The 53,107-nt window shown below is 62.3% G+C and carries 53 protein-coding genes, 1 rRNA gene and 3 pseudogenes; 27 read left to right on the top strand and 30 right to left on the bottom strand.

What is annotated here, in order from left to right:
• Positions 1–211 (top strand): annotated as a pseudogene (locus ACLHZ1_RS17670) (IS4-like element ISAs18 family transposase); the annotation flags it as partial.
• On the opposite strand, the gene ACLHZ1_RS17665 reads toward ACLHZ1_RS17670, so the two are convergent.
• From ACLHZ1_RS17665 to ACLHZ1_RS17650, 4 genes are all read right to left on the bottom strand, one after another.
• Positions 163–531 (bottom strand): hypothetical protein, encoded by a 369-nt coding sequence (locus ACLHZ1_RS17665; protein WP_427263119.1) that lies wholly within the window; start codon positions 529–531, stop codon positions 163–165. The pseudogene ACLHZ1_RS17670 and the gene ACLHZ1_RS17665 overlap by 49 nt on opposite strands.
• Before the next feature lie 114 nt (positions 532–645).
• The gene (locus ACLHZ1_RS17660; RefSeq protein ID WP_427263118.1) at positions 646–1,083 is read right to left on the bottom strand and encodes a GNAT family N-acetyltransferase; all 438 of its coding nucleotides are present in this window, start codon (positions 1,081–1,083) and stop codon (positions 646–648) included.
• Between the two features lie 548 nt (positions 1,084–1,631).
• Entirely contained in the window at positions 1,632–2,225 is a 594-nt protein-coding gene (locus ACLHZ1_RS17655; protein WP_427263117.1) for an MliC family protein, read from the bottom strand.
• Between the two features lie 201 nt (positions 2,226–2,426).
• Entirely contained in the window at positions 2,427–2,789 is a 363-nt protein-coding gene (locus ACLHZ1_RS17650; protein WP_427263116.1) for a DUF2061 domain-containing protein, read from the bottom strand.
• 182 nt (positions 2,790–2,971) lie between these two features.
• On the opposite strand from ACLHZ1_RS17650, the gene ACLHZ1_RS17645 reads away from it, so the two are divergent.
• Positions 2,972–3,178, top strand: coding sequence for a hypothetical protein (locus ACLHZ1_RS17645; protein WP_427263115.1), 207 nt, complete (start codon positions 2,972–2,974; stop codon positions 3,176–3,178).
• 74 nt (positions 3,179–3,252) lie between these two features.
• On the opposite strand, the gene ACLHZ1_RS17640 is transcribed toward ACLHZ1_RS17645, so the two are convergent.
• Genes ACLHZ1_RS17640 through ACLHZ1_RS17630 form a run of 3 tightly spaced genes read right to left on the bottom strand, consistent with a single transcriptional unit; the run spans position 3,253 to position 6,465 of the window.
• On the bottom strand, positions 3,253–4,122 hold the full coding sequence (locus tag ACLHZ1_RS17640) for a 23S rRNA (adenine(2030)-N(6))-methyltransferase RlmJ (RefSeq protein WP_427263114.1): 870 nt from the start codon (positions 4,120–4,122) through the stop codon (positions 3,253–3,255).
• A complete protein-coding gene (locus ACLHZ1_RS17635; RefSeq protein WP_427263121.1) occupies positions 4,116–4,547 on the bottom strand; it encodes a DUF2390 domain-containing protein in 432 nt (143 codons plus the stop codon). The genes ACLHZ1_RS17640 and ACLHZ1_RS17635 overlap by 7 nt, the downstream gene beginning before the upstream one ends.
• A 4-nt stretch (positions 4,548–4,551) precedes the next feature.
• Complete coding sequence (locus tag ACLHZ1_RS17630) at positions 4,552–6,465, bottom strand: ABC transporter ATP-binding protein (protein ID WP_427263113.1); 1,914 nt, start codon at positions 6,463–6,465, stop codon at positions 4,552–4,554.
• A gap of 222 nt (positions 6,466–6,687) precedes the next feature.
• Here ACLHZ1_RS17630 and ACLHZ1_RS17625 point away from each other — a divergent pair, with 222 nt between their 5' ends.
• A complete protein-coding gene (locus ACLHZ1_RS17625; RefSeq protein WP_408797062.1) occupies positions 6,688–7,098 on the top strand; it encodes a CBS domain-containing protein in 411 nt (136 codons plus the stop codon).
• An 82-nt stretch (positions 7,099–7,180) separates the two neighbouring features.
• Here the strand turns inward: ACLHZ1_RS17625 and ACLHZ1_RS17620 are convergent, their stop codons facing one another.
• Positions 7,181–7,636, bottom strand: coding sequence for an NfeD family protein (locus ACLHZ1_RS17620; RefSeq protein ID WP_408775992.1), 456 nt, complete (start codon positions 7,634–7,636; stop codon positions 7,181–7,183).
• Positions 7,633–8,547, bottom strand: coding sequence for an SPFH domain-containing protein (locus ACLHZ1_RS17615; protein ID WP_408775993.1), 915 nt, complete (start codon positions 8,545–8,547; stop codon positions 7,633–7,635). Before ACLHZ1_RS17615 ends, ACLHZ1_RS17620 begins: the two co-directional genes overlap by 4 nt.
• Positions 8,548–8,737: 190 nt before the next feature.
• Between ACLHZ1_RS17615 and cysG the strand changes: the two genes are divergently transcribed.
• The 9 genes and pseudogenes from cysG (at position 8,738) to ACLHZ1_RS17570 (ending at position 17,758) form a co-directional block, all read left to right on the top strand.
• Entirely contained in the window at positions 8,738–10,168 is a 1,431-nt protein-coding gene (cysG, locus tag ACLHZ1_RS17610; protein WP_427263112.1) for a siroheme synthase CysG, read from the top strand.
• 104 nt (positions 10,169–10,272) lie between these two features.
• Positions 10,273–11,181, top strand: coding sequence for a sulfate adenylyltransferase subunit CysD (gene cysD, locus ACLHZ1_RS17605; RefSeq protein ID WP_427263111.1), 909 nt, complete (start codon positions 10,273–10,275; stop codon positions 11,179–11,181).
• Between the two features lie 24 nt (positions 11,182–11,205).
• Positions 11,206–12,627 carry a sulfate adenylyltransferase subunit CysN gene (gene cysN, locus ACLHZ1_RS17600; RefSeq protein WP_427263110.1) on the top strand — a complete coding sequence of 474 codons (1,422 nt, stop codon included), beginning with the start codon at positions 11,206–11,208 and terminating at the stop codon, positions 12,625–12,627.
• A gap of 4 nt (positions 12,628–12,631) precedes the next feature.
• Positions 12,632–14,356 carry an SLC13 family permease gene (locus ACLHZ1_RS17595; RefSeq protein ID WP_427263109.1) on the top strand — a complete coding sequence of 575 codons (1,725 nt, stop codon included), beginning with the start codon at positions 12,632–12,634 and terminating at the stop codon, positions 14,354–14,356.
• A gap of 49 nt (positions 14,357–14,405) precedes the next feature.
• Positions 14,406–14,999, top strand: a complete 594-nt coding sequence (gene cysC, locus ACLHZ1_RS17590) for an adenylyl-sulfate kinase (RefSeq protein ID WP_427263108.1) — start codon at positions 14,406–14,408, stop codon at positions 14,997–14,999.
• 451 nt (positions 15,000–15,450) lie between these two features.
• Positions 15,451–15,975: pseudogene (locus ACLHZ1_RS17585) on the top strand (transposase); the annotation flags it as partial.
• Between the two features lie 88 nt (positions 15,976–16,063).
• Positions 16,064–16,477 carry a hypothetical protein gene (locus ACLHZ1_RS17580; protein WP_427263106.1) on the top strand — a complete coding sequence of 138 codons (414 nt, stop codon included), beginning with the start codon at positions 16,064–16,066 and terminating at the stop codon, positions 16,475–16,477.
• A gap of 101 nt (positions 16,478–16,578) precedes the next feature.
• Positions 16,579–16,728 (top strand): annotated as a pseudogene (locus tag ACLHZ1_RS17575) (alpha-amylase family glycosyl hydrolase); the annotation flags it as partial.
• A gap of 79 nt (positions 16,729–16,807) precedes the next feature.
• The gene (locus ACLHZ1_RS17570; protein ID WP_427263105.1) at positions 16,808–17,758 is read left to right on the top strand and encodes a transposase; all 951 of its coding nucleotides are present in this window, start codon (positions 16,808–16,810) and stop codon (positions 17,756–17,758) included.
• A 337-nt stretch (positions 17,759–18,095) separates the two neighbouring features.
• Here the strand turns inward: ACLHZ1_RS17570 and ACLHZ1_RS17565 are convergent, their stop codons facing one another.
• The 8 genes from ACLHZ1_RS17565 to ACLHZ1_RS17530 all read right to left on the bottom strand — a co-directional run bounded on the left by ACLHZ1_RS17565 (position 18,096) and on the right by ACLHZ1_RS17530 (position 24,137).
• Positions 18,096–18,947, bottom strand: a complete 852-nt coding sequence (locus ACLHZ1_RS17565) for a TIGR03899 family protein (RefSeq protein WP_427263104.1) — start codon at positions 18,945–18,947, stop codon at positions 18,096–18,098.
• A gap of 146 nt (positions 18,948–19,093) precedes the next feature.
• Positions 19,094–19,567 carry a DUF3299 domain-containing protein gene (locus ACLHZ1_RS17560; protein ID WP_408776037.1) on the bottom strand — a complete coding sequence of 158 codons (474 nt, stop codon included), beginning with the start codon at positions 19,565–19,567 and terminating at the stop codon, positions 19,094–19,096.
• 23 nt (positions 19,568–19,590) lie between these two features.
• Complete coding sequence (locus ACLHZ1_RS17555) at positions 19,591–20,838, bottom strand: ABC transporter permease (protein ID WP_427263103.1); 1,248 nt, start codon at positions 20,836–20,838, stop codon at positions 19,591–19,593.
• A 58-nt stretch (positions 20,839–20,896) separates the two neighbouring features.
• Entirely contained in the window at positions 20,897–21,583 is a 687-nt protein-coding gene (locus ACLHZ1_RS17550; protein WP_427263102.1) for an ABC transporter ATP-binding protein, read from the bottom strand.
• Between the two features lie 4 nt (positions 21,584–21,587).
• The gene (locus ACLHZ1_RS17545) at positions 21,588–22,172 is read right to left on the bottom strand and encodes a DUF2796 domain-containing protein (protein WP_427263101.1); all 585 of its coding nucleotides are present in this window, start codon (positions 22,170–22,172) and stop codon (positions 21,588–21,590) included.
• Positions 22,173–22,212: 40 nt separating this feature from the next.
• Complete coding sequence (locus ACLHZ1_RS17540) at positions 22,213–22,497, bottom strand: hypothetical protein (RefSeq protein WP_427263100.1); 285 nt, start codon at positions 22,495–22,497, stop codon at positions 22,213–22,215.
• A gap of 37 nt (positions 22,498–22,534) precedes the next feature.
• On the bottom strand, positions 22,535–23,077 hold the full coding sequence (locus ACLHZ1_RS17535; RefSeq protein ID WP_408797085.1) for a YtfJ family protein: 543 nt from the start codon (positions 23,075–23,077) through the stop codon (positions 22,535–22,537).
• A 181-nt stretch (positions 23,078–23,258) separates the two neighbouring features.
• Positions 23,259–24,137 (bottom strand): hypothetical protein, encoded by an 879-nt coding sequence (locus ACLHZ1_RS17530; protein ID WP_408776040.1) that lies wholly within the window; start codon positions 24,135–24,137, stop codon positions 23,259–23,261.
• A gap of 152 nt (positions 24,138–24,289) precedes the next feature.
• Here ACLHZ1_RS17530 and ACLHZ1_RS17525 point away from each other — a divergent pair, with 152 nt between their 5' ends.
• The gene (locus ACLHZ1_RS17525) at positions 24,290–24,601 is read left to right on the top strand and encodes a hypothetical protein (RefSeq protein ID WP_427263099.1); all 312 of its coding nucleotides are present in this window, start codon (positions 24,290–24,292) and stop codon (positions 24,599–24,601) included.
• Between the two features lie 84 nt (positions 24,602–24,685).
• Here ACLHZ1_RS17525 and ppa read toward each other — a convergent pair whose 3' ends face one another.
• A complete protein-coding gene (gene ppa, locus ACLHZ1_RS17520) occupies positions 24,686–25,216 on the bottom strand; it encodes an inorganic diphosphatase (RefSeq protein ID WP_041992003.1) in 531 nt (176 codons plus the stop codon).
• 243 nt (positions 25,217–25,459) lie between these two features.
• On the opposite strand from ppa, the gene mpl reads away from it, so the two are divergent.
• A complete protein-coding gene (gene mpl, locus ACLHZ1_RS17515) occupies positions 25,460–26,839 on the top strand; it encodes a UDP-N-acetylmuramate:L-alanyl-gamma-D-glutamyl-meso-diaminopimelate ligase (RefSeq protein ID WP_427263098.1) in 1,380 nt (459 codons plus the stop codon).
• Positions 26,836–27,450, top strand: coding sequence for a flavin prenyltransferase UbiX (locus ACLHZ1_RS17510; protein WP_427263097.1), 615 nt, complete (start codon positions 26,836–26,838; stop codon positions 27,448–27,450). The genes mpl and ACLHZ1_RS17510 overlap by 4 nt, the downstream gene beginning before the upstream one ends.
• Before the next feature lie 65 nt (positions 27,451–27,515).
• Here the strand turns inward: ACLHZ1_RS17510 and ACLHZ1_RS17505 are convergent, their stop codons facing one another.
• Complete coding sequence (locus ACLHZ1_RS17505) at positions 27,516–28,127, bottom strand: TetR/AcrR family transcriptional regulator (RefSeq protein ID WP_427263096.1); 612 nt, start codon at positions 28,125–28,127, stop codon at positions 27,516–27,518.
• Between the two features lie 199 nt (positions 28,128–28,326).
• Between ACLHZ1_RS17505 and hpt the strand changes: the two genes are divergently transcribed.
• From hpt to ACLHZ1_RS17490, 3 genes are all read left to right on the top strand, one after another.
• Complete coding sequence (gene hpt, locus ACLHZ1_RS17500) at positions 28,327–28,857, top strand: hypoxanthine phosphoribosyltransferase (RefSeq protein WP_408818974.1); 531 nt, start codon at positions 28,327–28,329, stop codon at positions 28,855–28,857.
• An 89-nt stretch (positions 28,858–28,946) separates the two neighbouring features.
• Positions 28,947–29,864, top strand: a complete 918-nt coding sequence (locus ACLHZ1_RS17495; RefSeq protein WP_427263095.1) for an ABC transporter ATP-binding protein — start codon at positions 28,947–28,949, stop codon at positions 29,862–29,864.
• Entirely contained in the window at positions 29,861–30,634 is a 774-nt protein-coding gene (locus ACLHZ1_RS17490; protein WP_139745436.1) for an ABC transporter permease, read from the top strand. Before ACLHZ1_RS17495 ends, ACLHZ1_RS17490 begins: the two co-directional genes overlap by 4 nt.
• 57 nt (positions 30,635–30,691) lie before the next feature.
• On the opposite strand, the gene ACLHZ1_RS17485 is transcribed toward ACLHZ1_RS17490, so the two are convergent.
• The 9 genes from ACLHZ1_RS17485 to thpR all read right to left on the bottom strand — a co-directional run bounded on the left by ACLHZ1_RS17485 (position 30,692) and on the right by thpR (position 37,861).
• Positions 30,692–31,039, bottom strand: a complete 348-nt coding sequence (locus ACLHZ1_RS17485; RefSeq protein ID WP_427263094.1) for a putative quinol monooxygenase — start codon at positions 31,037–31,039, stop codon at positions 30,692–30,694.
• Positions 31,040–31,052: 13 nt separating this feature from the next.
• Positions 31,053–31,910, bottom strand: a complete 858-nt coding sequence (panC, locus tag ACLHZ1_RS17480) for a pantoate--beta-alanine ligase (RefSeq protein ID WP_427263093.1) — start codon at positions 31,908–31,910, stop codon at positions 31,053–31,055.
• 99 nt (positions 31,911–32,009) lie between these two features.
• Entirely contained in the window at positions 32,010–32,804 is a 795-nt protein-coding gene (panB, locus tag ACLHZ1_RS17475) for a 3-methyl-2-oxobutanoate hydroxymethyltransferase (protein ID WP_427263092.1), read from the bottom strand.
• Positions 32,805–32,815: 11 nt separating this feature from the next.
• The gene (folK, locus tag ACLHZ1_RS17470) at positions 32,816–33,313 is read right to left on the bottom strand and encodes a 2-amino-4-hydroxy-6-hydroxymethyldihydropteridine diphosphokinase (protein WP_427263120.1); all 498 of its coding nucleotides are present in this window, start codon (positions 33,311–33,313) and stop codon (positions 32,816–32,818) included.
• A complete protein-coding gene (gene pcnB / locus ACLHZ1_RS17465) occupies positions 33,313–34,785 on the bottom strand; it encodes a polynucleotide adenylyltransferase PcnB (RefSeq protein ID WP_427263091.1) in 1,473 nt (490 codons plus the stop codon). The genes folK and pcnB overlap by 1 nt, the downstream gene beginning before the upstream one ends.
• A 217-nt stretch (positions 34,786–35,002) precedes the next feature.
• Positions 35,003–35,899 (bottom strand): tRNA glutamyl-Q(34) synthetase GluQRS, encoded by an 897-nt coding sequence (gluQRS, locus tag ACLHZ1_RS17460; RefSeq protein ID WP_427263090.1) that lies wholly within the window; start codon positions 35,897–35,899, stop codon positions 35,003–35,005.
• A gap of 131 nt (positions 35,900–36,030) precedes the next feature.
• Positions 36,031–36,480, bottom strand: coding sequence for an RNA polymerase-binding protein DksA (dksA, locus tag ACLHZ1_RS17455; protein WP_041994763.1), 450 nt, complete (start codon positions 36,478–36,480; stop codon positions 36,031–36,033).
• Positions 36,481–36,582: 102 nt separating this feature from the next.
• Positions 36,583–37,341, bottom strand: a complete 759-nt coding sequence (sfsA, locus tag ACLHZ1_RS17450; RefSeq protein WP_427263089.1) for a DNA/RNA nuclease SfsA — start codon at positions 37,339–37,341, stop codon at positions 36,583–36,585.
• Positions 37,331–37,861 (bottom strand): RNA 2',3'-cyclic phosphodiesterase, encoded by a 531-nt coding sequence (thpR, locus tag ACLHZ1_RS17445; RefSeq protein ID WP_427263088.1) that lies wholly within the window; start codon positions 37,859–37,861, stop codon positions 37,331–37,333. The genes sfsA and thpR overlap by 11 nt, the downstream gene beginning before the upstream one ends.
• A gap of 87 nt (positions 37,862–37,948) precedes the next feature.
• Here thpR and hrpB point away from each other — a divergent pair, with 87 nt between their 5' ends.
• The 5 genes from hrpB (at position 37,949) to ACLHZ1_RS17420 (ending at position 47,044) form a co-directional block, all read left to right on the top strand.
• On the top strand, positions 37,949–40,408 hold the full coding sequence (hrpB, locus tag ACLHZ1_RS17440) for an ATP-dependent helicase HrpB (protein ID WP_427263087.1): 2,460 nt from the start codon (positions 37,949–37,951) through the stop codon (positions 40,406–40,408).
• A 224-nt stretch (positions 40,409–40,632) separates the two neighbouring features.
• Positions 40,633–42,945, top strand: coding sequence for a penicillin-binding protein 1B (gene mrcB, locus ACLHZ1_RS17435; protein ID WP_427263086.1), 2,313 nt, complete (start codon positions 40,633–40,635; stop codon positions 42,943–42,945).
• Between the two features lie 44 nt (positions 42,946–42,989).
• Positions 42,990–43,388, top strand: a complete 399-nt coding sequence (gene gloA2 / locus ACLHZ1_RS17430; RefSeq protein ID WP_427263085.1) for an SMU1112c/YaeR family gloxylase I-like metalloprotein — start codon at positions 42,990–42,992, stop codon at positions 43,386–43,388.
• A 186-nt stretch (positions 43,389–43,574) separates the two neighbouring features.
• Positions 43,575–44,252 (top strand): START domain-containing protein, encoded by a 678-nt coding sequence (locus tag ACLHZ1_RS17425; RefSeq protein ID WP_427263084.1) that lies wholly within the window; start codon positions 43,575–43,577, stop codon positions 44,250–44,252.
• Positions 44,253–44,626: 374 nt separating this feature from the next.
• Positions 44,627–47,044, top strand: coding sequence for a hypothetical protein (locus ACLHZ1_RS17420; protein WP_427263083.1), 2,418 nt, complete (start codon positions 44,627–44,629; stop codon positions 47,042–47,044).
• A gap of 310 nt (positions 47,045–47,354) precedes the next feature.
• Here ACLHZ1_RS17420 and ACLHZ1_RS17415 read toward each other — a convergent pair whose 3' ends face one another.
• Together ACLHZ1_RS17415 and hemL are read right to left on the bottom strand one after the other, a co-directional pair.
• Positions 47,355–48,116 (bottom strand): hypothetical protein, encoded by a 762-nt coding sequence (locus ACLHZ1_RS17415; protein ID WP_427263082.1) that lies wholly within the window; start codon positions 48,114–48,116, stop codon positions 47,355–47,357.
• A 250-nt stretch (positions 48,117–48,366) separates the two neighbouring features.
• Positions 48,367–49,656 (bottom strand): glutamate-1-semialdehyde 2,1-aminomutase, encoded by a 1,290-nt coding sequence (gene hemL, locus ACLHZ1_RS17410; protein WP_427263081.1) that lies wholly within the window; start codon positions 49,654–49,656, stop codon positions 48,367–48,369.
• Positions 49,657–49,865: 209 nt separating this feature from the next.
• Here hemL and clcA point away from each other — a divergent pair, with 209 nt between their 5' ends.
• The 4 genes from clcA to ACLHZ1_RS17390 all read left to right on the top strand — a co-directional run.
• On the top strand, positions 49,866–51,260 hold the full coding sequence (gene clcA / locus ACLHZ1_RS17405; RefSeq protein WP_427263080.1) for a H(+)/Cl(-) exchange transporter ClcA: 1,395 nt from the start codon (positions 49,866–49,868) through the stop codon (positions 51,258–51,260).
• Between the two features lie 56 nt (positions 51,261–51,316).
• Positions 51,317–52,057: a DUF6776 family protein gene (locus tag ACLHZ1_RS17400; protein WP_427263079.1), complete on the top strand. Its 741-nt coding sequence runs from the start codon at positions 51,317–51,319 to the stop codon at positions 52,055–52,057.
• Positions 52,058–52,127: 70 nt separating this feature from the next.
• Positions 52,128–52,478, top strand: coding sequence for an iron-sulfur cluster insertion protein ErpA (gene erpA, locus ACLHZ1_RS17395; protein WP_427263078.1), 351 nt, complete (start codon positions 52,128–52,130; stop codon positions 52,476–52,478).
• Positions 52,479–52,995: 517 nt separating this feature from the next.
• Positions 52,996–53,107 (top strand): 16S ribosomal RNA (locus tag ACLHZ1_RS17390); the annotation flags it as partial.

Raw genomic sequence — 53,107 nt, 5'->3', positions numbered from 1 at the left:
GCTGGGTAAGGCTGGAGACAGTGTCGGTCTAGAGAGAACGATCAAGGTCAATACCAGCAAGAGCCGAACCTATTCGTTCTTTCGGCAAGGGGTCATCTATTACCAGTTGCTACCTAAAATGAAAGAAGCCAATGCGGTCTTGTTGATGGATAAATTTATCTACTACCTGAAGCAACACCGCTTATATACCCGCACACTTGGAATTATTTGAGTCTCTAAAAATGAGGGGATCTCTGAGGCCTGTTGCCCATTGCCGTTATAAAAATAAGGTAGAGTCGAACTTTTTATACGTTCTAGCCTTGCTGGAACTTTTTCCAGTGTTTCAAGAAGATCTTCGTCATCAATATTCAAGTCAGCTTTTCGAATACGCTTTGATAAAGAAAGGGGAATATATGCTAACTCAGTACGATCAATGGCTGGGTGATGCCAACCAAAGGCTTCATTCAGAGAGCGATTATCGCTCCAACCTTTTTCCACTGCTCCAGCCAATGATTCCAATGCAACACACAAATCCTCAATTTCTTTATTCATATTTTATCCTTACTTGAATATTGGATGAAGCTGTACAACGCTCGCCTAAACGGCGAGCAATTTGTTGCGATTCCAGCGGCCGCAGGCCGCGATGTTTAAGGCGATTGTTAGTGCTCACAGCTTGATAACGGCCAACATATCTTCACCATCTTCATCCAAACCCACTTCCTGAAAGCCAAAACTTGAATAAAAATCTTTGGCCACTGGGTTTTCAGGGTCATAACAAATTTCTATTTCTTTTACCTTGGTACAGGCTTTGATTTCATTGAGCGCCAAACTTAGCGCAACTCTACCAATACCAGTTCGTTGATAGCGGTGATCCACCATAAAGCGCCAAATAGAAATTTTTTCGGACGCTTCAGATACCCACATGAAAAAACCGACAGGTTTATCGTTTTGATAGATCGCTCTGCAGGTATGCCCTTGGCAGTAGTGTGATTCAACCAAAGACCACATATTGCTCGCAACATATTCCTGTTGCTCATTCGTGACATCTAAGTCACATACGTCTTCATAATTTGAACTTGTAATTTCTTCCAATGTGATACTCATGACTTTCCTTAGCTCTAACAGTGATTAGATAGAAGGCGGTACTAACACATTAATACCGCCTTCTATCTAACTCCGCTTCACATGAATGTAGATAATCATAAATAATATTTTAAATCAAATGCTTACCTGCCTGCCTCTGACGCAGACTTTATTCCCTTGACCTCTTCTTTTTGCGCAACCATGACGACTGTATAGAAAAGCAGTGTGACCTTGGCCATGGCAAACGTCGGCATGGCTACCGCACTGGATTTCAGCCTCCAGTCTGCTGCGCATTACCTGCGGGTGGGTTGGCATGGCTCATGGGGAGACTCCGACGAGGCGTGTGTTGCCAATTGGCTATATTAACGGCCCGCGAGCGAAGGGAAAGGGGGAAATGGCGAATTGCCGGACAGGATCAACAAATGAGTGGCAGCCCATCAGGGATGGCGCCCGGGCTGGGTAGGGGATAGGGGAAGTGGAAAGGGGGCCTGGCGGCCACAGTGCTGGTGATCCCTTCGCAGCTCCCCTTGCTGGCTTCAACAGAGACGCCCGGCTGGCCGGGCGGGGGATCAATTGCCCGGGCTCTCCTTGCAGTTGAGGGTGGGCTCCCCATAGCGCTCCAGCCTGGCGTCGCTCCCCTTGGTGAAGAGGGTGAGGTTTTGCCCTTCATAACGGGCACCGCTGGCGCTGGGGGTTTCATAGGCGAGCACCTGCTGCTGGTTGTCCCCCTCGCTCAAGTTGATCATGGCGGCGGGGCGCTTGGCCTCGTTGTAGAAGTAGGTGGAGAGGGTGACATTGTTGGCGCACTGGTAGTCCACCGGGCTTGGCACCCTCAGCTGGCCGCCTTTTATCTGCAACTCGGTGATCCGCCGCTGGTAGCTCTCCTCCACGCACTGGCGCAAGTCGTCCGCCTTCCAGCAGTCGTTGCGACCCTTGATCCAGCCGCGCTGGATGGCACGCTCGCTCTTCTGCTGCTCGGGGGAGAACGCGGCAATCGCCTTGGGATAGAGGGCCGACAGCTCATTATCCAGCGCCGCCAGTCCATCATCCTGGCAGATCAGGGTTTCGGCGCCGCCTTTCGCCTTGGCGCAATCGAAGGAAGGGGTGGCCGCAGCGGCCAGCAGGGGAGAAAACAGCAGGGTGCCAAGCAAGATCTTGTGCATCGTCAGGCTCCAACAGTGGGGTGATACCCAGTAACCAGAGCTCACTTTACAACGCACGCGACAACACAAGCTAGAACGCACTCTAGAACTCACTCTGCAACGCACTTCACAACACAATGACGACGCCGGGCCGCCGAGTGCTTTCTTGCGACTCGGCGGCCCGGTATGAGGAGGCTGGTCTGATCCCTTGCTACCTCTGGCTTATGCCAGGGCAAGGGGGTGGCGGGCGCGCCACAGCCGCTCGTGGAAGAAGAAGACCACGGTATTGATGGCGGGCTCGATCAGTGCCATCACGCCGCCGGTGAGCAGCTCGCCACTCAACAGGTAGGCGACACCGAAGGCCACCGAGAAGTGCACCAGGGCGAAGCTGCTGGTCTTGGCCTGCAGGCTGTGGTCGGGCTTGAACTTGTGCCAGCCAAGGTCGTGGAAGTAGAAGGCGACCGTGTTGACGGCGGGCTCGATCAGGGCGATCAGGCTGGCGGTGAGCAGTTCGCCGGTCAGCAGGTAAGCCACGGTGAAGGCGACACTGAAGTGCAGGATGGCGAAGCTGATGGTCTTTTTCATGATGGTCACTCCCTCTGGCGATGAATGCAGTATCGCCCAAAAATGAGGTAAATGAAAACTATTCTCATCTATTGACTGGATAGGAAAAGCCTATCGACCGAGGGGGAGGCCACCAGATTGGGGACTTGCCTGGGGCCACGGCGACGATAGAGTGTGCCTTTTGCCATGAAAAAGGAGCTTTCATGACCCTCAATGCCACCCTGTTTGGTCAGTTCATCTTGCTGCTGATGATCGTCGTCGGCGTCGTGGCCTGGCGATTGGCCCGCCGCAAGAGCCGCCATCCCGGGCTTGTCACCATCCTGTGCGTGCTGCTCTGCCTGGTACCGCCCTTCGCCCTGCTGGCGCTGCTCATTCTGGCGCTGTGGCGAGATCTGCCCGTCCGGGCCTGAGTCGTCATTTCGGCAGCGGCAGCCATAGAAAAAGCCCCTTTCGGGGCTTTGTCATGTTTGCGGTCGGTAAGGGCTCAGCCCTCGGCCTTGCTCAGCCACTCCACCCTGTACTGGGCGCCGGCGCCCTGGGCCAGCCTGGCGCACAGGGGTTTCAAGAAGGCCTCGATCTGTTCGTCCAGCAGCCAGGGGGGGCTGATGATGAGCATCCCTGAGCCGTTCATGCCCCAGTCGGCAGTCTGACCGGCCACTTCCAGCTCGGCCACCAGGACGTTGCCGAAGTTCTCCCGCTTGATGGCGCGCAGCATGTCGCGGGACTTGTCCGCCTCCTGGCCGAGGATGGGATACCAGAGGGCATAGATGCCGGTGGCCCAGCGCTTCTGTGCTTTTTTAAGGGTATCGACCACGGCGAAGTAGTCTTCCTTGAGCTCATAGGGCGGGTCGATCAGCACCAGGCCGCGGCGCGGCGTGGGGGGCAGCAGGGCCACCAGCCCTTCGAAGCCGTCCCTGTGATGGACGACGACGCGGGGGTCGTAGCCCATGTTGGCGCGAAGATCCTCCACCTCGTTGTTGTGCAGTTCCATCAGCGCCAGCTTGTCCTGCTCGCGGATGAGGCGGCGTGACAGCTCCGGGGATCCCGGGTAATAGTGCAGCTCGCCGCTGTTTCCTTCCTGAGCGGGATTCATCTCCTCGATGACGGCCAGATAGGGCGCGATGGCTGACCATTGGGCCCGCTCGTCCCACAGGCGTTGGATCCCGTCGGCGTATTCCGCCTTCTTCTGGGACCAGTCGCCGCGCAGGTCGTAGAGACCGCCGCCGGCATGGGTGTCCAGCACGATGAAGGGTTTCTCCTTCTTCTTGAGGGACTCGATGATCAGGGCCTGCACGGCGTGTTTGAGGACGTCGGCATGGTTGCCGGCGTGGAAGGCGTGGCGATAGCTCAGCATGTTAGGTCTCTCAAGGGGCCCGTCTCGGCGCCCAGCAAGGTCAGGTAATTCAACAGGTTGTGCCCTGGCTCCCGGCGTGGGGGATGGGCGCGCAGACTCTGCAGCAGCACCCCTTGCTGCAACTGTTCCAGCTCCAGCTCGTGGGCCAGCATGGCCTGGTACTCGGCCTCGTCCAGCCGCGCCTTGGCGTTTTGGCGCAGGGTGCGCCAGGGGGCGAGCACGGCCTCGGTCTGCACCAGGGCCGGTTGCAGCGCGGTCAGATCCGCGCTGAGGCTGGCCAGATCCAGCCAATGCAGCAGCAGGGCCAGGTTGACGTTGCCCCCCAGGGTCTGCACGGTGAGCCAGTCCCCGGGGCGGGCACCATAGGTCTTGCCGCTCCAGTGCCAGAAACCCAGGGGGCTGGGCAGGCCGCTGGCGTCTCGCATCAGATCATTGCTCAAGGAAGGCGGACTCCATGGTTTCCAGCTCTTCACTGAGGCTCATCCACTCCAGCTCCACCGCTTCCAGCTGCTCCTTGAGGGGGCCCTGGGACTTGAGCAGCTCGGAGAGCTTGCCCTTGGCGCTCTCCTCGTAGATGGCGGGGTCGGCCAGCTGGTTCTCGATGTCGCCGAGCTTGCCCTGCAGCTTCTCCATGCTGGCTTCGAGCTTCTCCAGCTTCTGGCGCAGGGGCCGGGTCTGTTGGCGGAACTCCGCCTCGCGCCGCTTCTGATCTTTGCGGGCCAGGGCGGAGTTGGCGGAGACGGCGCCATCCGTCGGCTTGGCGTTGGCCTCTTTCTCCTGCTCGCCGAGCCACTTGTGGTAGTCATCCAGATCGCCATCAAAGGCTTCGACCCGGCCGCCGTGCACCAGATAGAAGTCATCCGTGGTGGTGCGCAGCAGGTGCCTGTCGTGGGAAACCACCACCATGGCCCCTTCGAAGCCTTGCAGCGCCATGGTCAGGGCGTGGCGCATCTCCAGGTCCAGGTGGTTGGTCGGTTCATCCAAGAGCAGCAGATTCGGCTTTTGCCAGGTGATGAGGGCCAGCACCAGCCGCGCCTTTTCGCCGCCGGAAAACGGCGCCACCTTGTCCAGTGCCTTGTCGCCATGAAAACCGAAGCTGCCCAGATAGTTGCGCAGCTCCTGCTCGGGCTTGTCCGGCGCCAGGCGCGCCAGGTGATCGAGGGGGGTGTCGTCCAGGCGCAGGGTTTCGAGCTGATGCTGGGCGAAGTAGCCGATGCTGACCCCGGCGCTCACCTCCAGCTTGCCGGAGAGCGGCGGATTACTGCCCGCCAGCATCTTGATGAAGGTGGACTTGCCCGCGCCGTTGCGGCCCAAGAGGCCGATGCGCGACCCCGGCACCAGGTTGAGCTTGATCTTCTCCAGGATCACCTTGTCGCCGTAACCGGCGCTGAGGTTCTCCATGGCAATGAGCGGGGTCGGCAGGGCCGAGGGCTCGCGAAACTCGAAGCTGAACTCGGAGTCGGCGTGGGCGGGCAGTATCTTCTCCATCCGCTCCATGGCTTTCAACCGGCTCTGGGCCTGACGGGCCTTGGAGGCCTTGTAGCGGAAGCGGTCCACATAGGCCTGCATGTGGGACATCTCCCGCTGCTGCTTCTCGTACATGGATTGCTGCTGGGCCAGCTGCTCGGCCCGTTGCAGTTCGAAGTCGGAGTAGCCGCCGGTGTATTCGTTGAGCTTGCCGTTCTCGATATGGATGATGCGGCCGATGACCGAATCGAGGAAGTCGCGGTCGTGGGAAATCAGCACGAGGGTGCCCTGATAGCCCTTGAGCCACTTCTCCAGCCAGATCACCGCATCGAGATCCAGGTGGTTGGTCGGTTCATCCAGCAGCAGCAGATCGGAGCGGCAGAGCAGGGCCTGGGCCAGGTTCAGGCGCATGCGCCAACCACCGGAGAAGCTGCGCACCGGCGAGCTGAGCTGATCGTCGCCAAAGCCCAGGCCGTGCAACAGTTCGGCGGCGCGAGCGCGAATGCTGTAGGCGCCTATGGTGTCGAGCCTGCCGTGCAGCTCGGCCACCAGCAGACCATTGTCATCCTGCTCGGCCTTGGCCAGCTCGGCTTCCAGGGCACGAAACTCCTTGTCGCCGTCCATCACATAGTCCAGGGCCGAGCAGTCCAGGGCCGGGGTCTCCTGGGCGACGCCGGCTATCTGCCAGCCGATCGGCAGGGAGAAGCTGCCGTTGTCGAGGGTGAGCTCTCCTCGGATGAGGGCGAAGAAGGTGGATTTGCCGCAACCATTCTTGCCCACCAGGCCCACCTTGTGGCCCGGGTGTATGGTGGCGGAGGCGTTATCCAGCAGCTTGCGGCCGCCGCGGATCAGCTCGATTTGACTGGCAACTATCATGGGGGGTCTGCTTGCTCGAGAGTGAAGAAACACGGTGGCGCGCCGCCCGAAGGGGTCTGCGCGCTCGGGAACCGGGAACGAAACTGGCGGGATTTTACGTGAAATGGCGGCGCTTTGCACTGGAGCCGACTGGTGCGGCGCCGATAAAGATGTCATAACAGCAAGCATTATCGCCATCGGTCCGCCTCCTTTCGGGAGCGGCGGCCGGACAAGGAGTCTGCCATGCAGGTTGCAACCATCATGACCACCCGGGTCGTCACCGTCGAGATGGACGACAGGCTGGGCCTCATCAGGGATATCTTCAATCAAGCTCGCTTCCGTCACCTGATGGTGATGGAGGAGGGGGAGCTGCTCGGCATCATCTCGGATCGGGATCTGCTGCGGGCCCTGAGCCCCTATCTGGATTCCGCCGCCGAGCAGGCGCGCGATACCGAGACCCTCAATCGCCGCGCGCACCAGATCATGACCCGCCAGCCCGTCACCGTCTCGCCCCACCAGACCCTGGCCTATGCCGCCCGCCTGATGTTGGACAAGAAGGTCTCCTGCCTGCCGGTGCTGGATCGGGGCACGCTGGTGGGGGTGCTGAGCTGGAAGGATCTGCTCAAGGCCGCCGTCGAGGAGGGGGCCCTCTAGGAGCAAGCCCCCTGGGCACTGGCCGCAGCGGCATCATGAAAAAAGGGCTCCGCGGAGCCCTTTGTCGTGACGCTTGCCCGGATCAGGGCAGGGGTTCCACCAGCAGGATATGGGAGTCCGTGCCCACCACCCTGACCCGGCTGCCCGCCTTGAGCGGCGTCTGGCAGCGCACCGTCCAGACGGTGTCATCCAGGCGGACCCGGCTCAGCCCCTGCACGGCGTCGTCCAGCAGCACCAGCTCCCGGCCCAGGTAACCCTGCATCCGCTCGTTGATGGGGGCGGCCGCATCCCGGCTGGAGCGGTCGCGCTTGTGCTGCCAGCGCCACCAGGCCCAGGTGGTCACTAGGGATTGCAGGGCGAACAGCAGCAACTGCCACTGCCAGCCGAAGGGCCAGAGCAGCAGCAACACGCCCACCTCGATCGCGGCGATGCCGGTCCAGAGCAGAAAGCCCACCGACCCCAGCACCTCGATGGCCAGCAGCGCGAACCCCAGCCCCAGCCAGTGCCAGTGGGTCAGCCCCTCCAGCAGGTCTGTCATTTTTTCTCACCCTTGTTGAACAGCTCGGCCATACCCGCCACCGAGCCAATCAGGCTGCCCGCCTCCAGGGGCATCATGATGATCTTGCTGTTGGGCCCTTCGCCGATGCGGGCCAGGGCCTCGGTGTATTTCTGGGCCACGAAGTAGTTGATGGCCTGCATGTCCCCTTCGGCGATGGCTTTGGAGACCATGTGAGTCGCCTTGGCTTCCGCCTCGGCGGCCCGTTCCCGCGCCTCGGCGGCGAGGAAGGCGGCCTGGCGTTCCCCCTCGGCCTTGAGGATCTGAGACTGCTTCTCCCCTTCCGCTTTCAGGATCTTGGACTGGCGCACCCCTTCGGCCTCCAGCACCTCGGCCCGCTTCTGGCGCTCGGCCTTCATCTGGGCGTTCATGGCTTCCACCAGGGCCAGCGGCGGGCGCACGTCTTTAATCTCGATGCGGGTCACCTTGATGCCCCAGGGGGCGGTGGCGGCGTCCATGGTGCGCAACAGCTTCTCGTTGATGGTGTCGCGCTGGGAGAGCATCTCGTCCAGCTCCATGGCGCCGAGCACGGTCCGCATATTGGTCATGGTGAGATTGCGGATGGCGCTGGGCAGGTCGTTGACCTCATAGGCTCCCTTGCGGGCATCCACCACCTGCACGAAGCTGATGGCGTCTATGGTGACGTTGGCGTTGTCCCGGGAGATCACCTCCTGGGCCGGGATGTCCAGCACCTGCTCCATCATGATGATCTTGTGGCCGACCCGGTCCACATAGGGGATCAGCAGGTTGAGGCCCGGGGAGAGGGTGCGGGTGTAGCGGCCGAAACGCTCCACGGTCCAGTTATAGCCCTGGGGCACTATCTTGATGCCTGCCCCCAGGGTGGCTATCACTAGGAAAACGAAAATCCCTAGCACTATCAGTGACTCATTCATGAATAGCTCCTTATGAAACTCGGGCGCTAGCCTATGCCCTGGCCGCAAACACCACAAGCTTAGGTTTGTTCCCGTCGCCAAGGGGACAGTTTTAATTACCAAAACGTCTTAAAAAGCATTTTTTATTATTTTGAGGGATAAGTAACCCTGCCTATAGTCGCCAGAGACAAGCGGTATCGAGAGGGACGAGATGGATTACTTACCTATGTTTGCCCGGTTGGAAGGGCGTCCCGTGTTGCTGGTGGGCGGCGGCGAGGTGGCACTGCGCAAGGCGCGTCTGCTGCTGGCGGCCGGTGCCAGGCTCACCCTGGTCTCCCCGGATATCGCTCCCGAATTTCAGGAACTGGCGGGCGGCTTCACCCATCTGCCGGTGCGCTTCGAACCTGGCCATCTGGCAGGGCAGATCCTGGTGGTCGCCGCCACCGATGACAACGAGGTCAACGGCCTGGTCTACCAGAGCGCCACCGAGCTGGGTCTGTTCGTCAACCTGGTGGATGACCCGGCCCGCTCCAGCTTCATCTTTCCGTCGATCATCGACCGCAGCCCCATCATGGTGGCCGTCTCCAGCGGCGGCAAGGCCCCCGTGCTGGTACGCCTGCTGCGCGAGCGTCTGGAGAGCCTGCTGCCCCGCCATCTCGGCGGCCTGGCGGAGCTCTCCGGCCGGGTGCGGGTCAAGGCCAAGCGGGTGCTCTCCTCCATCTCCGACCGTCGCCGCTTCTGGGAGCGTGCCTTTGCCTCCAACACGCTCGCCAGTTTGATTGAGAAGCAGGAGTGGCAGGGGGCCGAACGCTGGCTCAACGAGGGGCTGGACCAGGCACAGACAGAAGTAGGGGAAGTGGTGCTGGTGGGGGCGGGCCCAGGGGATCCTGGCCTCTTGACCCTCAAGGGGCTGCAACAAATTCAGCAGGCCGAAGTGGTGCTCTACGACCAGCTGGTCTCCCCCGAGATCCTGGATCTGGTGCGCCGGGACGCCACCCTGGTGTCGGTGGGCAAGAAGGCCGGCGCCCACAGCGTGCCTCAGGAAGAGACCAATCGCCTCTTGGTGGAATACGCCAGGGCGGGCAATCGGGTGGTGCGGCTCAAGGGGGGGGATCCCTTCATGTTCGGCCGCGGTGGCGAGGAGCTGGAAGTGCTGGCAGACGAAGGCATCCCCTTCTCCGTGGTGCCCGGCATCACGGCCGCCGCCGGTGCCACCGCCTATGCGGGCATTCCGCTCACCCACCGCGACCATGCCCAGAGCGCCGTCTTCATCACAGGCCACTGCCAGAAGGAGGGCACCCAGCCCGACTGGCAACAGCTCGCGGCCACCAACCAGACCCTGGTCATCTACATGGGGCTGATGCGCTCCGAGCACATCCAGCAGCAGCTGGTTGACCATGGCCGCAAGGGGAGCACCCCCATCGCCATCATAGAGCGGGGCACCCAGGCCAGTCAGAAGGTGTTGACCGGCACTTTGGCTGATCTGGCCGAACTGGCCCAGCAGGCAGTGAGCCCCTCCCTTATCGTCATCGGCGAGGTGGTGGCCTTGCGCAAGCAGCTGGCCTGGTTTGGCGAGGCACGGGATGGCGAGCAGCGCCCGAAGGCTGGGGGCAGTGACCTCAAGCTGGTCACCCTGGCCTGAGCCCAACGGGCAACGAATCGATTTGACGCTGCCGCCAGCGGCTGCGAACTGAACCAACACCGCGCCCCGACCAGGCGCGATAGCAATGAACCGAGGACCCAGACATGGACCGTGAAAGACTGACCCACTTGCAACAGCTGGAAGCCGAGAGCATCCACATCATCCGCGAGGTAGCTGCCGAATTTGAAAACCCGGTGATGATGTACTCCATCGGCAAGGACTCCTCCGTCATGCTGCACCTGGCCCGCAAGGCCTTCTACCCGGGCAAGATCCCCTTCCCCCTGCTCCACGTGGACACCAACTGGAAGTTCAAGGAGATGATCACATTCCGGGACGAGACCGCCAAAAAGTACGGGCTGGATCTTATCGTCCACAAGAACCCGGACGGTCTGGCCATGGACATCAACCCCTTCGTGCACGGCAGCGGCAAGCACACCGACATCATGAAGACAGAGGGGCTCAAGCAGGCGCTCAACAAGTACGGCTTCGATGCCGCCTTCGGCGGCGCCCGCCGGGACGAGGAGAAGTCCCGGGCCAAGGAGCGGGTCTACTCCTTCCGTGACAAGTCCCACCGCTGGGATCCGAAGAACCAGCGCCCCGAGCTGTGGCGCGTCTACAACAGCCAGGTCAACAAGGGGGAAAGCATCCGGGTGTTCCCGCTCTCCAACTGGACCGAGCTGGACATCTGGCAATACATCTATCTCGAGAACATCGACATAGTGCCGCTCTACTTCGCGGCCATGCGTCCCGTGGTGGATCGCGGCGGCATCAAGATCATGGTGGATGACGAGCGCATGCCCATAGGCCCGCAAGACGAGGTAAAGCAGGAGCTGGTGCGCTTCCGCACCCTCGGCTGCTACCCGCTGACCGGGGCCATCGAATCCAATGCCACCACCCTGCCGGAGATCATCGAAGAGATGCTGATCACCACCTCCAGCGAACGGCAAGGGCGGCTCATCGACCACGATCAGGCCGGCTCCATGGAGCAGAAGAAGCGTCAGGGCTATTTCTAAAAAAATGTTCTAAGGAATCGCATCATGAACAACCACATTCAGACCGCCATCAGCGAACAGGGCATTGAAGCCTACCTGCACGCCCAGCAGCACAAGAGCCTGCTGCGTTTTCTCACCTGCGGTAGCGTGGACGACGGCAAGAGCACCCTCATCGGCCGCCTGCTGCACGACTCCCAGCAGATCTATGAAGATCAGCTCAAAGCGCTGGAGTCCGACAGCCAGAAGCTCGGCACCACAGGGGAGAAGCTGGACCTGGCACTGCTGGTGGACGGCCTGCAGGCGGAGCGCGAGCAGGGCATCACCATAGACGTGGCCTACCGCTATTTTTCTACCGCGAAGCGCAAATTTATCATCTCGGACACCCCGGGTCACGAGCAGTACACCCGCAACATGGCCACCGGCGCCTCCACCTGCGATCTGGCCATCATATTGATCGACGCCCGCAAGGGGGTGCTGGATCAGACCCGTCGCCACAGCTTTATCGCCAGCCTGCTCGGCATCAAGCAGTTCGTGGTGGCGGTCAACAAGATGGATCTGGTGGCGTTCAGCCAGGAGGTGTTCGAGCGCATCAGTGCCGAATATCGTGAATTCGCCAAGAAGCTCAGCGTCGACACCATCCATATCGTGCCGGTCTCGGCCCTGGACGGTGACAACGTGGTCAACCCAAGCGACAAGCTGGCCTGGTACCAGGGCGAGACCCTGCTCTCCCTGCTGGAATCTGCCGAGGTGGAGCGCGAGCTGGAGCGCCACCCGGTGCGCCTGCCGGTGCAGTATGTCAGCCGCCCCAACCTCGATTTTCGCGGTTTCGCGGGTACCTTGGCCTCCGGCATCCTGCGAGTGGGCGACAAGCTTGCGGTGCTGCCGTCCGGCAAGGAGAGCACGGTGAAGCGCATCGTCACCTTCGACGGGGATCTGGACTACGCCCTGCCGGGCCAGGCCATCACCGTCACCTTCGCCGATGAAATCGACATCAGCCGGGGCGACCTGCTGGTGGATGCGGCGAAGAAGCCCCAGGTGACCCAGAACCTGCTGGCTCACATCGTCTGGATGGGGGAAGAGTCCCTGCAACCGGGCCGGGTCTATGACGTCAAGCTGGCCACCAAGAAGAGCCGCGGCCAGGTGGAAGCCATCCGCCACCGCATCGAGATCAACAAGCTGGACGAGTTGCCGGCCTCCGAGCTCAAGCTCAACGAGATTGGCCTGTGCGAATTCAGCCTGACCGACCCGGTGGCGTTCGACCCCTATGCGGATATCCGCGACACCGGCAGCTTCATCCTGATCGATCGGCTGACCAACGTCACCGTGGGCGCGGGTATGATAGTGGAAGGCTTGGCCGCGAAAGCAGTGGCAGGGCAGTACAGCGAGTTCGAAATCGAGCTCAACGCCCTGGTGCGCAAGCACTTCCCCCACTGGCAGGCGCTGACCATCGCCAACGACAAGGAATAAGCCCATGACCTGGCAACAATCCCTGGTGCTGGGTCTGCTGGCTACCCTCATCGTCCTGCTGGTTCAGGGCAAACTCAGGCCGGCGCTGCTCTTCTCGGGCGCCGTGCTCATCACCTATCTGAGCGGACTGGCGGACATCAATGCCGTGGTCGGCGGCTATACCAACAGCTCCCTGCTGACCCTGGTGCTGCTGCTGCTGGTCTCCTTGGCGGTGGAGAAGACCCGCATCATGAGCTGGTTCGCCAATCAGGTGGGCACGGGCTCCTTCAACAAGGTGTTGGTGAAGGTGTGGTTCTCCACCGCCTTCCTGTCGGCCCTGGTCAACAACACCGCCGTGGTGGCCTCCATGCTGGGGGCGGTCAAGCGCAACCCCAATCATGCGCCGTCCCGGCTGCTGCTGCCCATGTGCTTCGCGGCGACCTTTGGCGGCGTGCTGACCCTGATCGGCACCTCCACCAACCTCATCGTCAACAGCTTCCTGGAGAAGATGGGGGCCGAGCCGCTCGGCATGTTCGACTTCTTCATGGTGGGGGCGGGCACCCTGGTGACCGGCCTTGTGGCCGTGCTGCTGTTCGCCCGCCGCCTGCCGGAGCAGGATACCGAGATAGACCGCTCCTCCGGCTACTTCCTCGAGGCCAAGGTGAGCGAGGGCTCCCTCATGGCCGGGCGCAGCGTGAAAGAGAACGGCCTGCGCAGCCTCAAGAGCCTCTATCTCGCCGAGATCATCCGGGGCGATCAGGTGATCTGCCCGGTGCAGCCCGAGCACGAGCTGCACGAGGGGGACATGTTGCTGTTTTGCGGCGACGTGGAGAGCGTGGGCGTCTTGCAGGAGATGAAGGGGCTGGATCTCTACGGCCAGCACCGCCTCAACGGCCAGCACCTGGTGGAGGTGATCGTCAGCCACAGCTCGCGGCTGGTGGGGCAATCCATCAAGGATGCGGAGTTTCGCACCCACTTCGATGCGGTGGTGCTGGCGGTGCGCCGGGGCGAGACCCAGCTCACCGGGGGCCTCGGCCAGATTGAGCTGCACGCAGGGGACACCCTGCTGCTGGCACCGGGCCCCAAGTTTGCCAGCAACAAGTCCCTCTCCCGGGAGTTTGTGGTGGTGAGCGGGCTGGAGGCCTCCACCCGCCTCGACGGCAAGCGCAGCGCCGCCGTGGTGGTGGGCTTTCTCGGGGTGCTGGCGCTGTCGGTGTTCGAGCTGGTGCCGCTGTTCAAGGGGCTGCTCATCATGCTGGTGGCCCTGCTGTTGACCCGGGTGCTGACCCTGGACGAGATCCGTCGCCGCTTCCCGCTGGAGATCTGGCTGGTGGTGGGGGGGGCGCTCGCCATCGCCGACCAGCTCGAACGCACCGGCCTGGCCCGGGTCATCGCCGACTTCCTGATGGGGGAGTTCAACGGTGCCAGCCCCCTGGTGGCCTTCATCGGCATCTACTTCTTCACCCTGGTGCTGACGGAGCTGATGAGCAACAACGCCGCCGCGGCCCTGGCCTTCCCCATGGGTTACCAGCTGGCGCTCAGCATGGATGTCTCCACCATGCCGTTCATTCTGGCGGTGCTGTTTGGGGCCAGCTCCAGCTTCATGCTGCCCTACGGCTATCAGACCAACCTCATGGTCTTCGCCGCGGGCAACTACAGGATGCCGGATTACCTCAAGCTGGCCCTGCCGGTCTCCATCGCATACAGCATCGGCGTCTTGATCATGGTGCCCCTGCTGTTTCCGTTTTAAGGTGCGACCCGTTTCGTTTTGGGGCCCTGCTGCCCCGCAAGGAGTTTGAATGAGCAATATCGTGTGGCACCAGCATGCCGTGGACAAACGCAGCCGCTCTGAACAGAAGGGGCAAAAGCCCCTGGTGATCTGGTTCACCGGGCTCTCCGGGGCGGGCAAGTCCACCCTGGCGGGGGCGCTGGAGCAGGCGCTGGCGGCGCAAGGCAAACACACCTATCTGCTGGATGGGGACAATGTGCGCCACGGCCTGTGCGGCGATCTCGGCTTCGACGACGCCGCCCGTCAGGAGAATATCCGCCGGGTCGGCGAGGTGGCAAAACTCATGGTGGATGCGGGCCTTATCGTCCTCACCGCCTTTATCTCGCCGTTCCGTGCCGAGCGGGATCTGGTGCGGAGTCTCTTGGGCGCGGACGAGTTTGTCGAAGTATTTGTCGATGCGCCGCTCGCCGTGTGCGAAGAGCGTGACCCCAAGGGGCTCTACAAGAAGGCTAGGGCAGGGGAAATTCGCAACTTTACCGGTATCGACTCCGCCTACGAGGCACCCGAGCAGCCGGAAATCCACCTGCTTAACGCTGGCAAGCCGGTGGAAGTGCTGGTGGATGAACTGCTGATCGCCCTGCGGCAGCGGGGGTTGATCGACTAAGGTCGATAGGGTCTGTGGATTATCGAGCGTGAGGGGGCGAATGCCCCCTTTTCATTTCCTTTGCCGAGAGGGGGGGATGGATGCGGCTTTGCCGCATGGGACGCGAGGAGTTCCTCCTCAAAGAGGTTTCGCCCGCCCTGCGGGCTGTGGTAAGTGATTTTCTTTGCGTGGCCAAAGAAAAGTCACCAAAAGAAAGGCCAAGCCCCACCGATTCGCTCTCCTTTGTCGAGTCCTCTCACCTCAGCCACAGCACCGACGGCACGCGCCGACGGGCCCTCCATGGCCCGCCGCCGCTCGCTCGACATCCCTGTCTCGCGACCTGGTGCAGTGGCCTCATCTCGGCGAATCAGAGGGGGAGCCAATACCGTGTCAGTTAGTGACTGAAGGGCTTGGCGAGTCTGTTGGCCTCTACGCGGCGCTCCGAACGATGGGTGTCCCAATATTTCAGTGACGCTGTCGGGCCGAGGTGTTGGATATGGTGGTGAAGTCCGGCAAGGTGGAGTACCGGTTGATCCGGAGCTGGTTTGCCGAGGAAAAGCGGTTCTGTCTGTGGATGACGAACCCGCCGCGAGCGGCATGGTCAGCAGAGCAGATGATGAGCCTGTATCGTTGCCGTTGGCAGGTTGAGTTGCTATTTAAAGAGTGGAAATCGCACAACCGGCTCAAGGGGTTTGTGACGGGGGAGAAAGCGATCGCCGAGGGGCTGGTGTGGACAAGCCTGCTGTCGCTGGTGATGAAAAGACGGATCGCGCAGAGTGTGATGACAGGGAAGCTATCGATGTTGAAAGCGTCGAAGAACAGTGCGACGTGGTGGCTGCCGCTATTGGAAGCAGTGGCCCATAGTGCGTTGACAGAAATAAGGGAAAGACTGAAATGGGCTGCGGATTATTTGGCCAAGAACGCTTGCCGAACCAAGCAGAGAAAATCGATACAGAGCAGGACCTTGGAGGGCGTTTTAAAGGGACTCAACGCTTAAGGTCCTGTACATGAGGCCAGACAAACTGATTGCATTTAACATCAGTGCTCTTATTATTATCGGTGTTTAACTAACCTGCATATACATAATGAAAAAAATAATCCTCATCTCCCTTATGTTCTTACTATCCAACTCTATTAATGCACAGGGAATTAGTAGTGACGAATACAAAAAAATGAAAGCAGCAGCTGAGTGTGCACTAATAGCAAATACCATTAAGCCAGGTACCTTATCACGAGAGGAAATAAATAAGGCGTTTAATTCGGCATTGAGTACATTCAAAAAAGATACACCATTAATGCTTGGTTATGACTACAATCCATCACCAGATCAGTTAGCTATTGATTTTGCAGTACACTACCAACAAATGACCTCAGATGTTAATGATGAGATGTTTCAGAGCGTTAAAGACCAGAATTTACCGCTTTCTCCTGAATCATGGTTTTCCGTAGCAAAAAAATTCTGGAAGAATCGTAACTGTTCAATTGTGGTTGGCCTGTGAATGAATAGATCTGAGACGAATCGAAATCTGGGACACCCACCAATTTGACAGCAGCGTAGCATGCAGCTTCGCTTGATGGGTAGCCCGTCGAGGAGTGTGCCATGACCATCGCGCGTTCACGCCAGATCAGTCTGCAAGACACGCCCTATTATCATGTGGTCAGCCGTTGTGTGCGGCGGGCCTTCTTGTGCGGGCAAGATGCGCATTCTGGCCATAGCTATGAGCACCGGCGTCAGTGGGTGGTAGACAGAGAAATCTGGGACACCCACCAATTTGACAGCAGCGTAGCATGCTGCTTCGCTTGATGGGTAACCCGTCGAGGAGTGTGCCATGACCATCGCGCGTTCACGCCAGATCAGCCTGCAAGACACGCCCTATTACCATGTGGTCAGCCGTTGTGTGCGGCGGGCCTTCTTGTGCGGGCAAGATGCGCATTCTGGCCATAACTATGAGCACCGGCGTCAGTGGGTGGTCGACAGGCTTGGTCAGCTGTCCCGCCAGTTTGCCATCGGGGTGTGCGCCTATGCGGTGATGAGCAACCACTATCACCTGGTACTCAAAGTCGAGTTCGAAACCGCCGCCAACTGGAGTGAGCGAGAAGTAGCCGAGCGTTGGGCTGCGCTGTTTCAATGGCCGCCGTTGGTGCGGCGTTGGTATCAGTATGAATCCCTGATTGAGCCCGAGCTCGAAGTGGTTCGGGGGCTTATCGCCAAGTGGCGTCAGCGGTTGCACTCCATCAGCTGGTTTGTGCGACTGCTCAATGAGAGCATGGCGCGGCAGGCCAATCAGGAAGATGGTTGCAAGGGGCATTTTTGGGAAGGTCGCTTCAAAAGTCAGGCCCTGCTGACAGAGTCTGCACTGCTTGCCTGCATGGCCTACGTTGATTTGAACCCGATCCGGGCTGCGCTGGCTGACAGGCCGGAGCAAAGTGATTACACCAGCATAAAGCAGCGTCTTGATGACGAGGCGCCTGAAGTATCATTGCCTCCGCTGTTGCTGCCGTTTGCCAGTCCGGACAAACCTGAGGGGCTGCCATGTGTCTTCACTGACTATCTGATGCTGGTGGACTGGACCGGCCGGGCCATCAGGGCGGACAAGCGGGGCCATATTCAGGAGGAACTGGCCCCCATTCTGCAGCGGCTGGGCCTTGATGAAGTGCAATGGTTGCGACAAGTGACACTATTTCGGCGGCGGGGTATCAGGGTGGTGGGTGACAAGGCGCGTTGCCTGCGTTACGCAGAGCATTGTGGCCAGCAGCGATGTCACCAGCCGTTATCTTGAGCCGCGTCGCACCACCTGGATCCCCTGGCACAAGTCTTTGATGCCAAGGCTGATGCTGGCTGAAGAGTGGTTTTCTAAGCCAACACCGCGAGTATCTCTCCTTCCCTGACCCAAAGCTCTCAATCATGGTGCCATCACGGCAACCACAACCAGCCAGCAGAGCCTTGTGCAAATTGGTGGGTGTCCCAATTAAGAAGCAGTACAAATTGGTGGGTGTCCCAATACGGGGGCAGAGCCTTCCCAATTAAGGGGTAACAGCCAGCCAGCAGAGCCTTGTGTAAATTGGTGGGTGTCCCAATAAGGGGCATCCCAATAAGGGGCATCCAAACAGGGGGCATCAGCCCCCTTCGCTTTCCTGGATGGGGGCTGGGGCGGCGCTCACCTCCAGGGTGAGCCCCTGACCGAGTACGGCCTTGAGATCCTGCAGGTACTCCTCCAGGGGCGGTTCCGTCAGCAACTGGGCCAGCTCGTTGCCCACCGGGGTGAGGCGGTAGTAAAGCAGGGTGATATTGCTCTGGTTGCGGTGCAGGCGCCACTGCTGGTTGCCGAACGCCAGCTCCACCCCGTCCGCAGGCAGGGGGCCGGATTCCAGCTCCCCCCGATGCAGCAGGCCGAGCTCGAACAGTTGCAGCAAGGCGTTGTAGGGCAGGCGGTATTTGCCGAGGGTGAGCCGGGTCACCCTGGCGCGGGTCAGCAGGCTGGCCCCCTTGTGCAGCCCCAGCAGCAGGCGCAGCTCGTCGCTGCCTGCGTAGTGGCAGGAGAGGGCGCACAGGCGCTGGAACAGCTGGGCCTCGCGCTGGGTCATCTCCTTGAGGGTGGCCAGGGAGCGGATGGAAAACCGGCCCGGGGTGGCGACCTCGATGGCGAAGATGCGCCCCCATAGCTGCTGCATGGGCACCATGCTGATATCTTCCGCCAGTTGCAGGAAGCGGGTCAGCCAGTCGCTGTCCATCTCGCCGCCGGCGGCCGTCTCTTCGCAGTGGCGCGACGCCATCACCATGATGGCCTCCAGGTTGCGCTGACGCGCCGCCTGATCCGCCAGCTGGCGAAAGCTGGCCCTTTGTTCGAAGGTGCTGTCGCTGTTGCGGGTCAGCATGCCGTCGATGCCGCGGCTGCGGGCCAGGCGCAGGGTCTGCTCCTGGCTGCTCAGGATGGCACTCTCTTTCTTGGGGGTGGGCAAGTCGGCCATGACGGCTCCATTGGCTGGGATACTGGGGCCAGATGTTACGCTAGTTGACCCCCGGGGTAATCCCCTGGCTGGGGGCGCCGGGAGCCGCCTGGCAAAAACGGCCCACAGGGGCCGTTTTGCTTGGGAAGAGGGAGAGGCGCTGGCCCTCACTCCTCGTAGACGGTGACCTCGACGGCCTCCATGCTGTAACCCGTGTTGGCCATCTCCTGGCTGGTGCTCACCGTCCTGATCTTGCCCTTGACCCAGATGGCATCCCAGAGATCATCGACCGGCGCCCCCTGGGGAAAGCTGACATAGACCACCTGATTGGTGGGCGGGGGCGGCACATGGATGCAGGCGCCGAAGTAGGGCACCAGCAGGAAGGCGGTGATCTTCTTGGCATCCCCCTCCAGGGGCACCACGAAGCCGGGCAGACGCACCGTCTGGCCATCCAGGGCCTGGTTGACCTCGCCGATGGGCTGCGGCACCGCGCTCATGTCCCCGTCGTGGGGGACGGGAGGGGGCGGCAGCACGCTCTGGCCCGGGGGCAGCAAGGCGTCCCAGTCCAGGGTCTTGTACGACTCGGCGCCCTGGCTGGGCAGCGCCAGCAGGCAGGTCAGCAGCGCCATCACTCTCAACATCATCTCTCGTCCTTTTCGGTTTATCACACGCGAATGCTCATGCCGTCACTCAGGCTGTAGCGGTAGGCGCGGGCCGCCGGCAACAGGCCCATCAGCACGCCCGCCAGCCAGACCAGCCCCAGCAGCTGCCACTCATAGCCGCTTGGCAGCGCCAGTCTCAGTTGCAGGCCATAGTGGCTGAGCAGCCAGGGGGAGGCAAGCCCCTGTCCCAGGTAGAGCACGGCGACCCCCAGCACTATGCCTAAGCTGGTGAGGGCCATGGCTTCCATGGTCAGCAAGGCGAACAGATGGCCCGGGCCTGCCCCCAGGGATCGCAGGATGGCCAGCTCGCGGCGCCGCTCGTTGAGCCCCGCCAGCAGGGTGGTGAGCATGCCGATGAGGCCCGCCACCACCACGAAGGCGGCGATGACGCCGAGGGCGGTCTCCGCCACGCTCATCATGGCCCACAGCTCCTGCAGGGCTGCGCCAGGCAGGATCGCCATCAGCGGCTCTCTGGGATAGGTATTGATGGCGCGCTGCAGCTGGAACGCCAGGATGCGGTTGCTCAGGCCCACCATGAAGGCGGTGATGGTCTTGGGGGGGAGATCCTGGGCCATCGCCTGCTCGGCGGTCACGTGCTTGCTGTGGCGGCCGGTGTCCCAGCCCAGGTGTATCGCCTCTATGCCCGCCAGCGGCACATGGACGGTGCGATCGATGGGGGTACCGGTCGGCGCCAGTATGCCCACCACCTTGAAGGGCAGGTTGTCATGCTGGCTGAAGGAGGTGTTGCCGGCGCCGTGGGCGATGACGATGGACTGATCGAGCCGGTAGCCCAGTTTCTGTGCCACCTGGGCACCGAGCACGGCCTCAAAGGGCGTCTGGAACGGGCGTCCCTGTGCCATCACCAGGGCTTGCTGGCGCCCGTACTTGAGGTACTTGAAGTAGTCGCCATTGGTGCCGAGCACCCGAAATCCCTTGTGGGAGTCGCCAAGGGAAAGCGGGATGGTCCAGGCGATGCCGGGCCGCTCCTTGATGGCCTGATAGGCATCCCAGCCCACGTTGTTGGTGGGGTTGCCGATGCGAAACACCGAATAGAGCAGCAGGTTTACCTGGCCGGAGCGGGCGCCGACGATGAGATCCGTGCCGGAGACGGTGTTGGCAAAACTCTCGCGGGCCTGCATGCGCACCCGCTCCACCCCGAGCAGCAGGGTGACGCTGATGGCCACCGCCAGCAGGGTGAGCCCGGCGGTGAGGCGGCGGGCCCAGAGACTTTGCAGCGCAAGTTTCAGCATGAAAACCTCCGCAGTGAAGGGGAGAAGGCCGGACGGGCTGCGGGATGATGGCGTGTCGTCATGCGGCCCTCCGGTTGAGTTGTTGCAGGTTTTCCACCCGGGGGAAGAGGGGCTCCAGATAGGGGTCGTGGCTGACGAAGACGAGGGTCGAGCCCTGCTTGTCGCACTCCTCGAACAATAGCTTGATGAAGGCGGCCCTGTTGTCGGTATCCAGCGCCGAGGTGGGCTCGTCGGCGATCACCAGCTGGGGCGAACCGATCAGCGCCCGGGCGGCGGCGACCCGCTGTTGCTGGCCGATGCTGAGGGCATGGACCGGCCGAGCCAGGGCCTCATCCGGCAGTTGCAGCTCGGCCAGCAGGCGGCGGGCCTCCTGTTCCGGGCTCCCTTGCAGGCGGGCCCGTTTCTCGGGGGAGAAGGTGAGGGCAGCGGTGACATTGTCCAGCACGCTCAGAAAGGGCAGCAGGTTGAATTGCTGGAAGATATAGCCCAGATGGTCGGCGCGGAAGCGATCCCGCGCCCGACCGGAGAGCCGGGCCAATGGCTGGCCCAGCACCTCCAGGGTGCCCTGGTTGGCTGTCTGGATCCCCGCCAGCAGACCGAGCAGGGTCGACTTGCCGGAGCCCGACGGGCCCTTGATGAAGACCCGCTCACCCTCGCTGATGGTGAGGGCGGGCAGATCGAGTACAGCGTCGCCACCTGGCCAGGCGAAGGAGAGGTCCTGGATCTCAACCACGGCTTTTTTCATGGCGTTACCAGCTCAGCTTGTTGGCGGAGGGGGTCAGCTCGGCGGCAGTCTGACCGGCGGGCAGTATGCCCTGCACGCTCAGCTTCTCCAGGCTGGGGTAGACGGAGAACAGGCTTGCCTCCAGACCGGTGAGCTTGGCCGGGGCGGCGCAGGTATAGGTGTACATGGCGCCCAGATCGGCATGGCCCGCCTCGTCGTGATGATGTTCATCCTGATCTGCGCCAGCCTTGTCGTGGTCGTGGTCGTGGTCGTGGTCGTGGTCATGATCATGCTCTTCCTTGGCGGCCTGCAACTCCTGCTGGGTCAGCTTGCAGCCGGCCGCCGGGTCGAAGCGAAACAGGGCATCGGGTTGCTGGAGACGAGCCAGAGCCTTGGCATATTGCGCCTTCTCTTCATCGCTCCTGGCGGCGTGCTCGAAGCCCACCAGATCGGCGGCTGGGGCCTGCAGTTCTATCATCAGCTGGTCGCCATCGACGACGAAGTTGAGGTGGCCATGGCCATGCTCATGGGCGCCGTGGCTCTCGCCATGTTCATGATTGGCCTGGACGGCAAAGGTGGCCGCAGCCAGCAACAGGGTAACAGCTTTCATCATTCATCCTTTTGAAACAATAAAGTAAGAGTCGTGTGGCTTAAGGGAGCAAGGATGAAGGAGGGGCGCGAATAGGCTGGGTCAGTGTCACCGCCAGGGCGGCATTTTCACGGCAAGAGGGGACTGATTCGCAGCGAAACCCAGGGGCAACGAGGAAGGGGTGGGTCGGCGGGATCGCCAGCTTGCCATCCAGATGGAGGGCGCAGATGAGGCAGTGGTGGCTGTGACTGACGAGTTCGGCTTCGAGCGGGTGCTGGGCCAGGACGGGTTGCAACCACAACCAGCCAAACAGCAATATCCAGACTCTTGTGTTGACGCGGCCCATGATCCCTTGATAAGGGGGCCTGGGGCCCCCGTCTGATTCAGAGATGGGACTTGATGAGCCCCATCACTTCGGTGATCTCATTGGCAGTGAGCTGGCCATCTTTGGCAAACAGCACCTTGCCCTCTTTATCCAGCAGCACGATGGCGGAGCTTTCCGGGGTCAGGCCCCAGGCGTTGCGGGCCATGCCCTTGGCATCGAGCACCATGGCCGACCAGGGGAACTCTTTCTTGCTCTCCTCGGCGCTGCTCTTGACGAAACCCGAGGTGCCCCAGATGGCATCATTGCTATTGATGATGGTGACCGTCTGGTAAGCGTCGTGGGGCAGCTTGGCGGCCTTGATCGCCTCTATCATGGGGGCATTCAGCGCCTTGGCACTGGAGCGACCCGCGATGTGCTGGATCAGGAATACCTTGCCGACCAGTTGCTTGCTCTGCCAGGGGCGGTAGCCGATCGTCTGGCCGTTGACCATCAGTTCACCTTCTTCGGCGATCTGCACCAGAGGCACCTGGGTCGATGGCTTGATGTTGTGAGCCAGTACCAGGGTCGGCAGCAACGCCAGAGTAAGCATGAGATGTTTCATCCGGGTGACACTCCTTTGTTATGTTATAACGATTTCATGGCCAAGGAAATGGGGCGCTCTCCATCCTAGACTGATCGGATCTGTTTAAAAAGTGTTAAATAACAGATGGGTTGGCCAAGGCATGCCGCATTCATGGCCATGATAGCACCGGGCCCGGCCGAGGGCGGCTGGCAGGATCCGTTCAGTAGAGGGGTTCGCTGATGAGGGGGATGCGGGCCATGGTCATTTGCTGCGCCATCAGGGGGGAGCCGGTGAGCAGCACATGCTTCTGGTTGTCGATCACGACCACATCGCCCGGCAGGCCGCTGTCTGCGGTGATGGCAAGCCAGGCGGGAGAGACGCTGCCGATGCTGGTGTCGGGGTAGATGATGCTGAGCATGAACTGGGGTGCGAGCTCGGTGAGCAGGCTAGCCATCAAGAGCGCCTTCTCGTCGCTGTCGGCCTGATTCTCCTTGAGGGCCTGCAGCGGGGGATGGAAGCTGTCCAACTGTTCGGACGGGCTGGGGATGACGTCCAGCCACTCCTTGATCAAGCGCACCGAGCCGGCGAGATCCGGCGCGGTGAACTGACTGGCCAGGGGCTTGAGCGCCCCCTTGAAGTGATAGAAGAGCTGGGAGTAGTTGGGACGCACGCAGGGCAGCCTGACGTTGGCGGGATGAACACAGGGCACCACCATCATCTGGGTGAAGGCATCTTCCTGATATTGCTCGTAGGCCTGCCAGAATTCCCTCGATTCCGGGCTGTTGTCCCGGGTGGTGAAGGCCTGCTCCAGGCTGAGAAACTTGGTGGCCGTGCTGGGGCTGTTCTGGTTGATCTGACTGAGGCTGTTGTAGAGCCGCGGGCTGATGTAGGCGTAGAGTGTCTCGATGGGATGCTTGAGGGAGAGGCTGAGCATCCCCATCTCGTGCCGTTGTCGGGCGAGGGTGCTGTCGTCCGTCTGCAGCTGGAAGTGGCGGGCTTGGCCATCGGCGGATTGCCACTGCCAGTCGAGGTTGACCTCGGCGGCGTACACTGACTCGGCCAACAGCATGCCCAGCACCAGCCTAGGTATGGATCTCATCATGGTGCGCCTCGCCGGTATGTCCTGATTAACAACTAGGTGACTTGATACGTTTTTGACGCATGTTCCGAACTTTTTTCGGATAAAAATCCACTAACAGGTTGATTGGCATTTAAATTTAATGTCGGAAATAAGTAACAGAGGAAACCATCATGGGCCGATTATGGGGATTGCTGTGGCTGTGCAGCCTGCCACTCTGGGCCGGGCAGATCATCATCACCAAGGGCGACGAGAAGATTGATGCCTTCGCCCTGCGCGACGAGCTGGCCAGGGAGCATGAGTGGGAGGAGTGGTTGCGCCGCCAGGAGGCCCTGACCTGGCTGGAGGCGCTGCCGGTCAACTGCGAGCTCAATCGCCAGCGCGGCGGTGGCTATCGTTGCGGGGATGACTATTATCGCCCCTACCGGCAAGGAGGGCGCGACATCTATATCAAGGGGGATCCGGGCAGGGGCGAGAGGCCCTGAGCAGGCAGAGAGGGGATATGCACCAGCGAAACATAAAAGGCGCCCAATGGGCGCCTTTTATGGACTTGACGAGGGAAACGCGGCTTATTTGGCGGCGTAACGCTCGGCAGAGCTCAGGATTTCGGCTTCGGCGGCGGCCTTGTCGCCCCAACCTTCCACCTTGACCCACTTGCCCGCTTCCAGCTCTTTGTAGCGCTCGAAGAAGTGCTGGATCTGGGCTTTGAGCAGCTCGGGCAGGTCGTTCACATCCTGGATGTGGTCGTACTGCTTGGTCAGCTTGGAGTGCGGCACGGCCACGATCTTGGCATCTTCACCAGATTCGTCGGTCATCTTCAGCACGCCGACCGGGCGGCAACGGATGACGGAGCCGGCCAGCAGCGGGTAGGGGGTCGGCACCAGCACGTCGACCGGATCCCCGTCCAGGGACAGGGTAGCGTTCACGTAGCCGTAGTTGCACGGGTAGAACATGGGGGTGGACATGAAGCGGTCAACGAAGATGGCACCGCTGTCCTTGTCGACTTCGTATTTGATCGGATCGGCGTTTTGCGGGATCTCGATAACAACATAGATATCTTCGGGCAGGCTCTTGCCGGCCGGTACCAGGTTCAGGCTCATGGGGATTCCTTCAATGAGAGTCGAGTCGAGTTTGCAGGCCGATATTATAGCGATGTCCCGTCAAATGACCATATATGCGCGCCATGGCGCTCGGTTTGCCGTGACAGGCCCGGATTTTGCGGGCAAGGGAGCCTGCCCTGACCCCATGGCGGCGGGCGTCTGTCGCAGGATCTGCGCCAGCCTCTGCCAAATTGCCGCCATCTTGCTAGAATGCCTGCTCTCTCTACAGCAAGGGCAAGCGGTATGCATATTCACATCCTCGGTATCTGTGGCACCTTCATGGGCGGGGTGGCGGTGTTGGCCAAGCAGCTGGGTTATCGGGTGACCGGCTCGGATGCCAACGTCTATCCCCCCATGAGCACCCAGCTCGAACAGCAGGGCATAGAACTGACCGAGGGTTATGACCCGTCCCAGCTCGATCCGGCGCCGGATCTGGTGGTGATCGGCAACGCCATGAGCCGGGGCAATCCCTGCGTGGAGTATGTGCTCAATCGCAACCTTCCTTACACCTCGGGTCCCCAGTGGTTACTGGAGCATGTGCTGCAGGATCGCTGGGTATTGGCGGTGGCCGGCACCCACGGCAAGACCACCACCGCCAGCATGCTGGCCTGGGTGCTCGAATACGCCAGGCTCGAACCTGGCTTCCTCATCGGCGGCGTCCCCGGCAACTTCCCGGTCTCGGCTCGTCTGGGCTCTGCCCCCTTCTTCGTGATCGAGGCCGACGAGTACGACAGCGCCTTCTTCGACAAGCGATCCAAGTTTGTCCACTATCGGCCGCGCACCCTGGTGATGAACAATCTGGAGTTCGACCATGCGGACATCTTCCCCGATCTCGCCGCCATCCAGCGGCAGTTCCATCATCTGATGCGAATGGTGCCCGGCAATGGCCGCGTGCTCTTCCCCCAGGCCGATGACAACCTCACAGCGGTGCGCAAGATGGGCTGCTGGAGCGAGGTGGAGCTGGTGGGTCAGGATGACGCCAAGTGGCAGGCGGTCAAGCTGAGGGACGACGGTTCCGCCTTCGAGGTGTGGCTCGATGGCGAGAAGCAGGGGGAAGTGCACTGGGAGTGCATCGGCGAGCACAACGTCAACAACGGCCTGATGGCCATCGCCGCCGCCCGTCATGCCGGCGTGACGGTGGAGCATGGCATTGCCGCCCTGTGCGCCTTCCACTCCCCCAAGCGACGGATGGAGCTCAAGGGAGAGGTGGCCGGGATCCGCGTCTATGACGACTTCGCCCATCACCCTACGGCCATTGCCACCACCCTGGGCGGCCTGCGCGCCAGGGTGGACAACCTAGGCGGCAAGGCCCGCATCCTGGCGGTGCTGGAGCCCCGCTCCAACACCATGAAGCTCGGGGTGCACAAGGAGGAGCTGGCCGCCTGCTTCGATGAGGCAGACCAGGTGTTCCTGTTCCAGCCGAGCAACATCGACTGGGATCTTGGCGAAGTGACCGCCCACATGAGCCGCCCGGCCAAGGTGTTTGCCGATCTGGAGACCCTGATCGGCGAGCTGGTGGCCGAGAGCCGCGACGGCGACCACATCCTCATCATGAGCAACGGCGGGTTTGGCGGCATCCACGACAAGCTGCTGGCGCGTCTGCAACAGCGGCAACCGGCATGAAGCGCATCACGCTCGCCCTGACCGGCGCCTCCGGTGCCCCCTATGCGCTGCGGCTGCTCCAGTGCCTGGTGCAGGCGGACTATCAGGTCTATGTGCTGGCCTCGTCGGCGGCGCGGGTGGTGCTCAAGACGGAGCAGGGCATCGACTGGCCCGCCTCCCCCAAGGTGCTCTCCGAGCAGCTCTGCCGCGAGTTTGGCGGCAAAGAGGGGCAGATCGTCGCCTGCGGCAAGGAGGAGTGGTTCTCGCCGGTGGCCTCCGGCTCGGCGGCTCCCAGGCAGATGGTTGTCTGCCCCTGCTCCATGGGGACCGTCTCCGCCATCGCCCATGGCGCCTCCGACAGCCTGCTGGAGCGGGCGGCGGACGTGGTGATCAAGGAGCGGGGTCAGTTGATCCTGGTGCCTCGCGAGACCCCCTTCTCGGCGATCCATCTGGAGAACATGCTGAGCCTGGCCCGTCTCGGGGTGACCATCATGCCCGCCGCGCCCGGTTTTTATCATGAGCCGAAGAGTATCGAGGATCTGGTGGACTTCATGGTCGCCCGCATCCTGGATCATCTGGGCGTCGAACACGGACTCACCGCTCGCTGGGGATATGCAGGCCCGCAAGCCTGAAGGCGGGTGAAGGAGAGTGTGAACAAAAACGGCGCCCTGGGCGCCGTTTGTCGTAGTGAGGGGGATCAGGCCTGGATGGGGGCCGTCACGTACTTGAACAGAAACTCGGTCACCTCGTCACGCGCCGGGCGCTGGGGGGAGTTGATCATCTGCATCATGACGTAGCCAAAACCGGTCAGGGAGCGGGCCAAGTCCTGGGCGCTCAGCACGCTCTGGATCTCGCCCTGGTCCATGGCGGACTGCAGTACCGGAGTGATGCGCTCCAGTGCCTTGTCCAGCAGCATGGCATAGCGGGGCCACACCTCTTCCCGCACCGAGGAGCTCCACTCCAGCCAGATGTTGGCGTGATCCGGCTTGTCATAGGCCGCATCGACGAACAGCTGAACATGGCTGTGAATGCGGTCCCGGACCGGGCGGTTGCCCGCATACGCCTGTTCCAGCATCTGGTGTACGAACTGCTCTATCTCGGTGAGCACCTCATCCACGAGCTCTTCACGGGTATTGAAGTAGTTGAAAACGGTTGCAACTGACACTTTGGCTTGTTCTGCGATCTCGGCATGGCCTGCCCGGCCGATGCCGCGACGAGAGAATACCTCGATGGCACATTCCATGAGTTGAGTGCGACGGGCCTCCGGTGAAAGCCGGGTTCTCCGTCTTATTTCTGCGCGTGGTTCCATGATTTTTTCATCTAATAGTTATTGATTATGGTGTTTATAGTATGGTCACCGATAATGCCCGGGGGCGTGCTAACTCTAACAATTTAAATAAGCCGATAAAAGCATCACGTATGCCTGACGACCCCCGTCTGGGGTGGTAGAATCAAGGGTTTTGAAATCAATGAAGAGTCAGCCAGTGCTGATTCCAATGGAGTATGTGATGAAACACAACGTCGAGGTGATGATGTCCGAGGCCGAGGTGGCCGCCCGGATTGCCAAGCTGGGTGAAGAGATCACCGCCCGTTATCAGGGTTCGGATGAGGTGGTGATGATTGGCCTCTTGCGCGGCTCCTGTGTCTTCCTGGCGGATCTGTGCCGTCAGTGCCAGCTGCCCATCACCCTGGACTTCATGACCGCATCCAGTTACGGCTCCGGCATGCACAGCACCCGGGATGTGCGCATCCTCAAAGACCTGGATGACGACATCAAGGGCAAGGACGTGGTGATCGTCGAAGACATCATCGACACCGGTTACACCCTCAACAAGGTGCGCGAGATCCTCTCCCTGCGCGAGCCCAAATCCCTGGCCATCTGCACCCTGCTGGACAAACCGTCCCGCCGCGAGGTGCACGTGCCGGTGGACTGGATCGGCTTCTCCATTCCCGACGAATTCGTGGTAGGCTGCGGCATCGATTACGCCCAGAAGTATCGTAACCTGCCCTTCATCGGCAAGGTGGTACCGCAGGAGTAATGTCGCCACATTGCTCATGCCTGCAGGCGGCCTAGGCCGCCTTTTCTGTCTCATAGATTCGAGATGGCACTTCGCCATCAGGGGATGTCATGAACGCACTGGAAATCAGCGGACTGAGAAAGACCTATCAGGGGGGCGTCGAAGCCCTTAAAGGCATAGATCTCACCGTCAAGCAGGGGGACTTCTTCGCATTGCTTGGGCCAAACGGGGCGGGCAAGTCCACCACCATCGGCGTGATCAGCTCTCTGGTCAACAAGAGCGCCGGCAAGGTCAAGGTATTCGGCCACGACATCGACACCGATCTGGAGCTGGCCAAGGCCCAGCTCGGCCTGGTGCCCCAGGAGTTCAACTTCAGCCAGTTCGAGAAGGTGAGCCAGATAGTCACCCACCAAGCCGGTTTCTATGGGGTGCCGAGGGCCGAGGCCAAGGTGCGCGCCGAAAAATACCTGCGCCAGCTCGACCTGTGGGACAAGCGCGACATGGCGGCCCGCACCCTGTCGGGGGGCATGAAGCGCCGGCTGATGATAGCCCGCGCCCTGATGCACGAACCCAAGCTGCTGATCCTGGACGAACCGACCGCCGGGGTGGACATCGAGATCCGCCGCTCCATGTGGAGTTTCCTCAAGGATCTCAACGAGCAGGGGGTCACCATCATACTCACCACCCATTATCTGGAAGAGGCCGAGATGCTGTGCCGCAACATCGGCATCATCGACAAGGGGCGCCTCATCGAGCACACCAGCATGAAGAACCTGCTGGGCAAGCTGGGACGCGAAACCTTCCTGCTGGATCTGGTGCCTGGCAGCCAGGTGCCGACCCTGCCCGAGTTCAACGGCCGCATGCAGGATGAACATACCCTGGAGGTGGAGCTGGACAAGAGCCAGTCCCTCAACAGCCTGTTCGAGCAGCTCTCCGCCCAGGGGGTGAAGGTGCTGAGCATGCGCAACAAGGCAAACCGGCTGGAAGAGCTGTTCGTCAACCTGGTAGAGGAGGGACGCAAAGCATGAATCCCATGACCTATTACATCGCCTTCAAGAGTATCCTGGCCAAGGAAGTGAGCCGCTTCACCCGGATCTGGATCCAGACCCTGGTGCCGCCGGCCATCACCATGAGCCTCTATTTCGTCATCTTCGGCAACCTCATCGGCTCGCGCATCGGCGACATGGGGGGCTTCAGCTACATGGAGTTCATCGTGCCCGGCCTCATCATGATGTCGGTCATCACCAACTCCTACTCCAACGTCGCCTCCTCCTTCTACAGCGCCAAGTTCCAGCGCAACGTGGAGGAGCTGCTGGTGGCCCCCGTGCCCAACTACATCATCATCGCCGGCTATGTGGGCGGCGGCGTGGCCCGGGGTCTGTGTGTCGGCCTCATCGTCACCCTGGTGTCGCTCTTCTTCGTGCCGTTGCAGATCCACCATCTGTTCAGCGTCTGCTTCACCGTGCTGCTCACCTCCATCCTGTTCTCCCTGGGGGGGCTGATCAACGCCGTGTTCGCGAAGTCGTTCGATGACATCAGCATCATCCCGACCTTCATCCTGACGCCGCTCACCTATCTGGGCGGGGTCTTCTACTCCATCAGTCTGCTGCCGCCGTTCTGGCAGGGGGTCTCCCAGGTGAACCCCATCATCTACATGGTGAACGCGTTCCGCTACGGCTTCCTCGGCATCTCCGACGTGCCGCTCGGCACCGCCTACCTCATCATCATCGGCTTCATCGTCGCCCTCTACGGTCTGGCCTGGTGGCTGATCTCCCGGGGAACCGGGCTGCGTCACTGAGTGACCACCATAAAAAAGGCGCCGAAAGGCGCCTTTTTTATGTGTTGATGGTCTGCCTCAAAGGGCAGGGGCGTCATAGTCCGCCGGCTCGTCGCTGTAGATACAGACGTTCCACTTGGCGGCCAGGCCATCGTCGGCGAGGCAGTAGCGCTCGAAGAAGGCCTTGATCTCGGCGCGCTGGCAGTGGGCCTCGAAGCTGGCCATGTCTTGCCAGATCTCGTTGAAGACGATGGGGAAGCTCTCCCCCTCGGCGAAGGGGCTCGGGATATGGCGGGTGACTCTGTATTGCAGGCAGCCATCTTCGCGCAGGGTGTTGGGCTCCAGCCCCTGGAGCACGGCGAACAGGGCCTGCTCCTGGCCCGGCTTGGGCAGGAACTGGGCGATGCAATAGACCTTCTTGGACACGGGATTCTCCTGATCAGGGGTGAGTGAGGGGGACGACGCAGTTGTCGATAAGGCGGGCCTTGCCGAGGAAGGCCGCCATCAGGATCACCAGCCGCTGGCTGGTGGCGCTGGCTGCTTCGAGGGTGTCGGCATCGACGATGTCGATGGCGTCGGTCCTGAGCCCGGCCCCGTCGAGACGGGCGCTGGCGGTGGCGACCAGGGCGGCCAGATCCCGGTTGCCCCCGGTTATCTGCTCGGCTATCCAGTGCATGGTGCGCGCAAGCTCGGGGGCCAGGGCCCGCTCGGCGGCGGTCAGGTAGCCGTTGCGCGACGACAGCGCCAGCCCGTCCTCGGCCCGCACCGTGGGCACGCCGATGATCGCGATGGGCATGGCCATGTCGGCCACCATCTTGCGGATGAGGGCCAGCTGCTGGTAATCCTTCTGGCCGAAGCAGGCCACATCCGGTTGCACCAGGTTGAACAGCTTGGTGACCACGGTACTGACGCCGCGAAAGTGACCCGGGCGCAGGGCCCCTTCCAGCAGGGAAGAGATACCGGGCACCTCGACGAAGGTCTGGCTGGCGAGTCCCTCTGGATACATGATCTCCGGGGTCGGGGTGAACACCAGATCCACCCCGGCGGCCTCGAGGGCGGCGCAATCCTGCGCCAGGGTACGGGGATAGTTGGCGAGATCCTCGGCCTTGTCGAACTGCATGGGGTTGACGAAGATGCTGACCACCACCTTGTCACCGTGGCGGCGGGCCTCATCGACCAGGGTCAGATGGCCCTGATGCAGGTTGCCCATGGTGGGGACGAATGCGATGGCGCGCCCTTCGCGGCGCCACTGGCCTATCTGTTCACGCAGGGGGAGGGGGTTGTTCACGACCAACATCGGCGGTTCACCTTCAGAGGAATCAAACAAGAGAGGGATAAATCGGTCTGGCAGACGATGGGAGATGGGGGCATGGCCCCCATCTCGACAGGGTCAGGCTCAGTTGAAGCAGTGCTCGGGGCCCGGGAAGGTACCCTCGCTCACCTGCTGGATGTAGAGGCGCACGGCGGCGTGCATGTCACCGGTCTCGGCCAGGAAGTTCTTGGTGAACTTGGGCACATAGCCGGAGGTGATGCCGAAGGCGTCGTGCATCACCAGGATCTGGCCGTCGGTGGCCGGGCCCGCGCCTATGCCGATCACCGGGATGCGCAGCGCCTTGGTGATGCGCTCGGCCAGGGCGACCGGTACGCATTCGAGCACCAACAACTGGATGCCCGCTTCTTGCAGGCAGAGGGCCTGGCGGTAGATCTCCTGGGCGTGGAACTCGTCACGGCCCTGCACCTTGAAGCCGCCAAACACGTGGACGGATTGCGGGGTCAGCCCCAGGTGGCCACAGACAGGCACGCCGTTGCGGGTGAGGTGACGGATGCTCTCGCACAGCCAGTCGCCCCCTTCCATCTTCACCATGCGGGCACCGGCGGCCATCAGGCGGGCGGCATTGCCATAGGTCTGTTCCGGCGTGGCATAGCTCATGAAGGGCAGGTCGGCCACCACCAGCGCCTTGTCGGCGCCGCGGGCCACGCAGCGGGTGTGGTAGACCATGTCATCCATGGTGACGCCGAGGGTGTCGCTGCCCCCCTGCAATACCATGCCGAGGGAATCGCCGATGAGCAGCACCTGGGCGCCCTCGTCGTCGAACAGCTTGGCGAAGGTGGCATCGTAGGCGGTGATGGCGGTGATTTTATGACCGTCCTGCTTCATCTTCAGCAGGCTGGCGGTGGTGATCTTGCTCACTTGGATGGCTCCTAGGGGTGGGCTGCCGGGGCTATGATGGCGAGATCATTGCGCGGGCAGCGGGCTACCAGGTCGTTGAGCGGGGTGCCGCAGGGCAGCACCAGAGCGGGCGCAATCTCGGCCAGGGGCAGCAGCACGAACTCCCGCTCCTTCATGCCGTAGTGGGGGACGGTCAGGCGTTCGCTCTGGATGGACTCGGCCCCATAGAGCAGCAGATCCAGATCCAGGCTCCTCGGCCCCCATCTCTCTTCCTTGCGCACACGTCCTTGTTCCAGCTCGATGCTTTGCAGTTGATCCAGCAAGGCCAGGGGCGCGAGCCGGGTTGTCAGACGCACCACGGCATTGACGTAGTCCGGCTGATCGGCAGGCCCCATGGGACGGCTGCTGTAAAAAGAGGAGGCCTGTTGCAAGGTGCTCTCGGGCAGGGCCGCCAGTGCGCTGACGGCGCGGCACGCCTGGCCGAGGGGGTCGGCCAGGTTGGAGCCGATGGCAACATAGACCTCGGTCATCATTCTGCCGCTTTGGGCTTGCGGCGACGGGGACGGCGACGGTTGCGGCCGTTGCCGCTGCGCTTCTCGCCCTGGGGCTTGTCCGCGCTCGGGCGATCGCTGCTGCGGGTCGCTTCCCGTTGCAGCTGCGGGCGCACGTCCGGGTTGGACTCCAGGTAGCGCTCCCACCAGCTGGCCAGCTCGCCCAGGCCCCGTTCGACCCGGTTGCGCAGCAACAGAAAGTCGAAGGCGGCGCGGAACTTGGGATGCTCCATGGCCCGCTCCGGGTGGCGACCCTGACGGCGAGTCAAGCGACTCTGCAGGGCCCAGATGTCGCGCACATCCGTGGTGAAGCGGCGCGGCACGGCGATGATCCGCACCTGGGCGTCGAGCACCTCGTTGATGGCCAGCATGAAGGCATCATGCCAGGGCAGGCCGCTCTCGTTCTCCAGCACCCGTGCCCGGGCCTCGACACAGCCCCACAGCAGGGAGGCGTAGAGGAAGGCGGGGGTGACCCGCTTCTCTTCACGTACCCGGGTATCGGTATCCGTCAGGGCATGTTCGATGAACTGCTCGAACGGCGAGTTGCCGTGGGGGGTAAACAGGGCGGCTACCTGGGGGAAGAGTTGTTGGAACAGACCGTATTCCCGCAGCAGCTTGTAGGTGGCCAGGCCATCGCCGGCCAGGAACAGCTTGAGGGTCTCCTCGAACAGGCGGGCCGCCGGAATGTCTTGCAGCAGCGGCGCCAGCTCCTTGATGGGGGCGGCGGTACGCGGGCTGATGTGCATGTCCAGCTTGGCGGCGAAGCGCACGGCGCGCAGCATGCGCACCGGGTCTTCCCGATAGCGGGTCTCGGGGTCGCCGATCAGCTCCAGTTTGCGCTCGGCCAGATCCTCGATGCCCCCCTCGAAATCGTGCAGGGTGAAATCCTTGGCACTGTAGTAGAGGGCATTGACGGTGAAGTCGCGGCGCTCGGCATCCTCTTCGATGGTGCCGTAGACGTTGTCGCGCAGCAGCATGCCTTCATCGCTCTGGGCCGAGAGATGGCGGCTGTTGTTGACCTGATGATGGTGGCCGCGGAAGGTGGCCACCTCGATCACGTCGCGACCGAACACGATGTGGGCCAGGCGGAAGCGGCGACCGATGAGGCGGCAGTTGCTGAACAGCGCCTTGATCTGCTCCGGGGTGGCGTTGGTGGCGATGTCAAAATCCTTTGGCGTCCTGCCGAGCAGAATGTCCCGGACACCTCCGCCGACCAGATAGGCGTCATAGCCGCCCTTGTTGAGGCGATAGAGGACCTTGAGGGCATTCTCACTGATCTCTTTGCGCGAGATGGGGTGCTGGTCACGGCTCAGCGTGCGTCTTGGTCCGACGCTCGGCTGGGCGGCAGTCTGGACAGGCTCTTGAGTCGCGATAGACTCTTCGCCCTCTTCCTTGCCGAGCACCTTGCGGCAAAAGTTTGCGATCTGGGAAAAAATGGTACACCTCTTCATGACTTCAGATTGACGGAAGGCCAACTTGAAAATAGCGGCCTGTCATAGCTCAGCTTGACGGAAGGCCAATTTGCAAATAGCGGCCTATCCTAGCGCAGCTTGACGGGAGGCCGACTCGAAAACAGCGGCCTATCATAGTACAGCTTGACGGAAGGCCGAAAAATAGCGGCCTATCATAGCTCAGCCTTGACCAAATGAAAAACCGTGCGGTCCGGGGTCAAGTTTCCGGCGCCGGTTGTAGCGTTTTCGGCACCCGATCCAGCCGCCAGTGAGCGATGGCCCAGGCGATGATCTCAGGGACCGAGCCGGCGGCCAGCACCTCGGGCGGCTGCTGGCCGAGAAAGCGCAAGGCCTGGATCAGAGTGGGTCTCACCTCGTTCAGGCACAGGGCCGGGGCATGGTTCTGCTTGGACAGCTTGTTGCCATCCCCCAGCACCGCCAGCGGCAGATGTACCCAGGCGGGCACCTCGGCGCCGAGGGCCCGGTAGAGGGCGATCTGGCGCACCGTGGGCTCGAGCAGGTCGGCACCGCGCACTATCTCGGTGATGCCCGCATCCATGTCGTCCACCACCACCGCCAGGTTGTAGGCGTAGAGTCCGTCCCGGCGGCGGATGATGAAGTCCTCCTCAGCCAGGGCCGGGGTCACCTGGATGGGGCCGAGCAGGCCATCCTCGAAGCCGTAGACGGGGTGGCGCTGGCGGATGCGGGCGGCGCAACCCTGGGGGGCCAGCCCCAGCTCGCGGCAATGGCCGTTGTAGAGGCCGCCCCTAGCCGCTATCTCGCGCCGGGTGCAGCGACACCAGTAGAGATCCCCGTCCCGATAGAGCCGCTCGATGATCTCGTCGTAGCGGCCATGGCGCCGGCTCTGGTACACCACCTCGCCATCCCACTCGAGTCCGTAAGCCACCAGAGCTTGCAGGATCAGGCTGGCCGCCCCGGCCATCTCCCGTGGCGGATCCAGATCTTCGATGCGCACCAGCCAGCGTCCTCCCCGGGATCGGGCCTGCAGGAAGCTGCCCAGCGCCGCGACCAGGGAGCCAAAATGGAGCGGACCGGACGGGGAGGGGGCGAAGCGTCCCACATAGGGGGCACAGATGGCTGGATTCAGGGGCATGACGGCAGAGACGAGGTAGGCATGGAGGCGCCATTCTCGCGCCGGGGCGGTAAAAGCTCAATAAAAAAGGGAGCAGTGTGCTCCCTTTTCTATTCCAGCCGGGCGAGGGCCCGGACGGTGCAAACGGGGGATCAACCCGCCATCTGTTTCTCTTTGATCTCGGCCAGCGTCTTGCAGTCCACGCACAGATCGGCGGTAGGACGTGCCTCGAGGCGGCGGATGCCGATCTCGATGCCGCAGTGTTCGCAATAACCGAAGTCGTCATCGTCCAGCAGCAGCAAGGTCTTCTCGATCTTCTTGATCAGCTTGCGCTCACGATCGCGGGTGCGCAGTTCGAGGGCAAATTCCTCTTCCTGTGCGGCGCGGTCCACGGGATCCGGGAAGTTGGCAGCCTCATCCTTCATGTGATCGACGGTGCGGTCTACTTCCTGCATCAATTGATTGCGCCAGGCCCCCAGGATCTTGCGGAAATGAGCCTTCTGTTGGTCATTCATGTACTCCTCACCCGGCTTCTCCTGGTAAGGCGCAACTCCCGCAATGGCCAGGGGGCCCAGAGATTTCCTGATTTCGCCTGTTGGCATGCCCTGTCTCCTAATTCAGCACGCAATCGTGCCATCCATAAATTGAGGGCGGTATCTATAGCAGAAGGGTAACGGCTAGGCAAACGAGCAGTGCCAAATATGTTATCCAATCCCACTTTTATCAGCCACACTCGGGTCGCACAAACCAGATTCAAACGGAATAAATCCATCAGGTTCCATGCGCTGCACCCCTAGATGGGGGCGGTAGCATAAAATTTCAACCCCTGCCAACCGAGCCTGCTCAACAAGCTGACTATAGTGCGGATCTATCCAGGCTGCCGGGCGAACCCGAATGATACCCGTGTGCAGCACCATGAACAGCAGCACGGCCCTGTGGCCCGCCGCCTTCATGGACATCAGCTCGCGCAGGTGCTTGGCGCCCCGTGCCGTCACCGCATCGGGGAAGTAGCCAAGGCCGACCCCCTCCCGCTCGTCGAGCAGGGTCACCGACTTCACCTCTATATAGCAATCCGCCCGGCCCTGGCCCTGCAGCAGGAAGTCGATGCGGCTGTTCTCCTCGCCATACTTCACCTCGGCCTTGAGGGTGTCATAGCCGGAGAGGGGGGCGAGGGCGTCTCGCTCGAGCAGTTCCCGGGTCAGCATGTTGGCCCGGGCCGTGTTGACGCAGATGAGGTGACCGGCCGGGCTCTGGGCTATCTCCCAGCTGTGGGGCAGCTTGCGCTTGGGGTTGCTCGAGGTGGAGTACCAGACCCGGGTGCCCGAGTCGGCGCACCCTGTCATGGCGCCGGTGTTGGCGCAGTGAATGGTGAGCGCCTGGCCATCATCGAGCTGTATGTCGGTGAGGAAGCGCTTGTAGCGGCGCAGCAGCAGACCGGATTGCAGGGGGGGATCAAATTCCATCTGTGTTTTTTACTCGTGGTCGCAGGGGCCAGCAGGCCAGAGGCTCGTAGCGGACCCCATCCGGGGTCGAGGTGGATTGATAGAGGCAGAACCGGGTGGCCTGCCAGAGAAAGTCGGGGGCCGGGGTGGCGGGGGCCTCCCCTGCCTTGCGCGACAGGGTGACATGGGGGGTATAACCCTGCTCGCCATTGCCAAGGCCGATGCGCTCGCCGTGGCGGCGCAGCGCCCTCGCCAGCACGGTCAGCTCGTTGGGCCAGGCCCGCGGGCCGACCCAGGCCGCCTTGGCCCGGGGAAACCAGCCTGTGCGATCCAGGGCGATGGTCAGGGGCGGGCAGTGCTGGCGCGCCCCCGCCGCGAGCAGCTGCTGGCGCTGCTGTTCGCTGGCCTCGCCGAGGAAGGCCAGGGTGAGGTGCAGATTGGCCTGGGGCACCCCCTGGCCTGGCCAGGGGTGCCGGTCGCGCCAGGTGACGAGGGGCAAACTGATCTCGTCGAGGGGCAGGGCAAAAAAGAGTCGGGACATGCATTTGGGTTCACGCTGATGCCAGGGCCCCATTCTATGGCAGAATAGGCGGCGTTTTTAAGCCAGTTGCAGAAGGTTTTCGCCGCTTTGTCCCCATTACCCATAGTTGCCGTGTTGCCCGATCTGTTCGCCGCCCTGGAGGCGGGGAACAGCGTGATCCTGCAGGCGCCCCCTGGTGCGGGCAAGTCGACCCTGCTGCCCCTGGAGCTGGTGCGCCAGCAGCGGCTGCCCGGGCGCATTATCATGCTCGAGCCCAGGCGCCTCGCGGCGCGCAATATCGCCAGCTTCCTGGCGCGCCAGCTCGGGGAGAAGGTGGGGGAGCGCATCGGGCTGCGGGTGCGGGGGGAGAGCCGCACCAGTGCGGCCACCCGGCTCGAAATCGTGACCGAGGGGGTGCTGACCCGGATGTTGCAGCAAGACCCCGAGCTGACCGGCGTGTCCCTCGTCATCTTCGACGAATTCCATGAGCGCAGCCTGCATGCCGACACCGCCCTGGCCTTCGCCATCGAGAGCCAGCAGGGGCTGAGGGAGGACCTCAGGTTGCTGATCATGTCCGCCACCCTGGAGGGCATGGCCCTCGAGCAGCTGTTGCCGGATGCCCCCGTCATTCGCGCCGAGGGGCGCAGCTTCCCCATCGAGTACCACTATCGTCCCGCCAATCGCCAGCAGTGGCTGGAGCCCCAGGTGGGCGCCGTGGTGTTGGAGGCGCTGGCGGTCCGGCCGGGCAGCGCCCTGGTGTTTCTGCCGGGTCAGGGGGAGATAGAGCGGCTCGCCCAGTGGCTGGAGGGGCGGCTGCCGGACGATGTGCGCCTCGCCCCCCTCTATGGCCGCCTCGACATGGCGGCGCAGCAGGCCGCCATCGCCCCGGCGCCGGCCGGCCGGCGCAAGCTGGTGCTCACCACCAATGTGGCGGAGACCTCCCTCACCATAGAGGGGATCGGCATGGTCATCGACAGCGGGCTGGAGCGGCGCGCCAGCTTCGACTTGAGAAGCGGCGTCACCCGGCTGGAGACCCGCCAGATCGCCAAGGCATCCGCTACCCAGCGGGCAGGCCGGGCCGGTCGCCTCGGTCCCGGGGTCTGCTACCGGCTCTGGAGCGGCGAGGTGCAGGAGCGCCTCCCCGAGCAGAGCCCCCCCGATATCCTGACCCAGGAGCTGACCGGTCTGCTGCTCGATGCCGCCCAGTGGGGCGCCAGGGTGGAGAGTCTGCCGTTGCTGGACCAGCCCCCGGCGGCGGCCCTGGCCAGCGCCCGGCGGCTGCTGGTGACCCTGGGGGCCATGGCGCCGGGGAGTGAGCAACAGCTGACCCCTGAGGGCAGGGCCATGGCGGCCCTGGGAACCCATCCTCGTCTGGCTCGCCTGTTGCTGCGGGCCCGGGAGCTGGAGGGGGAGGGTCTGACAGGGATTGTCGCCGATGCCGCCTATCTGGTGGCGCTGCTGGAAGAAGATCTGCGAGGATCCGAGCGCCTCGGCGTGCTGTTTCATCGCCGTCAGGGCGCCCTGCGCCAGGGGGCGGCCCGCTGGTTCGAACGCCTCGGGCTCAGGGCTGGCGCCGCGCAGCCCGGTCCCCAGGGCCAGTGGCTCGGCCTGCTCTGCGCCCTCGCCTGGCCGGACCGAATAGGCAAGCTGCGCAGCGGCCATCGTTATCAACTCAGTGGTGGGGTGAGCTGCGATCTGGTAGAAGGTCATCCCTGTCAGGGCGCCCAGGGGTTGGTCGCCGTCGAGATGGGGCAAAATGATCGCGGCAGCCGCATCTTCATCGCCGAGCCGGTCGAACTGGACGAGCTGGTGCGTCAGCTGCCCGAGCTGGTGAGGGAGCGCCAGTGGTTCGACTGGGACGAGCGGGAGGAGCGGGTGCGGGCCGAGCGCCAGCAGGTGATAGGCGAACTGGTGCTCGGCCAGCGGCCGCTGGAGGATCTGTCGGACGAGCAGAAGGGGCGCTGCCTGTTGCAGGGCATTCGTCGCAAGGGGCTGCACGTGCTGCCCTGGGACGAGGGCAGCGAGGGGCTGCTGGCCCGGTTGCGCTGCGCGGCCGACTGGCTGCCGGACGAGGGCTGGCCCGCCATGGACGACGAGAGTCTGCTGGCGCGCCTCGAGGAGTGGCTGCTGCCGGCCCTGAGCGGCATGACCCGGCTGGAGCAGCTCAAGAGGCTCAACCTCTCCGAGCTGCTGCGCCAGTCCCTGCCCTGGCCCTTGCCCAGGCGGCTGGACGAGGCGCTGCCGAGCCACTTCTCCGCCCCCACCGGCAGCCGGGTGCGGATCCGCTATCAGCCGGGCCAGGCCCCGGTGATCCCGGTGCGGATCCAGGAGATGTTCGGTCAGGCCAGCACGCCCTGCGTGGCCGATGGCCGGGTGGCCCTGGTGGTGGAGCTGCTCTCCCCGGCCCAGCGGCCGTTGCAGATCACCGCCGATCTCGGCGCCTTCTGGGCGGGCTCCTACGAGCAGGTGAAGAAGGAGATGAAGGGGCGCTATCCCCGCCACTACTGGCCTGACAACCCGCTTGAGGCCATGCCGACCCGGGTGACCAAGAAAAAGATGGGGCTCTAGCCAGCACAGCCAGAGCACCAGAAAGGCCCGGCGGGGCCGTGAGCCGCAAGAGGATGGACCGCCGCAGTGCGGGCACCCATCCCAGCGCCGGGACAAGCCCCCGGCGAGCGACAACAGAACAAGAGGTGAGCCCGGCATCCAGGCCGGCTCAGGCCCGGTCGGCGACATGACCGACCGTTTACTCCGTCGGCAACGGCGACATAACGACATAGAGAAGAGGAACCATGGCAACCCAACGACGCAAGCGCACCCCGAAGAAGGCGGCGCCCAAACGCACCCTCTGGCGCACGCTGTTCTGGCTTGGCTTCAAGCTCTCCCTGGTGGTTGCCGCCTTCCTGGTGGTCTTTGGCATCTATCTGGATACCAAGGTGCGCGAGCGCTTCGACGGCGAGAAGTGGCAACTGCCGGTCATGGTCTACAGCCGCCCGCTGGAGCTCTACCCGGGGCAGCGACTGTCGCGGGATCAGATGCTGCGCGAGCTCAAGATGCTGAGCTACAAGCCGGTGCGCCAGCCCCATACCCCGGGCGAATACAGGGTGGAGGGCAATACCATAGAGCTGGTGCGCCGGCCGTTCGACTTCTATGACGGCGCCGACAAGGCGCGCGCCATGCGCCTCTCCTTCAACGGACCCCGGCTGGACAAGATCCAGTCCATGGAGAACCAGCGTCAGCTGGGGTATGCCCAGATGGACCCCGTGCTGCTGGACAGGCTCAATCCCGAAGGGCGGGAGGATCGCCTGCTGGTGCGCCTGGCGGAGGTGCCCGACAGCCTGCTCATCACCCTGCTCACCACGGAAGACAGAGACTTCTATCAGCACGGGGGGGTGAGCCCTGTGGCCATCATGCGCGCCATGGCGGCCAACCTGCTGGCGGGCCGCACGGTGCAGGGGGGCAGTACCCTCACCCAGCAGCTGGCCAAGAACTTCTTCCTGACCCGGGAGCGCAGCCTGTGGCGCAAGCTGCAGGAGGCCTACATGGCGGTGCTGATTGACTACCGCTACAGCAAGGACGAGATCCTGGAGGCCTACCTCAACGAGGTCTATCTGGGGCAAAACTTCTCGCAAGGGGTCTACGGCTTCGGGCTGGCCTCCTACTTCTATTTCGGGGTGCCGGTCAACGAGCTGGAGATCGATCAGGTCGCCCTGCTGGTGGGGCTGGTGAAGGGGCCTTCCTATTACGATCCCTGGCGCTATCCGGAGCGGGCCAAGGCGCGCCGGGATCTGGTGCTCAAACTGCTGGCGGATCACGGCAGCCTGACCCAGCCCGAGTACCAGCTTGCCAGCAAGCAGCCGCTCGGCATCATCACCCGGGGCAAGATGAGCTATGGCCGCACCCCGGCCTTCATGAACCTGCTCAAGCGCGAGGTGCAGAGTCGCTTCGGCGGGGATCTGCTCAGCCAGTCCGGCCTCAAGATCTTCACCAGCCTGGATCCCATCGCCCAGCACGCCGCCGAGCAGGCGGTGGAGTCGGGTCTGGCCACCATAGAGAAGCAGCGGGGCAAGAAGAAGCTGGAGGCGGCCATGGTGGTCTCCGACTGGCGCAAGGGGGAGGTGGTCGCCCTGGTGGGGGGACGGGATCCCCGCTACGCCGGCTTCAACCGTGCCCTGGATGCCCGTCGTCAGATAGGCTCCCTGGTCAAGCCGGCCGTCTATCTCACCGGTCTCTCCAGCGGCCTGACCCTGGGCACGCCGCTCAAGGATCAGCCCATCCGCATTCGCGGCAAGGATGGCCAGCTGTGGACACCCCAGAACTATGACCGCAAGTTCCGCCAGAGCGTGCCCCTGATGGAGGCGCTGGCCCACTCCCTCAACGTGCCCACGGTCAACCTGGGCTTGCAGGTGGGACTGGACAAGGTGGTCGATACCCTGCACAAGCTGGGGGTCGAGCAGGAGATCCAGCCCTATCCCTCCCTGGTGCTGGGGGCGGTGGCGCTCTCGCCCATGGAGGTGAACCAGATGTATCTGCCCATCGCCAACCAGGGCCTGACTCAGCCGCTGTCGGCCATTCGCGCCGTGGTGGGAGGGGATGGCAAGCTGGTGTATCAGCATGATCAGAGCGCCAAGCGGGTCGCGGATCAGGATGCCAGCTGGCTGACCCTGTTCGCCATGACCAAGACGGTGAGCGAGGGCACGGCGCGCTCCCTCACCGCCCGCTTCCCGGGCATCACCATGGCGGGCAAGACGGGCACCACCAACGAGCTGCGGGACTCCTGGTTCGCCGGCATGGACAACAGCGAGCTGGTCAGCGTCTGGGTCGGTCGGGATGACAACACCCCGGCGGGTCTGACCGGTTCCAGCGGTGCGCTCCAGCTGTTCAGCGGCTACCTGGGTCAGCGGGGGGTCAACAGCCTGACCCTCAACATGCCCAAGGGGGTGAGCTGGGCCAGCTTCGCCCGCGCCAGCGGCACCCGGGTCTCGGCCAACTGCCCCGGCAGCCTGCAGGTACCGGCCAAGCTGGCCAGCCTGCCGGCCCCCGCCAGTTGTGGTGGCAGCCCGGACAGCGCCCTGGATCAGTGGTTCAGCGGTTTCTTCAACTAACCTGTGATGGGCTGCGGCGGCAGCCCATTTTTGTAGGAGTCTTCATGGGTTCATCCCTGCTTGGCGGTATCCACCATCTGGCCATCATCGCCAGCGACTATCAAATCTCCCGGCGCTTCTATCACGAGGTGCTGGGACTGCCCATCATCAACGAGACCCTGCGCGAGGCACGGCAATCCTGGAAGCTGGATCTGGCCCTGCCAGATGGCAGCCAGATAGAGCTGTTCAGCTTCCCGTCCCCCCCGGCGCGGCCGAACCGGCCAGAGGCATGCGGTCTGCGCCATCTGGCGTTCCGGGTGCCGGCCCTGGCGCCCGTGCTGGCCCACCTCGAGGCTCACGGCATCGCGGTGGAGCCAGTCCGGGTCGATGAGCTGACCGGCTGCCGTTTCACCTTCTTCGCCGATCCAGACGGCCTGCCCCTCGAACTGGTGGAGCAGCCCTGAGCGGCATATAAAGCGCATTGAGCGACCCATAGCGCCCTGGTGACAGGCGCGCCAGCGAGGGGGGGGGCGGCGCCAGCGCGGCGCACTCAACCCCCATTTGCGACCAGGGATGACCCCGGCCGGCGAGGGCCGGCAGAGCCGGGCGATGAACCCGCCCCAGGGGCGATACCGGATCAGGAGACGCGAATGACAAGAGGGATCTTGAGGCGAGGTGCGGGCTCCCTGGGCTGGCTGCTGCTGAGCCTGCTGCCAGGCCCCGGGGCCTGGGCCGCCCCCGACTGGGCGCTGGTGCGGGAGCAGGGCCCTGTCCGGCTCTGGGCCAGAGCCCATCCCCCCGGCCCCTTCCAGGCCCTCAGGCTGGAGATGCGGGTAGCGGCAAGGCCTGCCGCCCTGCTGGCGGTGCTGCGGGACACGAGCCGTCACAGCCAGTGGTTGCCGGGCAGCCGGGAGGTGCGACTGCTCGCCAGGCCGACGCCCTTGGAGGATCTGGTCTACATCCGGTTGGCGGCGCCCTGGCCTGCAAGAGACAGGGAGCTCATCACCCGCTCCCGCCTCGAGTGGCTGCCCGGTTGCGGCTTGCGCCTGCGGGTCTGGGCCGACGCCGATGCGCTGCCTCCGACCCCGGGACTGATGCGGATCCGCGCGAGCCAGGGGCTGTGGCAGGCGACGCCGCTCGGGGCGGGGGAGAGCCTCATTCGCCTCGAAACCTACACCCATCCCGGGGGCCAGCTGCCGGGTTGGCTGGTCAATCGGGTCGCCGCCAGCTCCGCCTTCGAGAGTTTCCTGGCGATTCATTCCCTGATGCCACGGGTGAATGCCCAGGCGGTTGCAGTGGTCGAGGCTAATTGTGCTAAAAATCAATAGAGGATTGAGATAAGCGGCTGATATTTTTGATTATATTGGTTGTAAAGTTAATGAATAAATATTGTAACCAGTTTAATTCTCCTCTTATCAGTGCATTAGATGCTGTGGGGACTCAGGCGGTCTCAGTGTTGACTGGTGGCCTCTCCATCCTGACCTAGAGTCCTAAAGACGTCGAGTTCAGGCTCGGCAGTTGAGTCTGGCATCGGCACTGTCGCAAAGGTGGTTACCCCGACTCCAGGTTCTGCATCGGCAGGGCCTCAAGGTGGTCAATGACGATCGCCTGTCATAACGCTGCTCTCCCGGTCAAGGTCGGGGAGCCCATTGTCTATGTACCCTCATGCGCTTGGTGCAGACAGTTGTCCAAGGATCGAGTTATGAAGGGTCTAACCCAATCGTTCACCCCATTGCGGACCGCCTGTGCCGCAGCCCTGCTCATGTGTCATCCCGCCACTGCCAATATCTGGGTCAACAGTGATGCCGATGTCATGGCGGCAGGGGTCAATCTCAATCAACAGGTGTGTATGGCCGATGCCTATATCAAGGCAGGAGGGAAGGGAATGTCCAATGTCATTGGCGAATCCCTGAACTGTACGGCAAACGATGTGGCTATCACCCAGGTGGTCCCGACCAACCCGACCCAGGAGTGTACCCTGGGCGAGGTATTCACCTTCAACGCGAATGTGACCGTCAGTGCCAATGCTTCCGAGCGTTGGGATACCACCTTCTATCTGCCCCTCAATGGCATGAGCCCACAGCTGGTACAGGGAGCCAATGCCCAAAATTGCAGCCTGGTCATCCCCAAACCGGGTGAGGAGGGGGCTTCCCAACTCGATGGTGACCAGTGCGGGGATATCAAGAAGGCGGAGCTGACCAATGGCCTCTATGTCCTGCAAAACGAGCCCATCACCATGCAGTGCGTGGATGCGGACGGGGACAACAGGGCCGATTTCAGCTATTGCGCGGCCTGGGACAACATCTCCCGCAACAACTGTACGCTGGCGGCGGATCCCGTGGTGGGCCAGGTGCCCAACAACAAGTCGAAATGCAACTGTGACACCTTCAACATCGCCGTCTTCATCAAGCCCAAGCCCCCCACCATCAGCAAGGTCTTGATAGGATCAGATCAGGCGAGTGAGCCCGAGGGTAGCTTCAAGTACCAGCTGACCATGACCAAGGACGCTGGGCCTGCGGATCTGGTGGTGACCGGCCTGCGTGACATAGTGCGCTCCAGCACGGATGCAGGGGTCTTCGCGGACTTCGATCTGAGTAGCGCCAGTGATGTGACCGCGGGCAACCTGACACTGCTTGGCACCCATCCTGACAACAGCTGTGATGATCATCTGAGTCTGCCTCAGACGCTCACTACCGCATCCCCCAGCCTGTCGTGCGTGCTGGTGATGCAGGTGAAAGATGAGGACTTGCCCGATGATGGCTCGCCCGAACTCTATCAGGACTTTGTCCGGGCCATGACCGAGGACGTCAAGGGAAACCCCATCGGCAACAGTCAGTGCGACCCGACCGATGGAGACCCGGACAACGACAGCGGCAATTGCTCCAATGTGGTCACCGTCAAGATGCTCAATGTGGATCCTGTCCTGGCCATCACCAAGCAGCCCATGACGGGCCCGGGCCTGCGCCAGGTTGGCGGCGCCTGGTTTATCGATGAGCCGGGAAATGTGACCTATGAGGTAGTCATCAGCAACAACAGCCCGGTCGATGCCGTCCTGCTGAGCTCTCTGGTGGACACGGCGATCGCGGATCTGCTGGCCGATGGTTCGGGCACCCCTGCCTGTAGCGATGGCAATGGCATGACCCTCGCCAAGGGGGGCAGCTTCGTCTGCCAGTACGTGACCAATGTCTCGATCGGACAGGGGGAAACCTATGCCAACACTGTGACGGTGGCAGGCAAGGATAACGAGGATCGGCCGGCTGGAGACAGCGCCATGGCGGCGATCACCCTGGCGACCCCCTCCATCGTCCTGGTCAAGGAGGTCGCAGCCTTCACGGGCGGGGATCTCGATGCCGTGGCCGGGTTTGGCGAAGAGGCCAATGTCAGCGAGCCGGGTGGTCAGGTGGTCTATCGCTTCACCATCACCAATAGCAACGACCTGACCCAGGAGGATTTGACCCTCAGTGAGTTCAGCGATGATGTGCTGTTTGCCAGCGCGCGTGCCAGCCCGTCGGCGACCCAGCGCAGTGATGAGTGTGACTTCACCGTTGTGGTCGCCTTTGGGACGCCTTATCAGTGCACACTGGTGGCCGATGTCACCGGCAATGCCACCGGTGAGGCGACCCTGGTCAATACGGCCCAGGTCAAGGCAATGGCCCCCAATGGTACGGAGGTGACCTCCAACCAGGACATGGCCACGGTCAACTTCCAGAATGTGTTCCCCACCATGGCGACCGATTTCGCCCTGACGGCCACTGTCTTCATCAAGGTGAAAAATACCACCTTCGAAGACATTCACCTGACCTCCCTCAAACTGCTGGGCGTGACGGTGGACGATGGTACCTTCATCGGGGCGACCGGCTTCCTCATCAGAAATGCTGGTGGAGAGTTTGGAGTCTTCACTCCGGGGGCTTGCCCGGAACCTGCCTATAGCCTGACTCTGGCGCCGGATGCTGAGTTCAGCTGTGCCTTCAGCGTCGAGTTTGCCCAGGTCTATACCCCGGAGCAGTTCAATACCTTCATCGCCAATATCGTCAGTGGCGATGCGGTGATCATTGAATTTGCCGACGAGGAGGGCAGTACCGTCAGTGCGGATGCGGCAGTCCAGATCACCACGCAATAAGTGAACAGGATGCCTCCTTAGCCCCGGCCTTGTGCCGGGGTTTTTTCTGCCCACGGCAGGCTTTTGGCGGAATGCGGGTCGTCTGGCGCAATGAAAAAGCGAGCCGGCATGCACCGGCTCGCTTTGGGCTTGGGCTCATCGGCAACAGTGGTCGTCGCGAAATGACCAGGGGTGAGTCGATGAGGCGAGGGACGGGCCCCCGATCACAAGTAATAGCAGAGTCGTTCGGCTTCTTCCCCTCTTGCTGCAGGCATTGAGTGAGCCGCAGAACGGGCTCCTCTCCGGGCCCATCTTCACGTGGTGTCATGGCTTACTTGTCTGGCTGGGTCGGGCGCAGGCTCGCCTGGACCAGGGCCGCCTCCGCCCGGGCGCCGAGGAAGACATAGAGGCCCAGCCCCACCAGCAGGCCCACGGCGCAGGCCATCACCCCCACCGCGGGCCAGAGCAGCTCGGTCTGGCCGAGGGAGCCCTTGAACAGCAGCAACAGCCCCTCGATGGAGACGGCGATCAGGATGGCGGCGATGAAGCGGGTGATGGTGCGGCGGATGGCGCTGTGGCGAAAGATGTCCTTATGAAGCAGCACCTCCTCTTCCAGTATGGTCTTGCCCAGATCGAACACCGCCAGCGCCAGGGTCAGGAAGATGATGGCGCTGAAGGCGCCGAGCCGGTTGCGGCTCTCGCCACAGGCGAGCAGGTAGAGCTCGTGCAGGCCATGCCAGATCAGGCTGGCGACGATGAGAAACAGCGCCACGCTGAGCAGCACATAGACCAGCTTGAACCAGGGGGTGAGCTTGCGGCGCTGTTTGTCCCCCATCAGCCAGGCGATCAGCTCCTGCAGGTCGAGGGTGATGAGGCGCCCTTCCCCCTGCACCTGAAGGTGCAGCGCTCCCTGGGCGGTGGGGTAGGGGGGCAGTATGGTGACGGGCCCCGCCTGGCGGGCCGTGGTGAGCACGAAGGGGTAGCGTGCCAGCGTCTTGTCCGGGTGCTGGAGCAGGCCGAGCATCAGCAGGTGCAGCTCGGGCTCGTACTCCTGATAGCGGCGAATGAGGTCGATGGGGCTCATATTGGCCATGGGAACCTCCTGAGGGTTGTCGAGAAACGGGGTCTTGCACCGAGACTGCAAGTTACGGGCCCATATTGATGGTCCGACATGACGCCTGTGTGGCGGCTGGGTGATGGGATCCTGGGGCAATGTGGGGCAAGGTGCAGCGTTGGCACCAGTTTGGTGCAAAGAAGGGCAGGGGAGGTGGGCCCGGGCGTGCGCTCGGCTCGGATTGAAAAAAGGGCCGAATGGCCCCTTTTTATGCAGAGTTCGGTGCGGCTCAGGCCTGAGCCAGCCTGGCGAAGCAGCGATCCGCCGCCGCCAGGGTATGGGCTATCTCCTGCTCGCCGTGGGCCAGGGAGAGGAAACCGGCCTCGTAGGCGCTCGGCGCCAGGTAGACCCCCTCTTCCAGCATGAGGTGATAGAAGCGCTTGAAGCGCGCCATGTCGCAGCGCTTGACCTGATCAAAGCGGCTGATCTCGACCTCGTCGGTGAAGAAGAAGCCGAACATGCCCCCCACATAGGTGATGGCGAGGGGGATGCCGTGTTTGGCTGCTGCGGCCTTGAGCCCTTCGGCGACGGCGGCGGTCTTCTCGGCCAGCTGCTGGTGCAGGCCGGGGGCTTGCAGCAGATCCAGCATGGCGAGCCCGGCGGCCATGGCGACCGGGTTGCCCGAGAGGGTGCCGGCCTGATAGACGGGGCCGGTCGGCGCTATGTGCTGCATCACCTTCTTCTTGCCACCGAAGGCACCTACCGGCATGCCGGCGCCGATGATCTTGCCGAGGGTGGTCAGGTCGGGATCCACCCCGTAGTGGGCCTGGGCGCCGCCGAGGGCGACACGAAATCCAGTCATCACCTCATCGAGGATCAGCAGGGCGCCAAACTCGTCGCAGATGGCGCGCAGTCCTTGCAGGAAGCCGGGCAGGGGCGGAATGCAGTTCATGTTGCCCGCCACCGGCTCGACGATGATGCAGGCGATCTCGTCGCCATACTGGGCGAAGGCGTCCCGTACCGAGTCCAGATCGTTGTAGACGCAGGTGAGAGTGTGCTTGGCGAAATCGGCGGGGACGCCCGGGCTGTTGGGCTGGCCCAGGGTGAGGGCGCCGGAGCCGGCCTTGACCAGCAGGGAGTCGGCATGACCGTGGTAGCAGCCTTCGAACTTCACTATCTTGTCGCGACCGGTATAGCCACGGGCCAGACGGATGGCGCTCATGGTCGCCTCCGTGCCCGAGTTGACCATGCGTACCTGCTCCATGGAAGGCACCAGCTCGCGCACCTTCTGGGCCATCCGCACTTCGATCTCGGTGGGGGCACCGTAGCTGAGCCCCTTCTCGACCGCGGCAATGACGGCGGCCTTGATGGTCGGATGATTGTGACCCAGCAGCATGGGGCCCCAGGAGCCTATGTAATCGACATAGGATTTGCCATCCACATCATAGAGATAGGCGCCGTCTGCGCGCTCGATGAAGAGGGGGGTGCCGCCCACGCCGTTGAAGGCGCGTACCGGTGAGTTGACGCCGCCGGGAATGGTCTGGCAGGCCTGTTCAAACAGCTGATCTGATTTTGACATGGATCATCCTTAATGGGATTTTGACCGTCACTGCAGGGGGACGAGGCGGATCCAGGCTCGGCAGTCGCGCCTCGACAGGGTATGCTCATGCTTCTCGCAACCCGGCGCACTCAGGTGCCCAGTGACATTTAAACGGGCCGACTATAGCAGAAAGCCCTCTGGTGGGCAGCAGGCCGGGTCTTATCCAACCGTAGGCAACGGGTTTTCTCATGGCGCAAGACAGCCTCTTTTCATCTGCTCCGGTACCGGCAGGCTCTCACCATCGACTGGTTCGGCGGCTCATTCAACAGGACAAGATGCCGCTCTGGGTGCTGCTGCTCGCCGCCATCGTCGGCATCCTGGCGGGCCTGGTGTGCGGACTGTTTGAATCCGGAGTCAGCTGGGTGATAGCGCAGCGTGGTCTGCTGCTGGCGGATCGTCCCTGGTGGCAGCTGCTGCTGATGGGGTTCGCCATCAGCGCCCTGCTCGGCATGGTGGGCTATTTTCTGACCCACGCCTTCGCTCCCGAGGCTGGAGGATCCGGCATTCCCGAGATTGAGGGCGCCATGGAGGATCTGCGGCCGGTGCGATGGTGGCGGGTGCTGCCGGTCAAGTTCTTCGGAGGTATCTGCACCCTGAGCTCCGGTATGGTGCTCGGTCGCGAGGGGCCCTCGGTCCAGATCGGCGGCAATGTCGGCAAGATGGTGGCCGATCTCTTCCGGCTGCCCAAGGAGCATGGTCATGCCCTGCTGGCCGCCGGGGCCGCCGGGGGGCTGGCGGCGGCCTTCAATGCGCCGCTCGCCGGCATACTGTTCGTAATGGAAGAGATGCGTCCCCAGTTTCGTTATTCCTTCCTCGCCATCAAGGCGGTCGCCATCTCGGCCGTGATGGCGACCCTTACCTTGCAAAACATGAAGGGACAGCACCCCGTCATTGCCCTGCCTCACTATGATGCCCCGGCCCTCAAGGCTCTCTGGCTCTTCCTCTTTATGGGGGCGGCGTTCGGGGTACTGGGTTTCGTCTTCAACAAGCTGGTGCTGGCCTGTCAGGATGGCTATCTGGCCCTGCATCAGAACAAGCGCCACCGTTTCGTGGCCATCGGCATGCTGGTGGCGGGCACCTTCGGCGTGCTGTCGCTCTTCGTCCCTTCGGTGACGGGCGGAGGCATCGAGCTGATCCCTCGCTTGATGGATGGCGAGTATGCGATGGCCACCCTGTTTCTCATCTTTTCGGTGCGGCTGGTGACGACCCTGGTCTGCTTCTGCTCGGGGGCGCCGGGAGGGGTGTTCGCCCCGACCCTGGCGCTGGGTACCCTGTTCGGACTGGTCTTTGGTTACCTCTTTCATGCCGCCTTTCCCGAGCTTGGCATAGAGCCGGGGGCCTTCGCCGTCGCCGGCATGGGGGCCCTGTTCGCGGCGACCGTGCGCGCCCCCGTGACCGGGATAGTGCTGGTCACCGAGATGACCGACAACTATCAACTCATCTTGCCCATGATGATCACCACCATAGGGGCGACCATAGTGGCGCAATGGCTGGGGGGGCGCCCTCTCTATTCCCAGATCCTGGAGCGCACCCTGCGCATGGCAGAGCGGCTGCGTCTCGCCGACAACAGCAAGACGGCCTGACTGTTGCGATCGATGCTCATATATAGTCAGAACAGAGGAGTGCCAGACGAGGTGATATGCCCATGAGACAGAAGTGGCTACTGCTTGGGACGCTTGTCCTCGGATTGTTGGGCGGATATCTTCTCGGCAATCGCCAGGAGCTGGCCCAGAGCAGCCTGCTCGAGGTACAACAGCAGACCCTGGCGCGCCAGACCGAGGCCATCGCCAGGCTCGAATCCGAACTCGGGATCAAGGAGACCCGGCTCGCCACCCAGCAGGCGGCCTTCGAACAACTGCAGCAACTGCTCAAATCCCAGGAGACACAAACCCAGGAGCTGAAACGTCAGCTGGCCTTCTTCGAACGGATCATGCGCCCGCAAGGGGAGCAGAACGGCGTGGTCATCGACAATCTGACGGTGCAAGAGAGCAACGTGGTCAACCGTTACCACTACCGCCTGGCACTGACCCAGCCCGCCAAGCAGCGGGAGCTGTTTCGCGGCCAGGTCCAGATACGGATAGAAGGCAGCCAGGATGGTCAGCCCAGGAGTCTGGCGGAGCGGGATCTGCAGATGAAGGCGGGGGCGGGACGCTACTCCCTGCGCTACTTTCAGCTGCTGGAAGGGGATTGGCAGCTGCCGGAAGGATTCGTCCCGGATCGGGTGCGGATCACCATAGGAAAAAACGGCCGTCAGCCCGAGCAGGAGCTGCTGGTAGAATGGAGCCAGGTGCTCAAACCCCTATTGGGTACCCCGAGCGAGCAGACCCCGGCAGGGGCGACCACCATCCAGCCCGGTGAGGTTGGCTTGGTGAATACTTGAACTAAATGGTCGGGTATTGGATAATTTCGCGGTTTCCATGTTTGTGGATGTCATGGTTGTGAGGTCAGTAATGAATGCAGTAGCAGAAGCCCCGTTGCCAATCCAGATGACGGATGCGGCGGCAAAGAAGGTGAAGACCCTGATCACCGAAGAGGAAAACCCCGAACTCAAGTTGCGGGTATATATCACGGGCGGTGGCTGCTCTGGCTTCCAATATGGTTTTACCTTCGATGAGAAGATCAATGAAGGCGACACCGTGGTGGAGAAGAACGGCGTCACCATGGTGATCGATCCCATGAGCCTGCAGTATCTGGTCGGCGGCAGCGTCGACTACAGCGAGGGCCTGGAGGGATCGCGTTTCCTGGTGACGAACCCGAATGCCACCACCACCTGTGGTTGTGGCTCCAGTTTCTCCATCTAACGCACGCTGTCATGCAAAGAAGGGCCTCCAGGGGCCCTTCTTTGCATCTGCCAGGAACGTGAACAGGATGCCGCTCTGATCTCGACAGCCACCATTTCGGCGAGGGGTCAGACCAGGAAGCGTTGGTTAAAGGCTCCAATGGATCTTGTTGCGGCAGATCTCATCAAAATCTGTTCAATATTCAAACGGTGTTGTGATTTATCAAATAAACATGCAATTTATGCTTGCCATCACACTCCGGCTCCCTATAATGCGACCCCATCAGCACGGCGCAGTGCGCGTCTGGTCTGGCTTGCAAAGCAACCCAGTGAGGGTTATAGTTTCAAACCCTGCTCTTTAACAATTTGAATCAAGCAATCTGTGTGGGCACTCACAGCATCGAACATCAAAAACAATTTTTGATTTTCAATGTCTGGTGAAGTGACCAAGACAACTTCGGTTGTCACAGTTTATTTCAGCAATTCATTGAGCCGCTGAATGTCGTTACTTCGGTAATGGCGCGACGCAAACCAAACTTAAATTGAAGAGTTTGATCATGGCTCAGATTGAACGCTGGCGGCAGGCCTAACACATGCAAGTCGAGCGGCAGCGGGAAAGTAGCTTGCTACTTTTGCCGGCGAGCGGCGGAC

Source organism: Aeromonas sobria, assembly GCF_050266975.1.
GTDB lineage: Bacteria > Pseudomonadota > Gammaproteobacteria > Enterobacterales > Aeromonadaceae > Aeromonas > Aeromonas sobria_B.
Note: the sequence above shows the minus strand (reverse complement) of the source record. Positions and strands in the feature narration are given on the sequence as shown.

What these genes read in the sequence shown, in the direction of transcription:
- ACLHZ1_RS17665 (WP_427263119.1), bottom strand. Translation starts at nt 531, where the DNA reads ATGAATAAAGAAATTGAGGATTTGTGTGTTGCATTGGAATCATTGGCT.
- ACLHZ1_RS17660 (WP_427263118.1), bottom strand. Translation starts at nt 1,083, where the DNA reads ATGAGTATCACATTGGAAGAAATTACAAGTTCAAATTATGAAGACGTA.
- ACLHZ1_RS17655 (WP_427263117.1), bottom strand. Translation starts at nt 2,225, where the DNA reads ATGCACAAGATCTTGCTTGGCACCCTGCTGTTTTCTCCCCTGCTGGCC.
- ACLHZ1_RS17650 (WP_427263116.1), bottom strand. Translation starts at nt 2,789, where the DNA reads ATGAAAAAGACCATCAGCTTCGCCATCCTGCACTTCAGTGTCGCCTTC.
- ACLHZ1_RS17645 (WP_427263115.1), top strand. Translation starts at nt 2,972, where the DNA reads ATGACCCTCAATGCCACCCTGTTTGGTCAGTTCATCTTGCTGCTGATG.
- ACLHZ1_RS17640 (WP_427263114.1), bottom strand. Translation starts at nt 4,122, where the DNA reads ATGCTGAGCTATCGCCACGCCTTCCACGCCGGCAACCATGCCGACGTC.
- ACLHZ1_RS17635 (WP_427263121.1), bottom strand. Translation starts at nt 4,547, where the DNA reads ATGCGAGACGCCAGCGGCCTGCCCAGCCCCCTGGGTTTCTGGCACTGG.
- ACLHZ1_RS17630 (WP_427263113.1), bottom strand. Translation starts at nt 6,465, where the DNA reads ATGATAGTTGCCAGTCAAATCGAGCTGATCCGCGGCGGCCGCAAGCTG.
- ACLHZ1_RS17625 (WP_408797062.1), top strand. Translation starts at nt 6,688, where the DNA reads ATGCAGGTTGCAACCATCATGACCACCCGGGTCGTCACCGTCGAGATG.
- ACLHZ1_RS17620 (WP_408775992.1), bottom strand. Translation starts at nt 7,636, where the DNA reads ATGACAGACCTGCTGGAGGGGCTGACCCACTGGCACTGGCTGGGGCTG.
- ACLHZ1_RS17615 (WP_408775993.1), bottom strand. Translation starts at nt 8,547, where the DNA reads ATGAATGAGTCACTGATAGTGCTAGGGATTTTCGTTTTCCTAGTGATA.
- cysG (WP_427263112.1), top strand. Translation starts at nt 8,738, where the DNA reads ATGGATTACTTACCTATGTTTGCCCGGTTGGAAGGGCGTCCCGTGTTG.
- cysD (WP_427263111.1), top strand. Translation starts at nt 10,273, where the DNA reads ATGGACCGTGAAAGACTGACCCACTTGCAACAGCTGGAAGCCGAGAGC.
- cysN (WP_427263110.1), top strand. Translation starts at nt 11,206, where the DNA reads ATGAACAACCACATTCAGACCGCCATCAGCGAACAGGGCATTGAAGCC.
- ACLHZ1_RS17595 (WP_427263109.1), top strand. Translation starts at nt 12,632, where the DNA reads ATGACCTGGCAACAATCCCTGGTGCTGGGTCTGCTGGCTACCCTCATC.
- cysC (WP_427263108.1), top strand. Translation starts at nt 14,406, where the DNA reads ATGAGCAATATCGTGTGGCACCAGCATGCCGTGGACAAACGCAGCCGC.
- ACLHZ1_RS17580 (WP_427263106.1), top strand. Translation starts at nt 16,064, where the DNA reads ATGAAAAAAATAATCCTCATCTCCCTTATGTTCTTACTATCCAACTCT.
- ACLHZ1_RS17570 (WP_427263105.1), top strand. Translation starts at nt 16,808, where the DNA reads ATGACCATCGCGCGTTCACGCCAGATCAGCCTGCAAGACACGCCCTAT.
- ACLHZ1_RS17565 (WP_427263104.1), bottom strand. Translation starts at nt 18,947, where the DNA reads ATGGCCGACTTGCCCACCCCCAAGAAAGAGAGTGCCATCCTGAGCAGC.
- ACLHZ1_RS17560 (WP_408776037.1), bottom strand. Translation starts at nt 19,567, where the DNA reads ATGTTGAGAGTGATGGCGCTGCTGACCTGCCTGCTGGCGCTGCCCAGC.
- ACLHZ1_RS17555 (WP_427263103.1), bottom strand. Translation starts at nt 20,838, where the DNA reads ATGCTGAAACTTGCGCTGCAAAGTCTCTGGGCCCGCCGCCTCACCGCC.
- ACLHZ1_RS17550 (WP_427263102.1), bottom strand. Translation starts at nt 21,583, where the DNA reads ATGAAAAAAGCCGTGGTTGAGATCCAGGACCTCTCCTTCGCCTGGCCA.
- ACLHZ1_RS17545 (WP_427263101.1), bottom strand. Translation starts at nt 22,172, where the DNA reads ATGAAAGCTGTTACCCTGTTGCTGGCTGCGGCCACCTTTGCCGTCCAG.
- ACLHZ1_RS17540 (WP_427263100.1), bottom strand. Translation starts at nt 22,497, where the DNA reads ATGGGCCGCGTCAACACAAGAGTCTGGATATTGCTGTTTGGCTGGTTG.
- ACLHZ1_RS17535 (WP_408797085.1), bottom strand. Translation starts at nt 23,077, where the DNA reads ATGAAACATCTCATGCTTACTCTGGCGTTGCTGCCGACCCTGGTACTG.
- ACLHZ1_RS17530 (WP_408776040.1), bottom strand. Translation starts at nt 24,137, where the DNA reads ATGAGATCCATACCTAGGCTGGTGCTGGGCATGCTGTTGGCCGAGTCA.
- ACLHZ1_RS17525 (WP_427263099.1), top strand. Translation starts at nt 24,290, where the DNA reads ATGGGCCGATTATGGGGATTGCTGTGGCTGTGCAGCCTGCCACTCTGG.
- ppa (WP_041992003.1), bottom strand. Translation starts at nt 25,216, where the DNA reads ATGAGCCTGAACCTGGTACCGGCCGGCAAGAGCCTGCCCGAAGATATC.
- mpl (WP_427263098.1), top strand. Translation starts at nt 25,460, where the DNA reads ATGCATATTCACATCCTCGGTATCTGTGGCACCTTCATGGGCGGGGTG.
- ACLHZ1_RS17510 (WP_427263097.1), top strand. Translation starts at nt 26,836, where the DNA reads ATGAAGCGCATCACGCTCGCCCTGACCGGCGCCTCCGGTGCCCCCTAT.
- ACLHZ1_RS17505 (WP_427263096.1), bottom strand. Translation starts at nt 28,127, where the DNA reads ATGGAACCACGCGCAGAAATAAGACGGAGAACCCGGCTTTCACCGGAG.
- hpt (WP_408818974.1), top strand. Translation starts at nt 28,327, where the DNA reads ATGAAACACAACGTCGAGGTGATGATGTCCGAGGCCGAGGTGGCCGCC.
- ACLHZ1_RS17495 (WP_427263095.1), top strand. Translation starts at nt 28,947, where the DNA reads ATGAACGCACTGGAAATCAGCGGACTGAGAAAGACCTATCAGGGGGGC.
- ACLHZ1_RS17490 (WP_139745436.1), top strand. Translation starts at nt 29,861, where the DNA reads ATGAATCCCATGACCTATTACATCGCCTTCAAGAGTATCCTGGCCAAG.
- panC (WP_427263093.1), bottom strand. Translation starts at nt 31,910, where the DNA reads ATGTTGGTCGTGAACAACCCCCTCCCCCTGCGTGAACAGATAGGCCAG.
- folK (WP_427263120.1), bottom strand. Translation starts at nt 33,313, where the DNA reads ATGACCGAGGTCTATGTTGCCATCGGCTCCAACCTGGCCGACCCCCTC.
- pcnB (WP_427263091.1), bottom strand. Translation starts at nt 34,785, where the DNA reads ATGAAGAGGTGTACCATTTTTTCCCAGATCGCAAACTTTTGCCGCAAG.
- gluQRS (WP_427263090.1), bottom strand. Translation starts at nt 35,899, where the DNA reads ATGCCCCTGAATCCAGCCATCTGTGCCCCCTATGTGGGACGCTTCGCC.
- dksA (WP_041994763.1), bottom strand. Translation starts at nt 36,480, where the DNA reads ATGCCAACAGGCGAAATCAGGAAATCTCTGGGCCCCCTGGCCATTGCG.
- sfsA (WP_427263089.1), bottom strand. Translation starts at nt 37,341, where the DNA reads ATGGAATTTGATCCCCCCCTGCAATCCGGTCTGCTGCTGCGCCGCTAC.
- thpR (WP_427263088.1), bottom strand. Translation starts at nt 37,861, where the DNA reads ATGTCCCGACTCTTTTTTGCCCTGCCCCTCGACGAGATCAGTTTGCCC.
- mrcB (WP_427263086.1), top strand. Translation starts at nt 40,633, where the DNA reads ATGGCAACCCAACGACGCAAGCGCACCCCGAAGAAGGCGGCGCCCAAA.
- gloA2 (WP_427263085.1), top strand. Translation starts at nt 42,990, where the DNA reads ATGGGTTCATCCCTGCTTGGCGGTATCCACCATCTGGCCATCATCGCC.
- ACLHZ1_RS17425 (WP_427263084.1), top strand. Translation starts at nt 43,575, where the DNA reads ATGACAAGAGGGATCTTGAGGCGAGGTGCGGGCTCCCTGGGCTGGCTG.
- ACLHZ1_RS17420 (WP_427263083.1), top strand. Translation starts at nt 44,627, where the DNA reads ATGAAGGGTCTAACCCAATCGTTCACCCCATTGCGGACCGCCTGTGCC.
- ACLHZ1_RS17415 (WP_427263082.1), bottom strand. Translation starts at nt 48,116, where the DNA reads ATGGCCAATATGAGCCCCATCGACCTCATTCGCCGCTATCAGGAGTAC.
- hemL (WP_427263081.1), bottom strand. Translation starts at nt 49,656, where the DNA reads ATGTCAAAATCAGATCAGCTGTTTGAACAGGCCTGCCAGACCATTCCC.
- clcA (WP_427263080.1), top strand. Translation starts at nt 49,866, where the DNA reads ATGGCGCAAGACAGCCTCTTTTCATCTGCTCCGGTACCGGCAGGCTCT.
- ACLHZ1_RS17400 (WP_427263079.1), top strand. Translation starts at nt 51,317, where the DNA reads ATGCCCATGAGACAGAAGTGGCTACTGCTTGGGACGCTTGTCCTCGGA.
- erpA (WP_427263078.1), top strand. Translation starts at nt 52,128, where the DNA reads ATGAATGCAGTAGCAGAAGCCCCGTTGCCAATCCAGATGACGGATGCG.